Origin of the sequence: Sphingomonas sp. SORGH_AS_0870, from assembly GCF_031453175.1 — a bacterium.
Taxonomy (GTDB): Bacteria; Pseudomonadota; Alphaproteobacteria; order Sphingomonadales; family Sphingomonadaceae; genus Sphingomonas.
Genome location: NZ_JAVIYW010000002.1, coordinates 2,275,653 through 2,333,323 on the forward strand (window position 1 = coordinate 2,275,653; position 57,671 = coordinate 2,333,323).

The following is a 57,671-nucleotide window of genomic DNA, read 5'->3' on the forward strand; positions in this document are numbered from 1 at the left end:
CGCTCCGCATCGTCCGGCGCCAGCAGGCGTCCCATGTCGGGCCGTCGCAAATAGGTCGCCCGGTCCGGGGCCATGCTGGCAACGGCGATGGTGGCCAGTGGCGCCAGGTCCCGCTCCAGCGCGGTGACATCGAGCATGGCATGGACCGCGTCGCGCGCCATGGCATGGGCCGCCTGGAACCGGAGGACCTCGTCCATCGGAATGGCGTTGCCCGAGCGGCCCAGGCCGATACGGGCCTTGGTCACCCGGCGAAGGATCGTCCATGGATCGCGTGGTGTGGCGTCATCGGTCAGGGGCCGGTCGCGATCGTCGCTCATGCCCGCGCTGCCCTCATATCCGCTCCCATATCCGCCCCCATATCCGCCAACGCCCGCAGCCGGGACTGGTCCGGGCCGATGGCGCGGATCGTGCCGTCGGGGGCGAGCATGTCCATGCGGTCGAGCCACGCCTCGAACTCCGGCGCGGCGCGAACGCCCAGGACGGAGCGGAGGTACAGCATGTCGTGATAGGCCAGGCTCTGATAGTTGAGCATGATGTCGTCGGCGCCGGGCACCATGATCAGGAAGGTGCAGCCCGCATGGGTCAGCACCGTCATCAGGACGTCCATATCGTCCTGATCCGCCTCGGCATGGTTGGTGTAGCAGACGTCGCACCCCATCGGCAGGCCGAGCAGCTTTCCGCAGAAATGATCCTCCAGCCCGGCCCGGATGATCTGCTTGCCGTCGTAAAGATATTCGGGGCCGATGAAGCCGACGACGGTGTTGACCAGCAACGGATCGAACGCGCGGGCGACCGCATAGGCGCGTGTCTCCATCGTCTGCTGGTCGACGCCGTGATGCGCGTCGGCCGACAGCGCCGCGCCCTGTCCCGTCTCGAAATACATCGCATTGTCGCCGACCGTCCCGCGACGCAGCGACCGTGCGGCGTCGTGCGCCTCGCGCAGGATGGCCAGGTCGATGCCGAAACCGCGATTGGCCGCCTCGCTGCCTGCCACGGATTGAAAGACAAGATCGACCGGGGCACCCCGCGCCATGATGTCGATCGTGTTGGTGACATGGGTCAGCACGCAGGTCTGCGTCGGGATGTCGTAGCGCAGGCGCAGATCGTCCAGCATCTTCATCAGGTCGATCGCGTTGGGCACGTTGTCGGTCGCCGGGTTGATGCCGATCGTCGCGTCGCCGACCCCGAACAACAGCCCGTCGAACACGCTCGCGGCGATGCCATGGCGATCGTCCGTCGGATGATTGGGCTGCAGCCGCGTCGACAATCGCCCCGGCAGGCCGATCGTCGAGCGAAAGGCGGTGACGACGCGGACCTTGCGCGCCACCGCGATCAGATCCTGGTTGCGCATCAGCTTGGATACGGCGGCGACCATTTCCGGGGTCAGGCCGCCCGCGACCGCCGCCAGCATGGCCGTGTCCGCCTGTTCGGACAGCAGCCAGTCCCGAAAGCCCCCGACGGTCAGATGCGCGAGCGGCGCGAAGGCGGAGGGATCGTGCCCGTCGATGATGAGGCGGGTGACCTCGTCCTCTTCATAGGGGACCAGCGCTTCGTGCAGAAACCGGTCGAGCGGGAGATCGGCCAGGACGAACCGGGCCGCCATGCGCTGCGCCGCGCTTTCGGCGGCGATACCGGCCAGTTCGTCGCCGGAGCGCAGCGGCGATGCGCAGACCAGGACGTGTTTGAGATCGCGAAAGACGAAGTGCTGGCCGCCGACATTCGAGGAATACGCCAATCCGACCTCCTGACCGCCGTGCCGGATGCCACGCCGGAACGATGCGAGCTCTGTCAAATCCGCCCCTGGTGCCGCCGGCGAGGTCGCGTCCCCGCTCTACACCCCCGCGCTTTCCGGATCATGCAACGTGATTCGGATCAAGTCCATCGGGTCCATGCCCGCTATGTGCGATCGCGCCACCCGTCGGCCTCGACGGCGCAAATGGGCCCGGAAGGTCAGGGTAGGACATTCTCCAGCGAATGCAGGAGCTGTCTGGCAACGAACGGCTTGGCGCAGTTGACGACGTCGGGATAGCGGCTCTTCACGACGTCGTCCTCGTACCCGCTGGCGAATATGAACGGGATGTGCCGCGCGGTCAGGGCGTCGGCCACGGGGAACGCGAATTGCCCGCCCAGATTGACGTCCAGGATCACGGCGTCGATCCGGTCTTCCTGTTCGATGCGCGACAGGGCGGAGGGGACCGAGGCTTCGGGGCCTATGACGATGGCGCCGGCCTCTTCCAGTTCCAGCTGGAGATCCTGGGCCAGCATATATTCGTCCTCAACGATCAGGATTCGGCGATTGGTGAGAGGCATCATGCGACTCCAATGGGCTCCGGTTGGATACCGGCAGAGCAATGGAGCAGTGAATTCCATCTGCTGCCATAACGTAGGTCGTCTCCGCTTGTAATTGATAAGGAAGCGCTTTTTCGATCAGGGTGCGGCCCTGGCCGGTGCCGCCCGGCGCCTGGCCATCGGGGGGCATGGTCACGCCGCTTTCCCGCCAGTCGACATGCAGCCACGGTTCCCCGTTCGCGCCATCCTCGACCCGCCAGCGAACGGCAAGACGCGCGCCCGGCTGGCTGAGCGCGCCATATTTGACCGCGTTCGTCGTCAGCTCGTGCAGCGCCATCGCGAAGGTCTGCACCGTGCCGGACCGCAGGGGGACGTCATGCGGGCCGTCCAGCGTGACGCGCGGACGGGCGGCATCGAGCGCGCCGGTCGCATCCAGCTCCGCCTGGATGAGGTCGCCGAAGGTCACCCGTTCGTCGTCGCGCAATTGCGACAACAGACGTTGGGCCCTGGCCAGTGCCTCGATCCTGTCGCGGAATCTAGCGCGGAAGTCCTTCAGGTCGACGCTAGACCGGATGGTCGCATCGGCCATCGAGCGCACCATGCCCATCAGGTTGAAGGTGCGATGCTGCAATTCCTTGACCAGGATCTGCTGGCGCTCCTCCCATTCGCGGCGATCGGTGGTCTCCACCATCGCACCCACCATGCGGACCGGGCGACCGGCGGGATCATAATAGAATTTGCCCCGACCGGACAGCCAATGGACCGAGTGGTCCGGATGGACGACCCGAAACTCATGGGCGAATTCCTCCTGCCGTTCCATGGCCTGGTGAAGCGCCGCCTCGGTCCGCGCGCGATCCTCGGGATGGATGCGGGACGTCCAGGCTTCATAGCTGGGCGTCACCTCTCCGACATCATAGCCTTCCATGCGGAAATGCTCGTCGGACCAGTGGACCTCTCCGGTGATGACGTTCCAGTCCCATAACCCGAGCTGTCCGACTTCGACCGCGCTGCGAAGCCGCTCCTCGCTTTCGCGCAGGGCCGTCTCGGCGCGCTTGCGCTGGGTCACGTCCTGGCCGACCTTGACGAAGCCGCGTGCCGTGCCGCCCTCGTCGAGAAGCGCCCACACAGCCCCCTCGATGAAGATCCGTCGTTCGTCCTTGCGCAGGTGCCAGCGGATGTTGGCGGCATAGCCGTCGCGACGCGCGGTTTCGATCTCCCGCTTGTCCTCTCCCGCCGCCCGATCCTCGGGGGTGAAGGCGATGCTGCCGAGCTGCCCCACCGCCTCGTCGGCGGTCCAGCCGAAGACGGCCTCGGCACCCGGAAACCAGTTGTCGATGCGATCCTCGGCATCGGTCGTGAAGATGGCATAGTCCTGGACGGTTTCGACGATGCGGCGGAAGCGTTCTTCGCTGGCATGGAGGCGATCCACCTTGCGGAGCCGGTCGATCACCGGGCCCAGGATGGTCGCATAGGTCCGCAGGAACTGGATTTCGTCGTCGCCGAATGTGCGCGGGCCGGTCGCATCGACCTGAAGGACGCCATAGGGCCGTCTGCCCGGTACCAATATCGGTACGTTGACCAGCGCGACGACTCCAGCCTCTTTCATGAATGTGGGGATGATGAACCTGTCTTCCTTGGTTATGTCCTGGGAAACCACGGGTTCGCCGGCATTGATGGAATAGGTTTCGGACGACGCCTCCGTCATCGATAGGTGGACATGTCCGACGACATCCTTCGCCCACCCGACACCGGCGCGGACGAAGAGTTGCTGTCGTTCCTCCTGAATTTCGAGGACCTTGGCGCGGTCCGTACCCAGTGCCTTCGCCACCAGGCGGCAGGCCTCGGTCAGGACCGCATCGAGATCCTCCGAGCGGATGGCGAAATCGCCGAAATCGGCAAGCACCTGTTGCCGCTTCATCATCTCTCTGATCTTCGGCATGAAAATCTCCGGCGATGGGGTGATGATCGGGGGATTGGGAAATACCGGAGGAGGGATGCCGTTCGCTCAGACTTGAGCGGCGTCGCCAAAAGCTCCCATAGCGGCGGCGTGTCGCGCGTTCGTGCCCGGCGTGTCGGCGGTTTCGGGGGGCTCCGATGCCGGGGATCGGATGGGATCGTGCAGGCCGCCCTGGCCGTCGATCAGCAGGTCCAGCGCGATATTCATTCGCGCAAGGTCTACGATCGAGGCTCTCCCTTCCCAGGGGATGAGCAAGGCGCTGGCGGGGAACGACTGTGGGATGTCGTCTTCTGCGGCTCGTAAGGCTTCCTTCGGGGCGTGACCGTCAGGCGCGGGAACGAGGTGGAGGCTCGCTATCCCTCTGCTCTCACAGGCCCGCGCCAGTCCGATCGCATCGGCTATAGTCGTGGCGTCGGCATGCACCAGACCCCATGGCCGGATATGGTCCAGCATCGCGGCGATGTCTCCTTCATGCGCTTCGCATTTGGCCAATCGATGGGCGATGCCGCGCTTCTCGCACATCCGCGACCAGCCCTGCGCCAGCGCCTCGTCGCTGCTCCAGATCAGCAGAACCGGATCAGCGTGTGCTGCGTGCGAGGGCGGCGTCCTGATGGGATGGGGGATCGGCGGATAGACGAGCCGATCCTGACGCCGCCACCACCCCGGCGCGCGGGCGACCGGATGGCGTTCGGCGGCGGCTGGCAGTCCTTTCCACAAGGAAGCCAGGGCGGTCGGGCGCGGCGTGCCGCCCGTTATGTCGAATATACCCGCTTCATAGGCGCCGGGCGCGGTCAGCAGGCGATCCCAGTCCTGCGAGCCCAGAAGCGACCACGCCGTGACGGCCCGGACATCGACGCCTTCCCGCCGGAGTAGGGCGCAGCCGTCCCACGCCTCGGCCGCCCATCGCAACTGCTCCTCGCGCGTGCAGCCATTATGCACCTCCGTCACCGCCAGGGGGACGCCGTAACGGTCCCAGGCTTCGCGAAGGGCCCCGGCCAGTCCGGGGGGCGGGGGATCGAGGACGCGTATGGCCTCGACATCGGCATAGGCGCGGCGGGCATTGCCGCCATGGCTGCGCGGCGGATAGCGTTGCAACCGGTGGTCGAGAAACCGGTCGCTGGTCAGATAATGGTTCACCCCGACGATGTCGGGCGGGCAGGGGGCGTCGGCGATGCGCCGTAACCGGTCGCCGAACCCGAAGCCGTTGATCCTTTCCCATAAAGGGTGATGCGGGGTGACATGCCCGAACAGCAGGTCCCATCCGGCCCAGCGGCGCAGATTGTCGAACGCCGCCTGTTCGCGCAGGACCAGCGTGGCATAGGTGCGGCCGAGATCGTCGGTCTGGATCAACCGTGCCGCCGGGTTCACCCGGCGAATGGCCCGCATCGCGGCCCGCGTGCCATCGATCTGGTTGAGCAGCGCCAGCCAAAATGCCCCTTCGTCGCGCGCATGGGGATACCAATGGCCGTACAGGGCGGAGAAACGCGCCGTGGTCAGCGGTTCGTTGACCGGGGTCCAGTCCTCGATCCAGGGATAGCGTTCCGCCACCTGCCGCGCATAGTCACCGAGGCCGGTGGCGAACCCGTCGTCGAGCAAATGGGTATGGGGCGGGCCGCTGCCATGATGGACCAGCCCGGCTATGGGCCGGATGCCCAGCGAACGCAGCCGCGCCAGCCGCTCGTCGGTCCACGCCCAGTCGGGCGTCCGGCCGTCCGCCATCACGCGTTCCCACAAGACGGGGTAGCGGATCGCCGACAGGCCCAGACCGGCAAACAGGTCGAGGTCGGTGATCCGGTCGTGATGCCCGCTCAGGCGGATTTGATCGCGATAGCCCGTGGCGGTGCGATTGACGGTGCATTCCACGCCACCCCAAAGTTCCAGGCCATCCATCGCTGTCTCCCCTGGGCCCAACGGACCGGCGTTGCGGGCGTTCCGGGAAACTGACTGATTTGCATTTATATACAGTAAGTTAGGCGGAACGCGGCGGAGCGGCGGGATGTTTCTGTTTTGTAACAGAGACCTAGAAGGAGCTTCCGTGACCGCCCAGCTGTCGAGCGCCGCCCATGGCTCCAATAGCCTTTACCACCGCCGTCCGCGATCGACGCTGATCTGCTTTAGCCATCTTCGCTGGGCCTTCGTCTTCCAACGGCCGCAGCATCTGATGACGCGCTTCGCCGCGACGCAGGATGTGTTGTTCTGGGAGGAACCTGAATATCGGCCCGGCCCATCCGAACTGCATCGCCGGACATGCCCGGAAAGCGGCGTGGTGGTGCTGACCCCGCAGCTCGACGAGGCCTTGCGAGGCCGGGAGGACGAGGCGCTGGCGGCCTTGCTCGACACCGAGCTGGAAGGTGTGACCGGCCCGGTTATCCGCTGGTATTACACGCCGATGATGCTGCCCTTTTCGGATCATGTCCCGGCGGCGTGCATCGTCTATGACTGCATGGACGAACTCTCGGCCTTCAAGGGCGCGCCGCCACAGTTGCTCGAGCGGGAGCAGCGGCTGATCGAGCGGGCCGATCTGGTCTTTACCGGCGGGACCAGCCTGTACGAGGCGAAGCGCAGCCGCCATTCCAATGTCCACGCCTTTCCCTCCAGCATCGACGCGGCGCATTTCGGGCGCGCGCGGTCGGGGGGCGGGGAACCGGCGGATCAGGCATCGCTGCCGCGTCCACGGCTCGGCTTTGCGGGGGTCGTCGACGAGCGGATGGACCTCGCCCTGCTCGCCGCCCTGGCGGATGCCCATCCCGAATGGTCGCTGGTGGTCATCGGCCCCGTCGTGAAGATCGACGAAGCCGACCTGCCGCGTCGCGCCAATATCCATTATCTGGGCGGACGACCCTATAGCGCGCTGCCGGATCATATGGCGGGGTGGGACGTCGCCCTGATGCCCTTCGCGATCAACGAGGCGACGCGGTTCATCAGCCCGACCAAGACGCCGGAATATCTGGCGGCGGGGTGCCCGGTCGTCTCGACGCCGATCACCGATGTCGTGCGCCATTATGGCGCCCTGGCGGGCGTGACCATCGCCGACACGCCCGCCGCCTTCGTCGCCGCCTGCGAAGCGGCGATGACTTTGCGGGCCGAAGGCGACAGCTGGCGCGACGAGGCGGACAGGCAGCTCTCACGCGGTTCGTGGAGCAGCACGGCACTGGAGATGACCGCGCTGATCGAGGCGGAGATGGCGGGGCGCAACCGGCATGAGCCGATCGTCTCCCCCGTCACCTGGCCGCCGCAGCACGATCGCTATGACGTGATGGTCGTCGGCGCGGGGTTCGCCGGGGCGGTGATGGCGGAGCGGCTGGCGGCCGATGGGGGCAAGCGCGTGCTGGTGGTCGACCGGCGGTCGCATATCGCGGGCAATGCCTATGACCATCACGATGCGGCGGGCATCCTGGTCCATCGCTATGGCCCGCATATCTTCCACACCAATTCGGGCGAGATATTCGACTATCTGTCGCGCTTCACCGATTGGCGGCCCTATGAACATCGCGTGCTGGCCGATGTCGGTGGCAAGCTGGTGCCGATGCCGATCAACCGCACGACGCTCAACGCGCTCTACGGGCTGGACCTGTCGAGCGATGCGGAGGTCGAGGCGTTCCTGGCGTCCCGCGCCGAGCCGGTCGATCCGATCCGCACATCCGCCGATGTCGTCGTGTCGAAGGTCGGCCGCGAGCTCTACGAGACCTTCTTCCGGGGCTATACCCGCAAGCAATGGGGCATGGACCCGTCCGAACTCGACAAGTCGGTCACCGCGCGGGTGCCGACGCGGACCTGCACCGACGACCGCTATTTCGGGGATCGCCATCAGGCGATGCCGGCGCAAGGCTTTACCCGAATGTTCGAGGCGATGCTCGACCATCCCAATATCGACCTGCTGCTGGGGGTCGACTATGCCGATGTCCGCGACGCCTATCCGCATGACCATCTGGTCTTCACCGGGCCGATCGACGAGTATTTCGGCTATCGTTACGGTCGGCTGCCCTATCGCTCGCTTCGCTTCGAGCATCGGACGCTGAACGAGGAACGGCATCAACCCGTCGCCGTTGTCAACTATCCCGATGAGGCCGTCCCCTATACGCGCATCACCGAATACAAGCATCTGACCGGGCAGGTCGCGCCGCAGACCAGCCTGACCTATGAATATCCCAGCGCGACGGGCGATCCCTATTACCCGATCCCCCGCGACGAGAACCAGGCGCTCTACAGACGCTATGAAGCACTGGCCCTGGCCGAGCCGCATGTCAGTTTCGTCGGGCGGCTGGCGACCTATCGCTATTACAATATGGACCAGGTCGTCGGACAGGCGCTGGCGACCTATCGGCGGCTGAAGCCGATGCTGGACGAGGCCGCGATGCCGAGTGTCGCCGCACTGGCGGGGGGACGCAGCGCGGCATGAACCACCGGCGAACGGACGAAGCCGTCAGGCCGGTCGTCCTGCTGGCGGCCGATAGGAACTTCGTCACCGATTACGTGGCGAGCGTCCTCAGGGAGCGTGGCATTTCGATGATCGGCCCGTTGGTGGACCCATCGCAGGCCGTGCAGGTCCTGGCGACGCAGCCCGTGCGTGCCGCCATCCTGTTCGAGACCGCAGCCTCGCAGGATCGGGCCCGACTGATCGCGATGCTGAACCACCGGGCGCTGCCCTATCTGACGGTGATGGGGCCTCGCAACGTCGAAGGGCAAGAGGATGGCGCCGTGCTGTTTTCCCCCTTCGCCGCCTATCAGGTGGCCGACTGGGTCGCGGAGCAGACGTGATCGGCCGAATGTCCGGGGCCGGGCCGATCGATGCGGGACCTATTGCACGAGTTTGACAGACGATGAAGCGTAAAGCCGCCATTGCGAATGCCATTATCGAAAGCGCGATGGACTATGCGATCATATCGCTTGATTCCGAAGGCGTCATCACGAGCTGGAACGACGGGGCCGAACATGTGCTCGGGTGGTCCGCGGGAGAAGCGCTGGGCCAGCCGGGCGAGATCATCTTCACGGCGGAGGATCGTGCGGCCGACGTGCCGCGCCGGGAGATGCAGCTGGCCGACCAAGCGGGACGCGCCGCCGACGAACGCTGGCACGTAAGGCGCGATGGCAGCCAGTTCTTCGCGCTGGGCGAGCTGATGCCGCTCCGGCTGGAAGAAGGCGGCTATGTCAAGATCCTGCGCGACCGCACCGATCAGCGTCGCGCGGTCCAGGACCTGGAGGACAGTCGCAAGGCGACCAGCGGTGCCCATGCGATGCTGGCCGAACTGACCGAGTCCCTCGAGGACCCGTTTTACGCGGTCGATGCGGAAGGGCGCTTCACCTATATAAACCGCAAGGCGGGCGAACTCTGGGGGCGGGCGCCCGGCGACCTGATCGGCAAGATCTGTTGGGACGAGTTTCCCCAGGCGGTCGGCAGCGAACCCTATCATGCCCATCAACGTGCAATGGTCGAGCGTACTGCCATCCGCCTCGAAGCCAAGTCGCCGATCCTGGGCAAATGGATCGACATCGACATCCATCCGATCACGACCGGCGGACTGGCCGTCTATTTCAAGGACGCCAGCCAGCGCAAGGCGGCGGAGATCGCGTTGCGGGCGCGGAACGACACGCTGTCCGAGGAGATTGCCGAACGCACCCGCGAACGCGACCGGATATGGCAGTTGTCGGGCGACCTGATGGACGTGTGCAGCGCCGATGGTCGCCTCCACACCGTCAATGCCGCCTGGACGGCGATGCTGGGCTGGACCGAGGAGGAACTGCTTGGCGGCAATTTCTTCGACCTGATCCATCCGGAGGATCGCGAGGCGACGGCCGCCGAGTTTGCGCGTCTCGCCAAGGGGGAGGAAGCGGCGCATTTCGAGAACCGGTTTCGCGGACGCGATGGCCGCTATCGCGTCATCTCCTGGACCACCGCGCCCGAGGCGGAGCTGTTCTACTCGATCGGCCGCGACATGACCGATCATCGCCGCGTCGAGGAGCAATTGCGCCAGAGCCAGAAGATGGAAGCCGTCGGGCAGCTTACCGGCGGGCTGGCGCATGACTTCAACAATCTGCTGACCGGCATCACGGGCAGCCTGGAGATGATGGCGATCCGTATCGCGCAGGGGCGGATGGGCGATGTCGAGAAATATAATGCCGCGGCGCACGGCGCGGCCAAACGCGCCGCCGCCCTGACCCACCGCCTGCTCGCCTTCTCCCGCCGCCAGACGCTGGACCCCAGGCTGATCGACCCCAATCGATTGATCGAGGACATGCTCGAGCTGATCGTGCGTTCGGCGGGGCCCGATATCGATACCCGCTATGTGGCGCAGGCGGATCTCTGGGCCACTTTGGTGGACCCCAATCAGCTGGAAAACGCGCTGCTCAATCTCTGTATCAACGCCAGGGATGCGATGCCCGATGGTGGAAGGCTGACCATCGAAACGTCCAACCGCTCGCTCGACGATCGCACCGCGCGGTTCCACGAGATGGAGCCGGGGCGCTACGTGGCGGTCTGCGTGTCCGATACGGGGACCGGGATGACCGCCGATGTCGTCGCCAAGGCGTTCGACCCGTTCTTCACCACCAAGCCGATCGGCGTCGGCACCGGCCTTGGCCTGTCGATGATCTATGGTTTCGCCCGCCAGTCGGGCGGCAGCGTGCGTATCCATTCCCAGCCCGGCGAAGGGACGACCGTCTGCGTCTATCTGCCCGCGCATATCGGCCGCGCCGAGGTGGACGACGATGACGCCGATCTGGCCGATGCCCCCCGCGCCATATCGGGCGAGACCGTGCTGGTCGTCGACGACGAACCATCGGTGCGCATGCTGGTCACCGACGTGCTGGAGGAACTGGGCTATACCGCGATCGAGGCGGCGGACGGCGCCGCCGGGCTGAAGGTCCTGCAATCCGATGCGCGGATCGACCTTCTGGTTTCGGATGTCGGTCTGCCGGGGGGCATGAACGGTCGGCAGATGGCCGATGCCGCCCGTGTGACCCGGCCCGATCTGAAGGTCCTGTTCATCACCGGCTTCGCCCAGAATGCGGCGGTGGGCAACGGGCAGCTTGAACCGGGCATGCATGTCATGACCAAGCCCTTTGCCATGGAAGCCATGGCTACGCGGATCAAGGCACTGATCGAAGGGGGTTAGGGCGCCTGCTTCGCCCGGCGCAGCGCATCCATCAGGATGCGGCTGTAGATGCGGTGGGTCGCGGTTTCCCGGTGGACACCGGCGCTGGACGGCGCGATGCCCAGCGATGCGGCGGGGGTGAAGGTCAGCTCGCCGAAATAGATGCCGTCGCGGCCGTCATACAGGTCGACGCGTACAAAGGCGAACGGAGCCGACAGCGCTCGGGCAGCGGCGATCATCCGTTCCAGTCGGTCCTTCGCCGCCCTGGCGAAGCCGTCCGGCGCGCTCAGGCCGTCGCCTTCATCCATCGGGTCGAAGTGCGGCACACGGAACAGGCGACTCCAGGGCTGTCCGAAGCGGCCATGGTCGATCTGGCACAATAGCGGCTCGCCATGGATGCAGTGGAATTTGTAATCGTCGGGCGGCCCGGCCACGTGCGTCGGGATCATTGTCTCGACGATGATCTTTCGTGGCAGGCGCCAATATTGCATCTCCCGCAGGATCGACGCGTAATCCATCGAGGCCAGATCATACAGGTCGCGCAGCGCCGCAGGATCCGCGAGATCCCGCAAAAAGGTGACGCCGCCGCTGGCATGGGTCGGCTTGGCCAGGGCATCGGTCCCGATAAAGGGGCGGAGCCGGTCGAAGAGGTCTTCTGGCGAGGCCAGCGTCTCGACCCGGATGACGGCCAGCGTCTCGGGGATATGAAGATCGGGGCAACGTCGCTGTGCCTCGACCTTGGCGGTTTGCTTGTCGACAAAGGCCCGCTCCTGTGCGGACCAGTGCGGATCGATCATCCGGTCATAGATGACGTCGTTGATCCGCGCGTCGGGATGGTGGGGCGGAAGCGGCGGGCGACCGAATTTTCGCTCGAATGGCACGGAGGCCAGCCGATGGTTGGCGGCCCGCGTCATGAGGCCATGCCCATCGTCGCCCGCGTCTCCGTTCGGCTTGTCGCTCATGGATGACGGTGAAATGGCCGCGCGAGGTCAGTCATGGTCGGCGGTCGCGCGCTCGACGCACAATCCGATCGCCGCGATGCGGTCGACCTCGGCATAGGGCGCGTTGTCCAGTTCGTCGCCAAAGATGTCGGGATCGAGCACGTGGTAATCCTGACGATAATCGGTCGCGGGAATTGCGTGCTGTATCGCGTCCCGAACCACGTCACGGCCACCCACGATCGACACGCCCGTATGCATCAGGAAGCGGCCGCCCGGCACCAGCTTGCGGATCGCCATCAGTGTCCAGTCGACCGACAGCCTGCCGCCATAAAGATCGCCGCCGTCGCGATAGGCGCGGCGGACGGGATCGATCATGAACGGCGGATGGGTGACGATCAGGTCGAACGGGCCGTCGACCTCTTCGGGTGTCTGCGCCACCACGCCATGGTTAGCGATCCCCGCGAAGGTCGCATTGATCGACGCGAGTTGCAGGGCTTTGGGATTCAGGTCGGCCAGCGTCAGCTCCGCCTTGCCGTGAAGCGATGCGGCGACGATGCCACCGACCCCGGCCCCGGCGCCATAATCGAGGATACGGGCCTCGGTCGGCAACCCGACAAGATGGCGCGAGATATAGTCCGCGAAGCGGTAGCTGTCGGGGCCCAGGAATACGGCATCGCGTGCCGTGGTCGGATAGCGCGAATGAAGGAACAGCTGCCCCAGCACGTTCGAGACGCGGATGGCGGCGGTCACCAGTCCGTTAGGACGCTCCCCCAGCAACCCTTGCGCGGCAAGGATCGCGAGGAGAGCAGGGGGCAGGGCGTCGCGGCGGCAAGGCAGGGACCATCCCAGCAGGTCGGCGACGGTCGAACCGACCTGCCGATCGGGTCGCGCCATCACCCGCGCCTGCGACGCCGGGGTGGGCGCGATGAAGTCGTAATCCATCGAACGCAGCATGCCGAGCAGGTCGAGCATCACGCTACGCGAAACGCCGGACACGGCATCGGGGCGATCCGCGTTGAAAGAAGTCTCGTCGGGCTCTGTTACGTTCATATGATCACCATAAAGCATGATGCTGGCCGCCAATCCCGGCGCTGGCCCTGTAGGGATATGATCCGCGTCAGGCCGTCTTCTGGATCAGCGGTTCGATCCGCAGATTGACGATGTCGCAATTGGCCGAACGGCTGAGGACGAACAGGATCGCGTCGGCAACATCCTCGGCAGGCAGCATGCGTCCGTCCGCGACGGCGGCCTGTTTTTCCTCCTCGCTGCATTCCTGCATCTCGGTGTCGACCGATCCGGGCTGGATCACGCTGACCCGGATACGCTTGTCCGCCACCTCCTTGCGCAGCGTCTCCGCAAAGGCCTGGATGCCCGCCTTAGTCGCGGCATAGACGCTTTCGCCCGCGGCCTTGATCTCGGTACTGATTGATCCGACGAACAGCAGATGGCCGCCACCCTGGTCCTGCATCCGCATGATGGCCGCGCGGGCGCAGGCGAGATAGCCGGTCAGATTGGCATCGATGACATAACGCCAATCGTCGTCGGCCATCTCGTGGATCGGCTGCGCGCCCAGCGCGGCGCAGGCGACCAGCATGTCGATACCGCCCAGCCGGTCGTCGACGGCGGCGAAGACCCGCTCGATACCTTCTTGCGTCGCGGCGTCCTCGGCTATCCCGGTGACATCGCCATCGATCCCGGCCAGCGCCGCGTCGAGCGCGTCCTGATGCCGCCCGAAGGTCAGGACGCGCGCACCCTCGGCCGCCAAAGCCTTCAGCGCGGCCAGGCCGATGCCGGTGGTGCCGCCGGTCAGCAGGATGCGGCGGCCGGACAACATGGTGGGGTTCTTGGTCATTGGCTATTCCCAGGTCAGGATCAGGCGCCCATGGGCGGGCACGCGGTAATCGATGCGATCGGCGTCGACGGCATCGGGCGCGATGGCCTCGCCGCTTGCGGTGGTGACGCGGCTGTCGGTCAGCGTGCGCCGCTTCAGCCGGACGAGGCGCAGCCAGGCGGTGCGCGTCTCGCCCCCGTCGAGCAGGATCGACAGCGCATGGTCCCCGACCCGCTCGACCGCGCGGAGCAGCATGTCGCAATAGAGGCGGAACGGTGCGCCCTCGACGGTGTGGAAGGCGCTGGAGGCGAATATGAACGCCGCCCCCGCGCCGTACACTTCCTGTCCCACCTGCCCCGCGGGCTGGCCGTCGGGATACAGGTCCTCCAGCGGGAAGGAGAGCCCATGGTCGATATGGCCGTTGGGCTCGCGCTGCTCCTCGGAGATCGCCTCGGGCGGCAGCGCGTCGGGATAGTAATACCAGGCGCGCGACAGGGCATAGCGGCAATATTCGCCGATCAGCATCCGCGCCTCCGGGTCGAGGTCGGGGCCGCCATCGTCCAGATAGCGCTCGAACGCGACATAGCTGTCGAAACATTCGTACATCGCCATGTACGGCGCATCCTGAAGACAGGTGACCGCCAGGAACGTCTCGTAATGGGCGGCATGCCCGATCTGGCTGTCCCAGATCACCGCATTGTGCAGGAAGCTGGCCAGATAGACATAGCTTTGTTCGCGATAGACGTCGCGATTGGTAATCCGCCACAGCCGCATGCAGGCGGCGGCACCCCAGGCGGTCAGATTCGCCTGATAGTTGATGGCGAAGCCCAGACCGATGGCGGCGTTGATCGCCGCGCGCGCCTCGTCCAGATAGGTCTTGTCATCGGTCAGCTCGAACGCCTGGAGCATGACCCAGGCATAGATGCCGCCGACATCGGTCTGCCCGCGCCCGTCGACCGGCGCCTCCTTGGTGATGACCGAGAAGTCGGTAACGTCATATTCGATCGGCCAGCGATAGTCGAAATGCCGCGCGACGCGCACGCCATAGCCGATCGCCTTCAGGAACAGCGCCCGCGCCTCGTCATCGCCGTCGAGCGCCAGCGTGCCGAGGTTCAGCAGCGGGTGATAGAGATACCAGCTGTCGACCGCATCGGCATTCTTGTCCTTGCCGACATTGGGCAGATAGCGGCGAAACGTGCCGAGTTCCTCGTCGAAGAAGCGCGGCAGCCCCGCCTTGAACGTCGCCTCCAGCGGATGCGGCTCGCCGCGCCATTTGCCCCAACGGTGGAGTGCGGCGATCACCGACATCTGCACCATGATGTCGGGATATTCCGCCCCCGTATAGGGATGGACATAGCGATGGCCGTAATGGCGGATCGTGGCGTCTGGCGCTTCGTCCAGATCGCGCGCGGCACGCTCGGCGCGGTCGATCCAGTCGCGATAGGCGACCGGCGGCGGGTCGAGCAGATCATAGGCGCTGCCCAGCATCTGCACGAACTGGCGCGCGGATTCGCGTTCGTGCGGCGGGGCATGGTGGCGAAAGACCAGGATCGTGTCAGACAGCGTCACGCTCTCCTCCGCCGGAAGCGCGACCTCGGCGGGGTCGGCTTCGGCATCGGGGACGGGCAGCGCATAGCCCAGTTCGGGCCAGCTGCCTCCCACCGCCTCGCGCGGGACGGTTCCGGTGGCGCGGAAATAGGCGTTCGAGGCGGTGAGATTCTGGATGTAGAGTATGTTGCCAAAGGCTGGCGTATCGATGCGGAAATAGAGGAGGCCGGTGTTCAGCCCGCGCTGCGACGCCTCGACCACCCCTTGCGCGCGCAAGGGATCGTCGCCCGCGCCAAAGGGATAAAGGTCGCGCGGGGCGGGGGGCATGACCATCGGCCGGGCGGGCGTGAAGCGCGTCGCGATGCGCAGCCGCTCCAAGGCCAGCCGATCGGTAAGGCAGGATATGATATGTTCGCCCATCGCGCTGGTCACGCGAAGCCGGGCGACCTCCCCCTCTTCCGGCGGCAGGACCGCGCAGTCGAAGCCGGTGGACAGAAAGGCGGCCCGCACCGCCAGCCCGCCGCTACTGCCCCTGCGCCGCACGATCGCGAAGACCGATGCGTCGGTTCGGTGCAGCCCGAACGTCAGGTCGCCGATCGTGAAATCGGCCAGCGGGGCGGGTTCGTCGCGCAGCAGTTCGCGTAGGTCCAGCAGATGGGGGCTGATGGCGGGCGGCGCTTCGGCCGTCGCGGTTCGGGGCATGACATAACTCCGAAAGTGTGACGGATGTGCTCCCCAACCCAATGGAAATACGCCGAGTTCCTGGAAAATGCTGTTCCGCTAAACTGCGTCAGTGCATTCGTGCCGCCCGCGCCGCCCGCGCGCGTTTCAGGCGGATGCGCGTGCGTGCATCGCGCAGCAGCGTACCGGGCAGATCGGTCGCGGCACGCAGGCCCGCGACCGAGGAGATATTGCGGATGCTGCGCCGCGTCTCGTTCAGCACCTGCCCAACCATCGCCCGCCGCTCGATCTCGCCCGTCTCGCGCACCAGCGACAGCCGGTGGATCGCATAGATCCCGATCAGCCCGGCCAGCAGGAAATAAAAGTCCCAGGCGGTCAGCGTGATCGGCAGGATGAAGATGCCGTTCGGGCTGCGCCACCGCGCGAGCAACTCGAACTGGCGCGCGGCGAAGAATTGCGCGAGCAACCCGCCCAGGATCGGGGCGATCCCGGCGGCGATGGCGGTCGTCATCGCATTGGCCGCGACATAGGCGGTGGCGGACCCCTTGGGCGACAGCTTCAGCGCGATATTGGTGCTGGCCAGCGTCACCCCGGCGATGGTCGCGCCCATGACGAGGTGAAGCCCGATCAGCCACCATTTCACCGCACCCCGGTCGCCCAGTTGCGAGGCGCCGATCATCGCCACGATCGCCAGGATATAGGCGGGGGCACAGACCGCCAGGACCGACTTGTTGGCGAACCGGTCGCTGAGCCGCCCCCAGAGCCGGAGCGCGAGGATATTGGCAAGCTGGCTGGCGACGCTGAGAAGGAGCACGAAGCTAACGGCGAAATGCAGCTGGCGGACGATGAAGACGGTGAAGAAGGGCGTCGCGAGATTGATCGCGAACTGCCAGCTGGCCACGAAGACCAGCAACCGGCGGAAATTCGGGTCGCCCAGCGGCTGGGACAGCAGCGCGCGCAGCGCGATGGGGCCGGGGGCGGGCGGCATCCGCGGCTCGGGCATCATCGCGACGATCCGCGCGCTGATCAGCCCGGTGAGGCAGCCGGTTGCGAACATCGCGGCGAACACCATGTCCCGCGCGAACGATCCGGCCTGCGTCCAGTCCAGCGCCAGCGCGGCCGCCAGGCCCAGGATCAGGCTGATCGCGGTCAGCCAGACCGTCCGCCGTGCAAAGACGTCGCCCAGCCGGTCGTCGGGCGCGAGATCGCGCATCCAGGCATTCCACGCGCACCCCCCGACCGCGCCCAGCCCGCACAACAGCATCTGCGCCGCCAGGAAGATCAGCAACGCGGCCGTCCCGCTGAAAAAGGCGAGTGTCGCCATCACCGCCAACATGGTCCGCCCGATCAGGCTGGACAGGACCGCGATCCGCTTGCGCCGCCGCCATCGCTCGACCATTTGGATGGCGGGAAGCTGGAGCAGCTGCGCCAGGAACGGCATCGCGGCGAGGATGCCGACCATCACGTTCGACGCGCCCAGATGCAGCGCGAAGGCGGTCAGGATCACCCCGCTGGTCAGCGCGGCCGCGCCGCCGGAAAACCCCGCCTCGATGACGAGCAGCCGTAAGCCGCGCTCTCGGTCGGCATCGGTCAGTTCGGCTTGCGGGTCCAGGGTCATCGGTGGCGGGGCAACGTCCCGCCTGCGACGCGGGTTGCCGTCGGTTATCAGAAATGCTAATCTATATCATTGAGAAATCGAGATATTGGCGTTTTCCCGCGCGACCATCCGGGCGTTCGCGGGTTTGTCGACGGATGACGCTCAACATGCCGCTCGATCTGCGTATCGCCCTGGTCCTAGCCGGGGGCAATGCGCTGGGCGCCTATCAGGCGGGTGTCTATGAGGCATTGCACGATGCCGGTATCGCGCCGCACTGGATCGTTGGCACCTCGGCGGGGGCGATCAACGGCGCGATCATCGCGGGTAACGCGCCGGAGGACCGGCTGTCACGGCTGTCCGACCTGTGGCGTCCCGAAGCCACCGACCCGGTGGGCGTGCCGGCATGGGACGCGATGATCGACAGCTGGCGGCGCAGCGGCGAGGTGATCGCGACGGTGCTTGGCGGGCGGCGGGGGCTGTTCGCGCCGCTGGGCACCGCCTTGGCCGCGCGCGATACGCCCGCGCTTTATGACACGACGCCCTTGGCCTGCACGCTGGCCCGGCTGGTCGATTTCGACCGGCTGAATGACGGCGCGGTTCGCTATATGGTGCAGGCGGTGGCGCTGGATACGGGCGAGGAGGTCGTGTTCGACAGCGGGCGCGGCCGGATCGCGCCCGACCATATCCGCGCGAGCTGCGCCATGCCGCTCGCCTTTCCTCCGGTCGCGGTCGAGGGCACGCTCTACGTCGATGGCGGGCTGTCCGCCAACCTGCCGCTCGATCCCGTGCTGGCCCGGCCCGGCGACGCGCCGCTGCTGTGTATCGCGGTCGACCTCTTGCCGCTGGCCGGGCCGCGTGCGCCGAGCATCGGCGGGATGATAAGTCGAACGCAGGATCTGGCCTTCGCCACACAGTCCCGTCGGACCTTGGCGCGCTGGCGGGACCATTATGCCAGCGCCTCCGATGGACAGGAGGCGTCGGTCACGCTGGTCCAGCTCCATTATGCCGACCAGCAGGACGAGGTCGCGGGCAAGGCGCTGGACTTCTCGCCCCGCTCGGTGCGGCAGCGATGGGATGCGGGGCTGCGCGACGGCCGGGTGCTGACCGCCGCTCTGGCGGGGGGCGCTATTCGCTTGGGGGACAGGGGCCTGACATCGACCACCATCGCGGCGGGCCGGAACCCGGTCGCCGCCCATTCGGAAGACATGCCATGAAAGCCGCCCGGAAGACCGCCAATGGCCGTTTCGAGATCGCCGAGGTCGAGGAGCCACGCCTGCCCGCCGACGATTGGGTCAAGGCGCGGGTGCGGATGGCGGGCATATGCGGAACCGACCTGCGCCATTGGGAAAAGGCGGAGGAAGAGCTGCACTGCTGTATCATGGGCCATGAACTGGCGGGGGAGGTCGTCGAGATCGGTTCGGCGGTCACCCGCGTCGCAGTCGGGGACCGGGTGCTGGTCGAATCCGTGCTCGGCTGCGGCCATTGCGACTGGTGCCGGGTGCAGCAATATAATCGCTGTCCGGACCTTTATCCGACCCGCCGCGCCAGCGTTTCGCGCGCCTATGCCGAATATGTCGTCGGGCCGCAGCACAAGTTCCACCGCCTGCCCGACAGCGTGGGGTTCGACGATGCGGCGCTGCTGGATACCTATGCCGTGGCGCTGCATGCCCAGCATCTGTCGGGCCTGACCATCGGAGCGCGGGTGGCGATCATCGGGGCGGGGCCGATCGGGCTGGGCCAGTTGATGCTCGCCAAGGCCAGCGGTGCGACCGTCACGATCATCGACAGGATGCCGCACGCACTCGCGCTGGCCGCGCGGCTGGGCGCGGACCGCATTGTCCATTCGGACGACGACGACCCGCAGGCCGCAGTCGGTGCCATGACCGACGATCGCGGCGCCGACATCGTGTTCGAATGCGCAGGCGGCGAGTCCATGCCGGACACACTGCCGCTCGCCACGCGCCTGGTGCGGCGCGGCGGCAAGGTCGTCATCGTCGGCGGTTTCGACGATGGCGCCATCGCCATCCCGCTGGAGTGGCAGCGTATCCAGATGTCCGAGATCGCCCTGATCCCCAGCGCCAGCTTCGCCTTTTACGACATCCATGCCGAACAGGTCGAGGTGATCGACCTGGTGGCGCGCGGGGTGCTGAAGACGCATGAGTTGATTACCCACCGCTTCCCGCTCGACCGGATCAACGACGCTTTCGAAGCGGCGCAGGATCGCGGCCGGACCGGCGCGATCTTCGTCGGCCTGACGATCTGAAACGTCGTTCGCCAATATCGCATGCCCAGCGCGGCACGGGCGGCGCTCGTGCCCGGATTCTTTCCGTTCCGATTGCGACAACACAATCTTAAACACGTCCGGTTACCCTTCTGCAAACATCCCGACCAAGCCAGAAGGTATTGCCGCCATGATCCCCAAGCGCCTCCACGTCATCTGGGTCGGCGACGAAGCCAAGCGGCCGGACAATTGCATCGATACCTGGCGGGCGATGCATCCCGACTGGGAGTTCCGTTTGTGGGGGAATCAGGACTTTTCCGCCTGCCAATGGGCCAACCGCGCGCATATGGATGCGATGTGGTCACGCGAGCTCAACGGCGTTGCCGATATGATGCGCTGGGAAATCCTTTACCACCATGGCGGCGTCCTGGTCGATGCCGACAGCATCTGCGTCCGCCCGCTGGACGAGCATCTCCTCGACTGCGAGGCGTTCGCCTGCTGGGAGAGCGAGGTGGCGCGTCCGGGCCTGATCGCGGCGGGCTATTTCGGGTGCAAGAGCGAAAACCCGTTCGTCGGCCAGATCATCAAGGATATCGCTGCCGAGACCAGCGTCACCGACCGGATGGCGTGGCAGAGCGTCGGCCCGCAACGCGTGACCGACGCCTATCGTGCCTATGGCTATAATCGGCTGCGTATCTATCCCAGCCATTATTTCATCCCGGAGCATTTCACCGGCATCGCCTATGACGGCAGCGATCCGGTCTATGCATACCAGCTCTGGGGATCGACGCGCGGCGCCTATGACGTGATCCACCAACACGCGCTCGTCTCCGCCGCACCGGTTCCCGCCCCGCAGCCCGAGGCCCCGGTGGCGGTGCACGACCCGGATCTGGAGCAGGGTCTGTTCCACCGCGTCTGGTTCGGAGACAAGCCGATCCCGCCGCATTACGAAGCCTATTGGGCGGCATGGCAGCGGCAGTTTCCGGATGCGCGCTTCATCACCTGGACCGACGCCGATGTGGCGAAACTGACCATGTCGCGCGAGAAGATCGAGGCCGTCTCGGTCCTTCCGATGCGCGCCGACATCGCACGCTACGAAATCCTCTATCGCTTCGGCGGTATCTGCCTGGATTGCGACGTCATGCCGCATCGGCATTTCGACCCCGCCGAAATGTCGCGGACGCTGACCGTTTGCAACGAGGACGCCTCGACCGACTATTGCTCGATCGGTTTCATCGGCGCGCCGAAGGGGCACGCGATCTTCCGCGAATTGCTCGATCATATCATGAGCCATGATCTCGATGAGACACGGGTCAATATCTCGACCGGGCCCTGGCTGTTCGGCGCCTTCTTGAAGCGGCATGCCCATTGCCGGCTCGGGACCGAGGCGTTCTACCCGTATCTTTACGACCAGCCGCTGGCGTCGCTGCGCCGACGGACGCTGGAAAACACCTATGGCATTCACGTCTGGGGCGGCTCCTGGCTGCCCGAGCAGGTGCGCAAGGACAAGGCGATGGATCTCCTTCGCAAGGGCGATCTGGAAGAACCCGCTGCGATCCTAGCGGGTTACGACGATGAATGGTCACAGGATGTCAGCATCCTGATCCAGGGAATGCGGGAAATTCGCACCGGCAGCGTCGGCATGGCGGCGATTTTGCAACCCGATATGTCGATCGATGCGGACGACCGGCTCGCATTCGAATTCGGCAAGGTCGCGGCCTGGCTGTTCGACCGCGATGGCGGCCATATGGTGTGGCGGATCGGTGCGAGCGAGGGAACGTCGGTCGACCCGCTGCGGCCGGTAATGGTCAATTATGATCCGCCCGCGGTTCTGCTGGAGCCCGATGCGCACAGGTTCGCCGCCTTGGAGCGCGGCTATCGCAACAACCGCAACGCGATGTTCCTGCCCTTCGGATACGAGACGGGTGAGGGGAGGGTCTATGCGGTGGACCCGATAACGGTCGCAGCGCCGGGCTTGCCCCAGGCGGTCGGCGCTTCCCCCGTCCGCAATGGCAAGAAGGGGATCAACGGCAAGACGGGCATGATCCAAGGCTCGTCCTGTATCGAAAAGACGGCGGCGCCGGTCGACACCTATCAGGACATGCTGGCCAAGACCGGCGGACGCGCGGCGGACATCCTCGTAGTCGACGCCGGGGGCATGGACAGGGCCATCATCCTCGACATCCTCGGCCATGGAGCCTCGCCGATGGTCCTCCATTTCGAGACGCGCCGCCTCGACGCCGATGAGCAGCACGCGCTGCTGGCGGCGCTTGAGGGTGATTATGTCGTGCTTCGCTTCGGCGACGCCATGACCGCCTACCGCATCGACGTCATCAAGGATTATGCACGGGCCCTCTATATCGAGCATGGCATGCCGACGATCTACAGCGCGGGCCTGAAGATGCTCAACGGGCTGTAATCGGCGGGGCGCGGCATGGAAAAATCGTCCCGTCGCTGAGGGGCGGTGAGCCAAAGGTCGGCTGTCTGCGTATAAGCTGCCGGAGACGACGCCATCCCTCTGCCGTGCGCCCGCGTTCCATCCGGGCGACGCGGTGGGAGGGATCGGCGTCGACAAGGGTGGCACAGGCAGAAAAAGGAAACGCAGGACCCGATGATCTCGAAGGCCCGCATCGGATGGCTCCTCCATCGCATTGCTCGCAAGATCTGGTTCCGCGCCGCGCTCATCAGTGCCGCCAGCGTGGTCGTCGCCGCCTTTGCGGGGATCGTCGCCCGAACGGTCCCCTATCACTTCACCGGCGATATCGGCCAGAATGCCGTTGGTACCGTCCTGGAAATCATCGCCTCCTCGATGCTCGCCGTCACCACCTTCTCGTTGACGGCGATGGTCAGCGCCTATTCGTCCGCGACCCAGTTGGCGACGCCGCGGGCGACCCAGTTGCTGATCTCGGATCGCATGTCGCAAAATGCGCTCTCGACCTTCCTCGGGGCGTTCATCTTTGCCGTGGTCGGCATCATCGGCCTGCAAACCCGCCTCTATGGCGGGCAGGGGCGCGTGTTGCTGCTGATCGCCACGGTCCTGCTGGTCGCGCTGGTCGTCGTGACCCTGCTGCGCTGGATCGCCCATCTCGCCGCGTTCGGGCGCATGTCGGACGTGATCGACCGGGTCGAGGATGCGGCAGGGTCCGCCATGCAGGCGTTCGCGAACGACCCATATCTGGGCGGACGACCGGCCATCCCGGTTCCCGCCCATGCGCGGCCGGTGCGGGCGCAGACGATCGGTTATGTGACGCATGTCGATATCGGTCGCCTGACCGCACTGGCCGGGGAACACGACCTTGTCGTGCATGTGGAGGCGATCCCCGGTACGCTGGTGCACAAGGGGCGTCCGCTGCTCCATGTGGTCGGGGGAGCGGCGGACTGCGATGACGACCTGTCGGGCGCCTTCGTGATCGAGCGGCACCGTGATTTCGACCACGATCCCCGGCTCGGACAGATCGCCCTTGGCGAGATTGCGGGGCGGGCGCTGGCACCCGCCACCAACGATCCCGGCACCGCCGTCGAGGTGCTGAATGCGCTGTTGCGCACCCTGAGCGAGTTGCCCGCTCAGGCGCCGTCAGCGGACGCCGATCTGCCGCCCGTCCATGTTCCGCGTCCGTCCGTGGACGAGATGATCCGAGCCGGCTTCACGCCGATCGTGCGGGAGGGGGCAGGCGAGGAAGAGGTCGCCATCCGCGCCTTCAAGATCCTCCACGCGCTGGGTGAAGCCCTGCCTCATGCGGTCGCGACGACCCGCGCGCTGGCGCATGAACTGCGGCAGAATGTCGAGCGCGTGATGCTCGACCAGGCGGCCCTGGCGCGGACACTGGCGGTGTATGAAGGGCATGCGCGTTGACCGGTTCGATGGGCAGGCCTATCGCGCGGCACGCGGCGCCTTGCCGCTCACCCCTGATCGGCGCTGTTCGGCAGCGAGAGGCGCAGCATAGCCCCTGATGACCTGTTGTTCTGGATGCTGATCTCGGCCTCCATCTGCTTGGCCAGACTGCGCACCAGCTTCAGGCCGAGGCTGTCCGATCGATGGAGGTCGAAATCCGGCGGCAAGCCCGCCCCATCGTCGATCACGCGTAGCTCTATGATATCGTCCTCCAGGGTCAGGGTGACGACGAGCTGGCCAAATTCCCGGTCGGCAAAGCCATGCTCCATCGCATTGGCGATGCCTTCGGCCATGATGAGGGCCAGCGGAATGGCCGCATCGGGCGACAGGCGGATGCCGGGCACGGCCTCGATCCGGTGCAGGATGCCCGGTTTGCTGTCGGCGGCGAAAAGGTCCGTCATCAGGTCGCGGAGGAAGATGTCCAGCGGCACCTGCTCGCCGGTGGTCGAATAAAGCTGCCGCTGGATCCGTCCGATCAGCTGCAATTTGGTGGACGCGTCGGTCAGAACCATGCGCGCGATCGGGTCGACGACCTGCCGCTGCTGCAGGGACAGCATGGCGCCGACCATCTGGATGTTGTTGGACACCCGGTGCTGCAATTCGTGGAACAGCAGCTCGGTCCGTTCGGCCAGCTGCCGCTGCTCGGCCGCCAGTCGGGACGAGCGTTCATTGGCGCGCTGCATGGCATCGACCAGCCCGATATCGACCGCAACGACCCCGGCGTAAAAGCCCAGGGCCACCAGCGTACGCGATTCGAAATCGAACGTATGGACCGGCGGAATGAAGAAATACCAGGCGAGCAGGCCGCAGACGATGGCCGAAACGGTGCCCGGACCGCGCCCGAACAGGAACGCGGAAATGATGACCGCCGGAAAGAAGGTCAGATAGGGAAAGCCTGGCGGAAAGGCCGGATCGAGCGCCCAGCGCACCCACCAGGCGATGGCCGACAGCAGCAGCGCCGCCGCATAGGCCAGCGCCCTGCGCTCGCGAAGCAGCGGCAATTGCCCAAAGGCCCGGCGCCTTACCCCCATATTCCGTCCCAAGCCCTTTTATGTGGCGTCCCTCCTGCGCGATCCGGCGACGGGTTGCAACTCAGGTAAGCATCGGCCCGAACGTCGCTTTTGCCCGCCACGGGACGTGGTGCGGCATTCATCGGCGGGATTGCCGGGCTCAACACCGGGCGTGGGGGCGGCCGCCGGTCACGACCGCCCTGAGATCATCCTTGCGCCACCGGACGCTTCAGCACGCCTATGAGCAGTGCGCTCACCACCACGCCGGCCAGGATCGCCACGAGATAGGCGGCCAGATGCGTGACGGCACCAGGAATGGGCAGCACGAACACACCGCCATGCGGCACGCGCAGCTCGACACCGGCGACCATCGAGATCGCCCCTGTGACGGCCGACCCCGCCATCAGCGACGGGATCATCCGGAGCGGATCGCGCGCGGCGAAGGGGATCGCGCCCTCGCTGATGAAGGCCAGACCGAGGACGGCGGCGGCGGCTCCCGCCTCGCGCTCGTCGGCGGTGAAGCGGGTTCGGAACAGCCGCGTCGCAAGCGCGATGGCGAGCGGTGGCGTCATGCCCGCCGCCATGGTCGCCGCCATCGGCGTATAGACCTGCGACGCGACCAGCCCGACCGAGAAGGCATAGGCCGCCTTGTTGACCGGGCCGCCCATGTCGAACGCCATCATCGCGCCCAGGATCAGCCCGAGCAGGACCGCGTTGGACCCCTGCATCCCGCGCAGCCATTCGGTGAGAAAGGCCAGCGCCGCCGCGACCGGCGTGCCCACCGCATAGATCATCAGCAACCCGGTCAGCAGCGTGCCGAGCAGCGGCAGGATCAGCACAGGCTTCAGGCCCTGAAGGTTCTTGGGCAGGCGGATCGCCCGGTTCAGCGCGTCGACGCCGTAACCCGCGATGAAGCCCGCCACGATACCGCCGAGAAAACCCGCGCCCAACGTGCTGGCCAGCATCCCGCCGATCATCCCCGGCGCGATGCCGGGCCGGTCGGCGATCGAATAGGCGATATATCCGGCCAGCGCCGGGACCATCAGCGCAAAGCCCGCCTTCGCCCCGATGGTGAACAGGGCATGGGCGAGCGTGCCCGCAGCGGCATCGTCATTGGCGTGGATGCCGCCCAGCGCGAAGGCGAGGGCGATCAGCAGCCCGCCCGCCACCACGAAGGGCAGCATGAACGAGACGCCAGTCATCAGATGCTTATAGGGCCCGGCACGCTCGCTGGCGGGGGAGGCGGTGGGCGCATCGCCGCTGGCGGCCTCGCCCTGGACTCTCGCCTCGGCCAGCGCCTTCTCGATCAATGCCGCGCCGCCGGTGATGGCGGGTTTCGTGTTGCTGACCAGCACGCGCTTGCCCGCGAACCGCGCACGATCGACCTCGCGATCGGCGGCGATCAGGACCACATCGGCCTCGGCGATCTGTTCGGCGGTCAGCGGGTTGCCCGCGCCGACCGACCCTTGCGTTTCGACATGGATGTCATAGCCGAGTTGCCGCGCACCCTCCTGCAACCCCTCCGCCGCCATGAAGGTATGCGCGATGCCGGTGGGGCAGGAGGTGATGGCGACGATCTTGCGGACCCGACCGGCGACCGGGCGGTCGGGCTGCATGTCGAGCGCGGCGGCCGGATCGGCGAGCACCGCCTCCAGCGTCACCATCTGGTCGGCACGGGCGCGGGTCGCCGCATCGGCGGTGTCGGCGGCGCCGACGAACAGCAGGCGGTCGCCGCTCTCCGCCGGTCCGGGCGAGACCGGGTTGACGATACCCTGCGCGGTGCGCAGCTCGATCTCGATCGGCGAGCCGATATCGCGCGCGGCCCGGCGCAGCGCTTCGCCCGCCAGTACGCCGGTGACGCCGGACTCGCGCGCATCGACGATCGCAAAAATCCGCTTCATGCGTCCTCTCCCGTCATCGCCGGGCCGGTCTTGGCGACTTGGCGGATCATGACCTGCCCGGCCAGGGAATCGATCGTCGCCCCGCTCGGCAGGTGCGGGCCGGTGCGGCCCAGCTTGGCGACCGCGAAGGCCGTCGACAGTCTAGCGATGCGTTCGAGCGAGGCGCCCTCGGCAAGCCCGGCGGCGAGGCCCGCGACCATGGCGTCCCCGGCGCCGACGGTGCTGGCCAGTGGCCCCGCCGCCAGCTTCGCCAGGATCGCGCCTTCGTCCGACAGGAACAGCGCGCCGTCCTCTCCCATGGACACGACGACCAGCGCGACTCCGCGCTGGAGCAGCGTCTCGGCGCAGCGCACGACATCGTCCAGACCGTCGAGCGGCTCGCCTGACCAAGCGGCCAGTTCACGCCGGTTCGGCTTGACGATCGCGGGCAGGGTGGCCGCGCGAAGCGCCTGGGTCAAAGCAGGGCCGCTGGTGTCGAGAAGCACCTTAGCGCCGCGATCGCTCAGGGTTCGGATCATGTCGGCATACACGCCGGGATGGCATCCCGGCGGCAGGCTGCCGGACAGGACGATCAGCGTGTCCGGCCCCGCAAAGTCCGCCACCGCCTGCTCGACGGCGGCGACCTGCGCCTCCTCGACCGCCGCGCCGCTCATGTTGATGTCGGTGGTGTCGGCATCGTCGACGAGCTTCATGTTGACGCGGGTATCGCCGGAAACGCGCAGGAAGCGATCCTGGATCGCCTTTTGCGCGAACAGCGTCTCGAACAGCGCCGCATTGGCCTGCCCCAGCAGTCCGAACACGCTGACCGGCACGCCCCAGTCGGCAAGGCAGCTGGCGACGTTGATACCCTTTCCGCCCGCATCCTGTCGGACGGAACGGGCGCGATGGACCTCGCCGGGGATCAGCCGATCCAGCGTGATCGTCTGGTCGATCGCGGGATTGAAGGTGACGGTGGCGATACGCATCACGCGGCATTCCTTTCGAGTTGGTCGCCGGTCGGGGCGGCATCGAGCGCCCGCACATCCGCCGCGCTTTCCATCTCCAGCGCCCGCGCCGCCAGCGCCTGCAATGCCGGAAGCTCGCTGGTGCGAAGCCGGGCCTTGACCGCGGGCAGGTCGCGCGGGGTCATCGACAATTCCGTCACGCCCAGCCCGGTGAGCAGCGCCGCGCCGAACGGATCGCCCGCCAGCCCGCCGCACACCCCGACCCAGCGATCATGCCGCCGCGCGCCCGCGACGGTCATGGCGATCAGGCGCAGCACCGCCGGGTGAAGCGAGTCGGCCTCGCTGGCGAGTTCGGGGTTCTGCCGGTCGATCGCCAGCGTATATTGGGTAAGGTCGTTGGTGCCGATCGAGAAGAAATCGGCATGGGCCGCCAGCGCATCGGCCTGGACGGCGGCGGCGGGCACCTCAATCATGATGCCGATCGGCACGACCGGTGCGTCCAGCGCGACCCGCACCGCCTCGCACCGTTCGCGCAACGCCACCAGTTCGGCGGCCGAGGTGATCATCGGGAACATGATCGACAGATCGCCCGACTCCTTGGCCGCGCGGTAGAGCGCGCGCAGCTGCGGCTCCAGCAGATCGGGGCGGCGCAGCAACAGCCGCGCGCCGCGCACGCCGAGAAAGGGATTCTCCTCCTTGGGCAGATGCAAATGCGGCACCTGCTTGTCGCCGCCGATATCGAGCGTGCGGACGATCAGGGGGCGGCCGTCCAGCGCATTGATCATCGCGCGATAGACCGCGAACTGTTCGTCCTCGCTCGGGCTGTCGCCGCGCTCGAGGAACAGGAACTCGGTACGCATCAGGCCGACGCCCTCGCCACCCTGGGCCAGCGCCTCGGCCACCTGATCGGGCCGGTTCACATTGGCGGCGATCGCGACCTGATGGCCGTCGCGCGTCACCGCGGGGCGGCTGCGTTCGGCCTCCTCCGCCGCGCGCCGCGCCGCGATTTCGGCGATCCAGTCCCGCGCGGAGGCGAGATCGGCCTCCGAGGGATCGAGCCAGACGCGACCCGTATCGCCATCGACGATCGCGATCGATCCCGCCGCCTGCGACAAGAGCTCCGCGCCGCCCGCGACCACCGACGGCAGGCCGAGCGTACGGGCGAGGATGGCGCTGTGCGAGGTGGGGCCGCCCAGCGCGGTGGCGATGCCCGCGACGCGGCGGGTGTCGAGCGCGGCGGTGTCCGACGGCGCCAGATCGGCCGCGACCAGGATGCACGGCTCTTGCGGCAGGTCGTCCAGCGTGCCCAGGCCCAGGCCCGGATCGATCTGGGCCAGCACGCGCCGCCCGATATCGCGAAGATCGGCCGAGCGCGCGGCCAGCACCGGATTGCCCAGCGCGGACAGCTGGCCCGCCATCCGCTCGATCGCCTGATGCCAGGACCAGGCGACGCCATGCCCCTCGACCATCAACTGGCAGGTGAGGGTGATGAGATCGGTATCGTCGAGCAGCGTCGCCTGCGCCTTGAAGATCGCCGCATCCCCCGCGCCCAGACGCCGCGTGGTCTCTTCGATCAGCGTCGTCATCTGCGCGCGGGTGCGCACCAGCGCCTCGTCGAGCAGCGCGCCGCCGCTCGCCAGATCGACCGGCTGGTCGGGGACGTCCAGTTCGGCCGCCGCCAGGACATGGACCTTGCCGATTGCCAGACCCGGACTGGCGGCCACACCCGCGATCATTGCCGGGGTGCCGACGGGCTTCCACCCGCGCACGGGTATGGCGGCGGCGGCCTTTTCCGCCGCGCGGGCGGCATCCGCCTTTTCGCGGCCGGTCAGGCGGCCGATCGCGGCGCGGAAGCTCTCGAGAGCGCCGGCGGCGGCGGGACCGGATGCGGAGATGCTGACGGTGTCACCCGCTTTCAGCCCCAGCTGCAACAGCGCCACCAGGCTGCGCGGATCGGCGGTCTCGGCACCATGGCGGACCCGCAATGCGACCGGCAGCGCCTTGGCCGCTTCGGCCCAGGCGGCGGCGGGGCGCGCGTGCAGCCCGGCGGGATAGTCGATGGTCCAACTCACCCGCTCGTCCAGATCCTCGGCCGGAGGGCGCGCCTGGCCCTGATCGCGCGCATCGTCGCTCAGTGCGGCGGCGATCAGCGCCGGGTCGCTGGTCTTTGCCAATTGCTGCAACCGCGCCTCGTCCTGGATGAGCCGGGTCAGGCGGCGCAGGATCGCGATATGGCTGTCCGAACTGGCGGCGATGCCGATCACCAGATGCGCGATCTGGCCGGGATTCCATTCGATGCCGTCGACGAACTGGAGCACCGCGATCCCGTCGCGCCGTACCAGCACCTTGTCCTCGCCCAGGCCATGGGGAATGGCGACGCCCGCGCCCAGAAAGGTGTTCGCGACGCCTTCGCGCGCGATCATGCTTTCCTCATAGCCCGGCGCGACGCAACCGGCGGCGACCAGCAGCTGGCCCGCCTGGCGGATCGCGTCGCTCTTGTCGGTCGCCGTCACGGCGAGGCGGATCAGCTCCGGGCCGATCACGGGTGATGGGGTCTGGGTGTGCATGTCTCTGTTGGCCTCTCCGCCGCGAGTCTCAATTCTTCGCTTGCCCGACTGGAAAACGTTTTCCTGCAACTTTGTCAATGGGCCTTGCAACGAATCGCCTTACGCGACATGAAGGGTGGAAATGAGCCGTAGAGAACGGCGCGGAGAGGAGAATACGTTTTCCATGAGCGTGGGTATCAAAGACGTCGCCCGCGTCGCCAACGTGTCCGCGGCCACGGTATCGCGGGTGTTGGCGGGTCGCAACGTCGATCTGGCGATGCGCGAGCGTGTTCTCGCGGCGGTGCGCTCGACGGGCTATCGTCCCAATCTCGCGGCGCGGCGGCTGCGGTCGCGTCATACCAATACGATCGGGCTGATCGTCGCCGATATCCGCAATCCCTTCTTCACCGCCGTATCCCGCGCGATCGAGAATCTGGCCTATAGTCGCGGACAGCGGGTCATCCTGTGCAACACCGACGAGGACCCCGCGCGCGAGGCCATGTATCTGCAACTGATGCAGGAGGAGCGGGTGGCCGGGGTCATCCTGGCGCCGACCCGCGACGGGCTGGCCAACCTCACCCGGACGAAGCCCGATTATCCCATGGTGCTGATCGATCGCGCGGCGCCGGGCATCGCGCATGACTGCGTGGTCCTGGACAATGGCGCGATGTCGGAGATGCTGGTCGAGCATCTCCACGATCGGGGCTTTCGCCGGATCGCCGGCCTGTTCGGCGCGACCAGCCGTACCGGCATGGAGCGTCGCGCCGGGTTCGAGGCCGCGGCGCAGCGGCTGGGGCTGCGAGCCGAGGCGATCGCGGTGCCGCATGGCGATGGCGAGGTGGCGGAGGCCATGGCCGACCTGCTCGCGCGCGCCGACCGGCCCCAGGCGCTGGTCGCCAGCAATGGCGTGACGTTGCTGGCGGTGTTGCGCACGCTGCGCGAACACGGACTGTCGGTGCCCGACGACATCGCGCTTGTCGGGTTCGACAATGAAGGGTGGATGGACATTGTCGGCGGCGGCCTGTCGGTGATCGAGCAGCCCGTCGAGGAGATCGGCCGCACCGCGATGGCGATGCTGATCGACCGGTTCGACCATCCCGATGCCGCCACCCGGAAAGTCGTGCTGGCCGGGCGACTGATCTCGCGCGGTTCCAGCCTCTCGCCCATTCCCGCCCCGTCTCCCTCGGTGACGGCATGATCCATATCACGGGCGGGCGAACAGCGCCGCCGACATTATTCGGAGCCTGACCACGATGCAACGCATGTCGCTCACCCGGTTCCTCATCGAGCAGCAACGCGCCGACGCCGCACTGCCCGCCGAACTGCGCCTGTTGATCGAGACGGTCGCGCGCGCCTGCAAGACGATCGGCCACGCCGTGTCCAAGGGCGCGCTGGGCGAAGTGCTGGGCAGTCTCGGCGAGGAGAATGTCCAGGGCGAGGTCCAGAAGAAGCTGGACGTGATCGCCAACGAGCTGTTGCTCGACGCCAATGAATGGGGCGGGCATCTGGCGGCGATGGCGTCGGAGGAGATGGAGACGATCCATCACATCCCCAATCGCTACCCCAAGGGCGAATATCTGCTGTTGTTCGATCCCATCGACGGGTCGAGCAATGTCGATGTCGACCTGTCTGTCGGGACCATCTTCTCTGTGCTCCGCGCGCCGGAGGATTGCGCCGGGCGTACGCCGACCGAGGCCGATTTCCTCCAGCCCGGCCGCGATCAGGTGGCGGCGGGCTATGCCATCTATGGTCCGCAGACGCTGCTGGTGCTGACCATCGGCACCGGCGTCTATGAATTCACGCTCGACCGGGAGGTCGGTTCGTGGAGGCTGACCGACGGTCCGATGCGGCTGCCCGCCGGGACGTGCGAGTTCGCGATCAACCTGGCGCGGCGGCGGCAATGGTCGCCGCGCATCGCCGACTATGTCGAAGAGCGGGTTCAGGGCAGCGAAGGGCCGTTGGGCCGCGATTACAATATGCGGTGGACCGCCTCGATGGTGGCGGACATCCATCGCATCCTGAAACGGGGCGGTGTGTTCCTCTATCCGGCCGATCACCGCCATCCGGGCAAGGCACGGCTTCGGCTGTTGTATGAAGCCAATCCCATGGCGATGCTGATCGAACAGGCGGGCGGTGCGGCGATCGATGGTGCGATGCGCATCCTCGACATCCAGCCGACGGGCCTGCACCAGCGGGTCGGGGTGGTGCTGGGCGATGCTGCCGAGGTCGCAACGCTGCGCGACGTCGAAGAGAGGGACGCCGTCCTGCCGCTTGCCGCCTCGGGATAAGGGCGGGGCGGCGGAAGGCCGTTCCCAGGGGCGACAAACTGGCCTTGGCGGGAAATCGTTCTACGCGACGATATCCTGGATGCTTGGGCTGCTTAACGCGAACATTTGAGAAAACGTTTTCTATAACGTGATGGTGAGGATGCGGATGGACAAGGTCCGATTCAAGCTGGGTGTCATTGTCGGGGCGGCCATTTTGCCGGTGTCCCCGCTCTGGTCGCGCATGGTCGATCCGGCCGCCACGGTGGTCGCCGAGGATAGGTCGCCGGTCGCGTCCGATCCCACGACGCCGCAGGTCTCGCAACATGCGACCAAGGCCGTGCCGCTGGTCCTGGGCCAGCGGAGGAAGGGCGACGAGACTTGGCAGCCGCTGGCCGATGACGGCGTCACTTTGGCGCTGAACTATACGGGCGAAGCCGCCGCCAACGTCACCGGCGGGCTGGAGCGCAAGGGCGCCTATACCGGGCAAATCTATGTCGGGGCCGATTTCGACTTCGACAAGATCGCGGGCATTGGCGGCGGTGGCCTTCACCTCGCGATCACCAACCGCCATGGCCAGAGCCTGTCGCAGATCGCGATCGGCAACAATACCTCGGTGCAGGAGGTATGGGGCACGCAGAACACCCATTTGGCCATCCTGACCTGGGAACAGAGGCTGTTCGACAACCGGTTGGATATCGAGGCGGGCAAGAGCCAGGCGAACATCCATTTCCTGAACTCGCCGCTCTACTGCAACTTCCAGTCGAACTCCGCCTGCGGCAATCCCACCTTCGTCTTCAAGAACAGCAACTTCACCTATTTCCCGGCATCGAGTTGGATGGCGCGCGCCAAGCTGACGATCGCCGACAACTGGTTCGCCCATGCCGGCATCTATGAGGTCAACCCGAACCGCAAGCGGGCCGACGACAATGGCTTCAGCCTCAGCTTCAAGGGCGGCACGGGTTTCATCGTGCCCTATGAGGTCGGCTACGCCTCGGACTTCAAGACCGACCGGCTGCCGCGCCATTACATCCTGGGCGGCTGGGTCGATCGCGGCGATTATGCCGATCCTTTACTCGACGATCGGGGCGGCATCGCGATCCTGAGCGGTCGCCCGTCCGCCACGCGCAAGGGGCGCAGCGGCCTCTATGCCCGTTTCGACCAGATGCTGACCCGCCCCGACATGAATTCGCACCGGGGGCTGGCGGTGTTCGGGGTCGCGATGACCAACCTGTCGGGCCGGGTCGAGGAGCGGCATTTCCTCGAACTGGGCCTGCTCCAGACGGGGACCTTTGCCGGGCGCGATCGCGATACGATCGGCTTCGTCATCAACCAGCAGAGCTTTTCCGACCTGGCCATGGCCCGGATGCGCGCAGCGCGCCTGTCCGCCGGGGGCGATGGCGACATTCGCCGCAACCAGTATATGATGGAGCTGGCCTATGGCGCCCAGATCGGCCCCGCCGTCCGCCTGTCGCCCAACATCCAGTATATCCTGAACCCCGACCAGACCGGCGCCCCGTTCCGCAAGACCCATATCGGCAATGCGCTCGTCTTCGGGTTCAAGTTCACGGTCGATGCGCCGACCCTGATCGCGATGGCGCGGCGCGACTAGGCCGCGCCGCGCTCGCCACGGGTTTGACGGCGTTCAGGCGGACCGCTGATAGCGAAGTCGGTTCTCGAAGCCTTCATTCGCCTTGGTCATCTTGGCGATCTTGCGAAGCGTGGCGCGGACGTTCCGGTCGAACCGCCGGTCATCATAAATGCCGGTCGTCCGGTACTCTTCCTGCGCGAGCAAGCTTTTCAGGTGCAGCGCGAAGGCTGCCTGGTCCTCGGCCTTTCCGCCAGCCTGCAATGCCCGGCACACCCATTCCTCGGCCGCCGCCTTGTCATAGTCGTCCTGCGCCTCGTAGCCCCGCCGGTCCGCCGCCGCCTGGTCGAGCCTGGCGGCCTGGACCCGGTGGTCGAGCCATTGGCCGACCGCCGCGCCGTCCCATGGCCTGGATGCGACCGTCATATCCGTCTCCAATCCGTGAAGGAACGGACCCCTAGCATCGCCGCGCGCCAGGACAATGCGCGATCCGGTACGGGCCTCGGCCATATGCGGACAGGCAGCCGGACGAGGCCCGGCTTTCGGGGGTCAGGAAATCGGGACGCCGCCGGTGACGGCGACGACGTTGCCGGACATGTAACTGCCCTCGGCGGAGGCGAGCAGCACATAGGCGGGGGCCAGTTCGCCCGGCTGTCCGGCGCGCCCGATCGGCGTGTCATGGCCGAGCGTCTCCAGCTCCTGCGGCGATTTGGCGATCGGCTGGATGGGAGTCCAGATCGGGCCGGGCGCCACCGCGTTCACGCGAATGCCGTCGCCCGCCAGAAGGTTGGAAAGCCCCACCGTCAGGCTCGATATCGCGCCCTTGGTCGAGGCATAGACGATCATCGTCTTGTTGGCGATCTTGGCCTGCTCGCTGGTCGTATTGATGATCGCCGAGCCCGGCTTCATATGCGGCGCAGCCGCCTTGGCGAGACGGATCATCGCAAAGACATTTGCGGCGAAGGCGTCCTGCATCTCGTCATCGTCGATGCTGTCGAGCCCCTCGTTCATGGTCTGGGCAGCGGCATTGTTGACGAGGATGTCCAGCCCGCCCAGCTCGGCGACGGTGCGTTCCACCAGGCTGGCGCAGTGATCCCGGTCGCGTATGTCGCCGGGCAGCAACAGGCAACGCCGTCCCGCCTTCTCGACCCAGCGGCGCGTTTCCTCCGCATCGGCCTGTTCGTCGGCCAGATAGGAGATGGCGATGTCGGCCCCCTCGCGGGCATAGGCGATGGCGACGGCCCGGCCGATCCCTGAGTCCCCGCCGGTGATCAGCGCGATCCGGTCCGTGAGCAGCCCCTTGCCGACATAGCTCTCCTCGCCATGGTCGGGCTTGGTGCGCATCGCGGTGGTCAGGCCGGGGCTGGGCTGGTGCGGCTCGGCGGGAAAATGCGTCGGCTGGCTGGTGCGGGGATCGTCGGTCATGTCGGTTCCTGCTGAAAGGGATCAGCAGCAAACGGCTCACCGGGAATAACGTGCCGGAGCATCGCCATTCATGGCTTGGGTCGAGTTTTGCCAGACCGACCAACGGGATGCATAGGAAACGATATATTGTCTTATCGGCGAGGATGCGCCAGCAGGCGGCCTTCCACGCCATCGGTGATGACGGACGACAGGACCATGATCGTGAACCACTCTCGCCTTGATATACTTCATGCCCTGCGTACGGGCACCATGTTTGGCCTGGTCGCCATGACGCCGCTTCCCGCTCTGGCGGAGCAGGTCGGGTCGGACGATCTGTCCGCCAGGATCCTGCCGCCGACCATGCCGTGGAAGGGCGCGAGCGAGCGGCTGATCGTCGCGGCGGACGACCCCTGGATCACCCCGGCCGAGGCCGCCGCCTTCCGCACCACGCCGCGCTATGCCGAGGTTCGCGCATGGCTGGAACGGCTAGACGCGGCATCGCCGCTGATTTCCGTGCAGAGCTTCGGCCGCACGACCGAGGGGCGCGAGATGATCTATGTCCGCGCCAGCAAGGGCGGGCCCGGCAAGCCGGTCGTGCTGATCCAGGGCGGCATCCATTCGGGCGAGATCGACGGCAAGGATGCCGGGCTGATGCTGTTGCGAGACATCGCGTTGCGCGGCAAGGACAGCCTGCTCGACACGGTCGATCTGGTGTTCGTGCCGATCTACAATATCGACGGTCACGAACAGCGCAGCGCGTATAATTATCCGCATATTCGCGGCCCGGCCGAAAAGGGCCGCGATGCGAATGCGCGCGATATCGACCTCAACCGCGATTATGCCAAGCTCGACGCGCCGGAGTCGCGCGCGATGATCGGCCTGATCCGCGCGCTCGACCCGATCCTCTATATCGACTGCCATGTCAGCGAAGGCTTCGACATGCAGTATGACGTGACCTTCACCTATGCGGGTTGGGGCACATATGCGCGGCATCGCGCGACGGCGGGGTGGTTGGAGAACCGCTTCGGCCCGGCCGTGTCGCAGGCGCTGACGGCCGCAGGGCATGTTCCAACCATCTATCCCAGCCCCATCGACACGCGCCAGCCCGACAAGGGCATACGCTACAGCCCCGAAGGCCCACGCTATTCGACGGGCTATGGCGACTTCATCGGCATGCCGACGGTGCTGGTCGAGAACCACATGCTGAAGCCCTATCGTCGGCGGGTGCTCGGCACCTATGTGCTGATGGAGGCGGCGCTGAAGATCGCCGGGACTGACGCCGCCCGCATCGCCGCCGCGAAGGCCGAGGACCGGGGCAGCCGCCCGGCCGAACTCCTGACCCGCTGGCAGCCGGCGCCGACGCCGATCGGATGGGTGGAGGATTTCAAGGGCGTGGCATTCGACACCTATCTGTCACCCGCCTCGGGCCGCCGGGAGCAGCGCTGGCTGGGCAAGCCCATCTCCTTTCGCATGCCGATCATCGGCCAGCAGCCGGTCGAGACGGTTCGCCTGCCCAAAGCCTGGTGGGTGCCGCCCGCGCAGACCGAGGTGATCGACCGCCTTCGCCTGCACGGCATCGCGTTCGAGACGATCGCCACGCCCCGCACGCTGACGGTCGATCGGGTCCGGCTGATCGATCCGAAGGTGACGCAGCCCAAGGAGGGGCGCTATCCGATCACCGCGCGCTTCGAGCATCTACGGGCCGAACAGGTCATGCCCGCAGGCAGCGTGCGGGTGCCTGCCGACCAGCCGCTCGGCCTGCTGGCCGCCGCGCTGCTGGAGCCGGAGAGCCAGGATTCCTTCCTGGCCTGGGGCTTCTTCCCCGAGATGCTGGCACCGGCACCGGATACGGACGCCTTCGTCCTCGGCAGGCTGGGCGAACATGTCCTGGCGACCCAGCCCGAGGTGAAGACCGCGTTCGAGGCCAGGCTGCGCGACGAACCGGGCTTTGCCGCCGACCCCGATGCGCGGCTGGCCTGGCTCTATGCGCAGGCCGGGCCGGGGCATCCCCATGTGCTGCAATATCCGGTGGCGCGGGAAGTGGACTGAGGCTCAGCCTCCCGCCCGCTCGTCGAACCGTGGCGCGCGCCGGAACTCGTCCCGCCCGAACGGCCGGTCGTAGAAGACATAACCGTAATAGAAGGATCGCAGACGGACATGAAAGGCCCGGATGCGATCCTGATAGGCCAGCTGCGCGGTCAGGTCGGTCCGCGCCAGCCGGGTGAGCAGCGCCTGCACCCCGACCGAGGGCAGCACCCAGCCAAAGGCGCGGCCCGCCCTATCGCGCCGTTCCAACGCGGCGCGATAGGCCCGCACCTTGGGCGCAACGCTTTCGTCGCCATTCTGGTGGAAGGCGAGATACCATTTATAGTGGAAGTCGCTCCCCAGCGGCAGCGAGTCCGCCAATTCGGGATGCGTGGCATAGAAGCGGCGCATCGTCGCCTCGCGCGGGATGTCCCAGGCATGGTTGACGACCTCGCGTTGCGCGAGTGCGATCTCGGCACCCTGTCCGACCGGAATGGCGCGATCGATGACGACATTGCCGAGGGTCGGCACGATCAGCACCAGCACCAGCCAGGCAGCCGCCAGCGTCGCGGCATTGGCGACCGAACTCCACCGCAACCGCCCGACCAGCGCGGCCAAGCCGACCCAGAACAGCAGATAGGCGACGATCACGCCCAGGACGAGCAGGACGACACCGACCGAGACTCCCTCGACCGCCGCCGCCACCGCGAACGGTAGGCCGAGCGCGGCCCATAGCAGGATCAGGCGCAACCCGGTCCGTCGCCGCCACAGCGCTGCACCACCGCGCGGCAACGCGTCGAGCATGCGCTGCCGCCCCGCCTCCCGCTCGCCCGACGCCAGATCGTGGAACAGCGCGATCACGAACAGCGGGGCAAGGAACACCAGCACGAAGGCGAAGTCGAACCGGCCGGGCAGGGCGACCTCGGGATTGAAGGTGTCGCCGTCATAGATCTGCGCTTCCAGCCCCAGCGCGCGGACGCGCAGGATATAGGGCGCGACGTCGCGCATGCCCAGCGCCGCGAAAGCCAGCGGCGCGGGCGCGTCCCAGGTGGCGTGGAAGCTGTAATAGGCCGCGCTTCCGGCGTCCCTGGTCCGGACGACATAGTCGGCGACCGCGCCGATATCCTCGGCCTGGGCGGGCGGAATGGCGGCGATGGCGGCCCGCTGGCGAGCGACCTCGGCCATGCCCATCCCCAGCGCGGCGATGGTCAGCAGCGCGAGCAGCGCCAGCGCAAGGACGCTCAGCCGCTGGCGCAGCAACAAGCGAAGTTCGTGCCGCCACAAGGTCATCGGTGTGCTCCCAGTCGGCGGGTGGCCAGCCCCAGCAAGGCCAGGGCGGCGATCAGCCACAGGCTCAATATGGCGAGGCCGGGCAGCGCGGCCCGTGCCAGCGTCGCGTCGGTAGGGGCGACGAAATGGAAATCGGGGATCGCCCGCCAATGCGCGCCACCGATCCGCTTGCGCCGGTCGGCCCCCGGATCGGTGGCGGTATCGTCGGCATAGCTGACATCTTCCGCCTGCATCCGGTTCAGCCGCTGGACCAGCGCATAGCGATAGACCTCGGCCTGTTCGAGGAACCGGCGATGCGCGGCGAAGTCGGTGCCGGCCGCCGCCATCGACAGGCCGCGCAGCGCGATGGCGGGGCTGAACAGTCCGGCGGCGCTCACCAGTCCATTCTGCCTGGCCTGCGCGGCGAAGCTCTGCGCGGCATAGCGGTCGAACAGTTCGGAGGTCAGCCGCTCCCCCTCCAGCGCGAGCAGCCCCTTATAGTTGACCGGCAGATCCTCGACCCGCTTGACATGGTAGCGATCGAGCAGCGCCTGCTTGAACTGCGCGAAATGGGGATCGTCGGGATTGTGGCTGTCCCCCATGCGCCGCAGGTCGCGCCCGATGGCGACATCGGTCTGCAGACGGTTCTGCAAGGGCACGGTGCCGCTCGCCAGGTCGGGCACGGCGCGGGGCAGCAGCACCGTCGTCACCGCCCACAGGGCGACCAGCACCAGCAGCGCATCGCGGCTGCGGCGGACCCAGGCCGAGACGAGGAGGATCAGCACGACCCACAGGCCCAGATAGAGGAGATAACCCAGCGCGATCACCAGCATCGGCAGGCCCAGCGCGCCCGGCTGTCCGGCGATGACCAGCAGGCCGAGCATCGCCGGTGCGGCGGCCGCCAGCGCCACGCCGCCGAGCGCGAGCAGCTTGCCCGCCACCACCTGTCGCCGCGACGCCCCCTGCAACATCAGCAGGCGCAGCGTGCCGCGCTCCGTCTCGCGCGCCAGACTGCCGAACCCCAGGAAGATCAGCAGCAGCGGGGCGACGATCTGAAGCACGAAGGCCGGGGTGAACTGGCCGAAGCGGATCAGCAGCGAGCTTTGCCGGACATCGCCGAAATTCGCGGTATTCTGTCGATGTCCCTCCAGGAACATGCTGTTGCCGGTAAAGGCGTCGACACCCGGATCGAACGCCGCGAGCGGGCTGAGCGGTCGAAAGATGAAATGGCCATAATGGACCATCCGGTGCGGATGCCGGTCGGGTTGCGCGTCGAAGGCGTGTTCGGCCTCATGCTGATGCCGCTCGCGCAGTTCGGCGACGCCGCGCTGGTGCGACCAGCTGCTCGCGACCGCCACCAGGGTCAGCAGCACGATCAGCGCAAAGGCGATCAGGGCGACGCGGTTGCGCAGCATCAGCCGCAACTCGTCGCGCGCGATCAGGCGGACGATCCTCATGCGGCGATCCGTTCCCCGCTCACCTGGAAACGGGCATGGAGCGCACGCACGTCGAACCGGTCCGGCCCCTGCGCCGTCACCCGGTGGGTGACCCGACCGGCCTCCAGAAAGGCGATTTCGTCGGCGACGTCGGCGGCGCTCAACAGATCGTGCGTCACCATCAGCACGGCAGTGCCGCGTTCGCGCACGGCGGATACCAGCGCGTTGAAATCCGCCGTCGCGCGCGGATCGAGCCCGGAGGTCGGCTCGTCGAGCAGCAGGACGGGGACGGCGCGGAGCAGCGCGACGGCGATCGCCACCTTCTGCCGCATGCCCTTGGAGAAACCGCCGAGCCGCTGGTCCCAGGCACGCTCCTGCAACCCGGCGGCCCGCAGCGCCTCGACGATCGCGTCGCGGCCCTGTCGCTCGCCGCTCAGCGCCAGCAGGTAATCGGCGTTTTCGATGGCCGAGAGATGCTCGTAGAGTGCGACATTCTCGGGCAGATAGGCGATGTGGCGGCGCGCCGCATCGGGGACCGCGCCGGGATCGACGCCGCACACCGCGATCCGGCCCGATTGCGCGCGCGTAAAGCCGAGCAGGGTGGACAGGGTGGTCGACTTGCCCGCGCCATTGCCGCCCAGCAAGGCGGTGATGCTGCCCGATCCCACGGCCAGGGACAGCCCGTCGAGAACGCGATGATCGCCATAGGCGACCGACAGGTCCTCGATCAGGATCGGGGCGGATGGTGGGAGCGACATGGATACCTCGATGCTCGGATGTCCGGCACCTGTGCACCATGCGCGTGGCGGAGACAATATATCATGAAAAATCGGTCATGCAGCGCGACTTGGGCGCGCGCGCGGCCATGCCGTCGGTAACGTCGGGCAAGGAGCCGCCGGCATCCCGTGTTGCGGGGATGCCGGCGGAAGGGATCACTCGGCGGCTTCGAGCAGTCGCTCGGGCTTCAGCGCGCGGCTGGAGCCACCGTCGACCGCGACCGGCACCGATCCGGCGATCGTCGCGCGGCGCAGGTGGCGCTTCTGCCTGCCGAAATCCGCGATCGCGCGGTGCTGGGTCGCGCGATTGTCCCAGATCGCCACATCGCCCGGCTGCCAGCGCCATCGGACGGTGTTTTCCGGCTTGGTGATCTGATCCTGGAGAATCTGGAACACCCGGTTGGAATCGTCACGGCTCAACCCGACGAAGCTCTTGACGAAATTGCCCAGCAGTAGCGCCTTTTCGCCCGTCACCGGATGGACGTGCACCACCGGATGTTCGGTCTCATAGACGGTGGAGGCGAATATCTCGCGGTGGCGGCGGATCGCCTCCGACGATGCCTCGGGGCTGGCGGTGGCATAGTCATAGGCATTGGTATGGACCGCGCGCAGGTCGTGGACCAGGGCCTTGAGCGGGGCGGACAGACCTTCATAGGCGGCGACGGCATTCGCCCAGAGCGTGTCGCCGCCCGCCGGCGGGATCACCAGCGCGCGCAGGATCGACGCGGCGGGGAAGGCGGGCAGGAAGGTGATGTCGGTATGCCATTGCGACGCCGCCTCGCCCTCGCGCGAGTTGAGTTCGAGCAGGAAGCGCGACCCTTCCGCCACCGGGACGGTCGGATGCGCCAGCGGTTCGCCGAGCCGGGCGGCAAAGGCCTCGTGCGCTTCGTCGTCCAGCTGGGTCTGGCCGCGGAAGAAGATCACCTTGTGACGGCCGAGCGCCCGTTTGATCGCATCGACGGTCAGGTCGTCCAGGTCGCCCGACAGGGCGACACCCCGGATTTCCGCGCCGATCCGCCCGGCGACGGGCACGATGTCGAGTGGGCTTTGCGCGTCGGCGGCGTTATCGAACTGGTGTTGGATCACGGTCATGTCACACACTCCTTCAGGCTTCGACGGGAACGGTGGCCGCACGCGCATCGAGTGCGCGGCGGATCGCGGCGTGGCGGGTCTGGTCGAGCGGGAAGTGCCAGATCAGCGCAGCCGAGATGATGTGCGCGGCGGCGGGGCCGAGCGCGAAGACGTATTTCAGGGCCTCCAGCGCGGCGGGCGCGCTATGCCCTCCGGGCCGGAAACCCACCCAGGCGAGGAGCGGGAGCGCGAGGCCGATGCCGATCGCGGGGCCCGCCTTGGACGCCAGGCTGAAGACGGAGAAGAACAGGCCGGTGCGATTGTGCCCCGTCGCCAGTTCATGGGCATCGGCGACGTCCGCGACCATCGCACGCAGCATCAGGTTGCCCGAGGCCTGGGTCAGCCCCTGCGCCACCGCCAGCGCGACCAGCAGCCACAGCGTGTCGGGAAAGACCGCGAGCAGGCTGATATTGATCGCCGCCTGCACCAGCTCGCCCGTGATCGCCGTCTCGCGCTTGCCCAGCCGCCGCCCGATCGCCAGCCAGAGCGGCCCGGCGACGACGCCGAAGACGAATTGCAGCAGGTACAGGCCGCTCGCCCATTGCGCGAGGCCCATATAGCTGATGCAGAAGAAGGCGATCAGCCCGGCGCGGATCGACTGGCCCGCGGTCACCGCCAGGTCGGAGGCGAGCACGCGCAGGAGCAGCCTGTCGCGAAAGACGATCGTGGCCGTCCGCCAGAATCCGATGCGGTGATGCGACTGGCTCGGCAGCGCGGGCTCAGGCAGCGCGGACAGGGTCAGGAGGAGCGTGGGCAACAGCGTCGCCAGGACGAAGGCGCCGGACACATGGAGCTTCACGTTCGGCGCAGCCGCGCTTCCCCGATCGATCAGAGTCGGCAGGACCAGGATCAGCAACAGGCCGATCGACCGCAGCACTTGTTGATAGGTCATGATGCGGGTGCGCTCGTGATAGTCGCCCGACACCTCGCCTGCCCAGGCCCAGGACGGCACCTCGATCATCGTCCATCCTATGGTGTACACGAACAGCGTCGCCGCCAGATAGAGCGGCCCGGGAGCCGTCGGCGGGAAGAAGAGGGCGATGGACGCCAGCCCGAACAGGAGCCCGCCGCCCGCGATCCAGGGTTTGCGGCGACCGAAACGGGTGCGGCTGCGGTCGCTCAGGGCACCGACGATCGGATCGGTGACGACGCTCCAGAGGCGGACCAGGAACAGGATGATCCCGAGCGCTGCCAAGGGGATGCCGTAGTGGCTGGCATAGATTTGCGGGACGAAGAGGGCGATCGCCAACTCCGCACCCCAGGCGGGAACCTCCAGTGATCCGAAGGCGCTCAGCCGTGCCGCGCCGTAACGCTGACCCGGTGCGGCAAGCGGTGGCGCCGGTCGGGACGCGGGGTGATCGCGTTCGATTGCGGGCAGGGGAATGCTGGCCATCGCCGTCTCCGTCAGAAACGGACCTTGAGCGTCGCGCCATAGGTGCCCGGATCGCCCAGAATGGCGGAGACGAGCCCGTAATTGACGACGTTCAAGGTCTGGAAATAGTCTTTGTCGAACAGGTTGCGCGCCCAGACCGACAGGTCGTAGCGGCCGTCTTCGCCCAGCCGGACCCCGGCGCGCGCATTGACCAGGCCATAGCCGGGGACCAGCCCGTATCGGCTGTTGCTCGCGACCGTGTAATAGGAGGAGCGGTACGACCAGTCGCCGTGCAGATAGGCCTCCGCACCCCCGCCGATCGGGCGGGTAACGTCGCCGCCGACCGAGGTCGCCCATTTCGGCACGCCCGCCAGCCGCTGGCCGGTGAAGTCGCGCGCGGGCGAGCCGCCGGGATTGGCGGCGGTCGGGTTGAGCGCCTCCACCGGGGTCGGGCCGTTGGGATAGTCGCGATAGGTGGCGTCGGTATAGGCGATCGAGCCGGTCAGGCTCAGCCAGTCGGCCGGGCGCACCGCCAGATCGCCCTCGAACCCGCGCGAGCGGACCTTGGGGATATTAGCGATATAGTTGATATAGGTGTTGGTGCCGATCACCTGCTGGACGATCGTCGTCTGATAATCGGTGACATTGGTCTGATAGGCGGCGAGGTTCAGCGTCACGCGCCGGTCGAGAAACTGGGACTTCAGCCCGACCTCGAAATTGTCGACCGTCTCGGTCCTGACGATGGGATCGACGCCGCTGGGCAGATTGGTGAGGTTCAGCCCCGGCGACTTCGCCCCGCGCGAATAGGTGGCATAGACCAGCACGTCCTCGCCCGGCTTCCAGCCCAGCGTCGCCAGTCCCGAGACGCTGTCGTCGTCGGTGTCGACCGAGAAGGCCTGGTTCGGGACCAGCGCGTTGCGGATCGCGGCGACGCGCGCAATCTGCGCCGCGGTCAGCCCGGTGGTCGGCTGCGCGAAGAGGCGATCATTGGCATAGCTGCCCCATTTCTCCTCATGGGTGTAGCGAAGGCCGCCGGTCAGGCTCAGCGCGGGGCTGATGTGCCAGGTCGCCTGGCCGAAGACCGCGCCGCTCTTGGTATGCGGATCGGACCGGTAGGCGGACAGCAGGCCGTTGGTGGCGATGCTCGCCACCGTCTGATCGTCGGTCGGAAAGAGCGCGAGCGCGGCATCCGACCCGAATTCGGTGCGGCCATAGCCGCGCACGACCTGCTGGAAATAATAGACGCCCAGCACCCAGTCGACCGCGCGCGAACCGGTCGAGGCGAGCCGCAATTCCTGGCTGAACTGGCGCTGGAAGTTGAGGATATGCCCTTGCGTGTTGATCGACAGCGCGGTCAGGTCGCCATCGTTGCGCGGAAACCAGTTCCATTGCCGGGCCGCGGTGATCGACGTCAGCGCGGCGCCGCCCAGATCGTAATCGACCTGACCCGACACGCCCCAAGTGTCCATATTGGCCTGGAACGGCGAATTGGCATCGGTCCGCCTGGCAAAGGGATCAAGCGGCAGCGGCGTATAATTGGGAAAGCGCGCCAGCCGCTGTTCGAAACTGTTCGCGATCGCCCTGCCATTGTCATAGGTCGCGAAGGTCCGCACCGGCAGGTTGATGCAGCAGGACTGCTCCTGCTGCCCCCAGTCGCCGATGATGCGGATGGTCAGCGCCGGGGCCGGGGTCAGCAGCAACTGGCCGCGCACCGTCGCATTCTCATAATCATGGACGCGGCGGCGGGTGGTCGTGTCGTAGAGGAAACCGTCGCGCGTGGTATAGGCGGCGCTCAGGCGAAAGGCGGCCAGCCCGTCGATCAACGGGCCGGTGACCGAGCCGCGCAACTGCCGATAGTCGTAATTGCCGATATCGGCCTGGCCATCGGCATGCCATTGGAATTGCGGCAGGCGGCTGGAAATGTTGATCGCGCCGGCGGTGGTGTTCTTGCCGAACAGCGTGCCCTGCGGCCCGCGCAGCACCTCGACCCGGTCGAGATCGACGAGATCGAACTGGCTCTGCCCGACGCGGCCATAATAGACATTGTCGATATAGACGCCGACGCCATTCTCCAGACCGTCATTGGTCAGCGCCACGTTGGAGCCCAGCCCGCGTATATTGATGTTGGTATTGCGCGGGTTGAAGCTGAAGACCTGAAGCGACGGCACCAGCTGCTGCACCTGGTCGAGCCGGTAATCGCCGCGAAGGCCGAGCTGCTCGGCACCGACGACGCTGAGCGCGATCGGCACGTCCTGGGCCCGCTCCTCGCGCCGCCGGGCGGTGACGACAACGTCGCCGGACCCATCGGGCGCGGCTTCGGGCTCAGCATTCTCGGTCGGCCCGCTCGCGGGCACGGCATGGCTGGCGAGAACGACTTGCGCTCCGGCACTGGACGGCATCAAGGCCGTGGCGGCCAGCAACAGGCAGCGGCGCTTCAACACAAGCGTCATCGCCGCCGGAAATCCCCTTTTCATGGATTGGCTTTCTTATGGTTCTGGCAATGGGACCAAGGCGCGGGGCACCGGCCGCCGACGCACAGATGGCGTCGAACCCTTGCCGGTCCCGATCATGGTTCAGAGGTTAGAGGCGGGCGCGAATGGCCCGCAGCATAGGCGGATCGTGACAGCGGTTCGAGGTCATGGACGGCTCCTCACCGGACGCCACGCGGCGCCACGGGGCAAAGCCTACCAAATCGATGGGAGTTGCGAGAAAAGCATATATTGCCGGTCAGCTAGGCGAGCTATCCGGTTCCATGAGACAGATTATGACAATCGCGGTGGCCCCGGATCCTCCGTCGACCAGCGGAAACGCCGGGAAGGCTCAGCGCCGAAGCGCGAAATCGATCGGGACTTCGACGGTTACGGGATCGCCGGGAATGCCATCCTCGACGGGCGGGACGGGAGAGGCGCGGCGGGCCGTTGCGCACGCTTCCTGATCGAGAAGCGGAAAGCCGCTGCCGTGGATCAGCTCGACCGCCGTCACCTCGCCGGAACGGCGCAGGGTGATGGCGATGCGCGCCACGCCCTGCTGCCGCGCCGCCTCGGCCTGGCGGGGATAGTGTCGGTAGCGCTTGAGATGGCCGAGCAGCCTGGCGCGCCAGTCGGCGGCGGCGCTGGCCGATGACGTCGGGCTGGTGGGCGTGGCCGGGGCGGATGCCGGGGGCATGGCGGGGCCTGCGACCGGGGTCGCCATCCCCGTTGCCTGAGGCTGGAAAGCGGGGGCAGGCGGCGAGGCGGGCATGGTTTGGCTAGGAGAGATCGGGGCAGTCGGCGTCGGCACGCTTGTATCGGTCGTCGCGGGCGGTGGCGGGGACTTTGACGGCGACCGGGGCGGGGAGGGGGAGGTGCTGGGCTCCACGACCGGCACGAGCGGAATGGACTGGGCCAGGAACACCGCCGTCTGTCCGGCATCGACCGAGGGGATGGGCGGTGCGATCCACCGAATGCTGAACAGCAGCGCGCCGACCGTCATGCCGACCAAGAGCGTCGCCGTGCCGAATGCCCGCGCCTGAACGGGCTGGCGGTAGCCGCTTCGGTCTCGTCCGTCGCTAAAAGCCATGTTCCAGCCTGATGCTCGCGGCGGTGCGGCGGAAGGAATAGAGCCAGTCGACATTGCTCGTCACCCGGTTGTGCTGAAGGAGGATATTCGGGGTCAGCCCGGCGAGGCGCAGCCTCGGCAGGCGCAGCACGGCGGTCAGGTTCGTCTCGCGGTCATGACGCACCGCGCCCAGCAGATCGCTATAGCCCCGATGATCCCGCTGGCGGACGGAGCCGATCAGCGTCAGGTCCGCCCAATCCGAAAAGCCGTGCGCCACGCCCATCCGTGCACCGACATGGCGATAGGCATTGGCGCGGGCGGTGGCCTGCTTGTCGCCGCCCTCCACCCCGCCGAACAGCGTCCATCCGCCCCGAAGCGACAGCCAGAAGGTGGCATTGGCTTCGGTCAAGGCGCCATCCAGATCGTCATGGCCACCGCGGTAATCGAACTGCCGCCGTGCCAGCTCGACACGGATCGCGGTGCTGGGCGACGGGCTGACCATCGCCTCGGCGCGAAGACCCGGCGCGGCGAAGAGCAGGCGATGGCCGAACCCCGCGAGGTCGAAGGTCGGCGACAGGGTCAGGCTATATCGCGCGGTCTGATGGTCATAGCCGATCTGCGCGCTCAGCGTCGCCTGGTCATAGGCGCCATGGCCCGGCCAGACGTCGCCATAGAGAAAGGCGCGGGCGAGCAGCCCACCATGTCCGGCAAGCGGTATCCGGCGGCTGGCATTGCCCTCGACATTGACGCCGACCGAGGCGATGGCCGGTGGCAGGGTCCGGTCGATCAGGCAGCGGCCGTCCTGGCCGACCAGCAGGCAGGTCTGGCTGGCCGAGGTCTGGTTCAGGTTGCTGCTGTAACCCGGCCCCAGCGCGATCATCCCCTGCCAGCCGCGTCGGCGGTCCAGCACCGAGAGAAAGGTGTCGACCGAGCGGCGGACTCCGGCGGCCCGCTCGCCCTGATCGGCGAGATCGGCCCGGATGTCGCGGAACAGCGTGCGGGCTTCGCGGTCCTTGCGGTTCTCGAACAGGACGCGACCGAGTTCGAGCCGACCGGGCAGGAAGTCGGCCTGGATCGCCAGCAGCGCGCGATAGGCCCGTTCGGCCTCGCCCAGCCGTCCCTCGCTGCGTGCCAGTCCGCCCCGCGCCCAGGCGACGAGCATCGGATCGGGATTGGCGAGCGCCAGATAGGCGGGCAGGAAGCGCCGCACATCGGACCATTGCCTGCGCGCGACCGACAGGTATAGCGCGCGGCCCAGATCGTCGGGATTGTTGGCGACGCTGTAGGTCTGACCGTCGATGGTGATGCTGGTCGGCCGATCGCTCGCGTCGATGGCCGCGCGTTCGCGGACGGTGGGGCGGCGGTCGATGCCGGGATCGAGGCGAAGGCGATCGTCTTCGCTGCGCGCGGTCTGGGCATGGACGGCGCCCGACGGCAGGAACGCCGACAGCGAGAGAAACCCGAGAAGGACGATATGGCGCATAAGGGCGTGGCGAAGCCGGGGTTCCCGCAAGGGAGAGACAGGAACCCCGACCCTTGCGTCAGTTCTTCGTGCCGCCGAAGGCGGTGTCATGCTGGCGCGCGCCGTCGAACTTGACGGTCCCGGCCAGTGCCGCCGCATCGGCGCCGAAGAAGCGACCGCTCACCGCGCCGCCCGACGCAACCGTTGTGCCCGACTGGGTCGCCACGCCCCCGTTGCCCGAGAAGCTGGCCCCGATGATCCGCGCCGTGCCGATATCGACCCCCGCGCCGGTCGACGCGTTGGACAGGCTGCCACGCAGCGTACCCGACGTGCCCGAGCCGAAATTGGCGGTCAGGGTGCCGGTCAGCGCGCCCTTGTTGCCATAGTCGCTGATCCCCTTGACCGTGTAGGTTGCGGTGCCGCTGGTCGGGACGGTCGTGCCGCTGGTGTTGCCGACATAATAGACGGTGTGATCCCCCGCCGAGGCATTGCCCGTCTGCGACCATTCGCCGAACCACAGGTCCGCCGAACCGACCCGCGCGAAGCGGAAGTCGCCATAGCTGCTATGATCGGCGGTATCGCTGCTCGCCATGTTGAGATGGCGCACGCCGTTGAGATCGGGGGCCGCATAGAGGCTCAGCCCCTGGAAATCGACGCGACGTCCATTGGTCCCCGGCACGCCGATGCCCGCCCGGCCGGCGACATGCGGGCCGCCATTCACGTCGCTTTCGCTCACGGTCACCTTGCTGGTGTCGCTCGATCCCCCGGCGAACTGCGCCTGCGCCGCGCCGCTGGCCAGGACGGTGGCGAGGCCGGCGAGAAGGATGGTCTTCATCTGGATGGAGGTCATGCTATTGCTCCTGCGGTTGTGTGCGCCCGATCGCTTCGGGCGCATCGATCCGGCCCCGCTGGCCATGTCCGGCGTTCAGGAAGGACGAGGGCGGCGGGGTCGAATGGCGGGATCGTCAGAAGCGGCCCGTCAGGCTCAACCGGACGGTGCGCCCCGGTGCGGGCATCAGCGAACGGGTCAGCGGGTCGGCATAATAACGATCGTTGAGGTTGGTCCCGACCAGCTCGGCCGAGAAACGGTTGTTCAGATTGTAGCGGACATAGGCGTCGGCGGTGACGATCGCGCCCCAGCTGAACGGCACGTTGAGCGAATAGACGTCGATCTGCTGCGCGCGCGGCAGGTTCGCGATCTTTTCGAAGAAGGGATTGTTGTAGCGGCTGTAATAGGTCAGCCGCCCGCCAAGCTCGAGCCGCTTGTCGAAGAAGCGACCGCCCATCGTCCAGTTGACCGTCTGCTCGGGCGTCGCCTGGGTCAGCAGGAAACCGTCGGGAAAGCCATATTTGACGCAGTTGGGAACGCTGCCATTCTTCTTGTCGGCAAGCGCGGCGGCGCTTTCGTCGCACACCTGGTTGGTCGTCATGAAGGCCGCGCCCAGCTGCGTATAGAAGCCGCCGGAATCGATCCGCGCCTCGGCCTCGATGCCCGCGATCGTCTGTTCCTGGATGTTGCTGAACTGGAGGTTGGTGGACCGTTCGACCACATTGGAGATATGGTTGCGATAGAAGGTCAGCTTGATGTCCGCGCGCTGATCCTCGCCATTCAGATGGAACAGGCGGCGCAGGTCGCGCACCAGGCCTATCTCGTACAGCCTGGCGTGTTCGGGCTGGAGCGGTGCCAGCGGATTGAACGAGGCGGAGAAGCCCAGCGTGCTCTCGAACATGCTGGGGAAGCGCCAGGTCTCGATATAGCGGGCATAGGCGCGGGTCTGTTCGTCGGCATAGACGGTGGCCGACAGGCTGGGCGCCCAGCGGTGCGCCGAACGACGCGGCGCGGTGATCGGCACCGTGGCGACGATGGTCTGGAGACGGCACGTCCCGTCATTGCCCGCGATCTGGCCGATCGCACCGTTGAGACAGGGATTGCCGTTCCGGGAATAGCGTCCCTGGGCATCGGGGCTCCAGGTCGGCCCCTGTTCCTCGAACGCGACCTCATAGGGGTTGGCGAGATATTCGGGCAGCAGCTCGGCGATCAGCGCGTCGACCTCCTTGGGATCGACATCGGTCAATAGGCTGCGCCAGTAGCGCTTGGCGAAATCGGCGCCGGTGCCCTTGACGTTGAAGAACGACTTATAGCCGCGATAGACGGTGGAATTCAGGTTGGCATTGCCCTTCGCGATCTGGCTGCGCGCGAAATCGTCCACCGCCCAGTAACCGGCATAGCTGACGCCCGCGTTCAGCTTGAGGAAGCTGGCGGGGCGCCATTCGCCGTCCAGCCGGACCAGGAACTCCTCGCGTCGGCCCGCGCGCGGGAATTGCCGCCATCCCTGGAAGCGCGCCGGATCATAGATGTCGCGCGACGCCAGTTTCTCATGCTGCCAATTGCCGCTCAGCGTCAGGTCGAAGGTCGAGCCGAGCCGGATCGTGTTGGCCGCGTTCAGGCCATAGCGGTTGTTGATCGCATTGGCGCGAGCATTGTCGACCAGGATCGGCCGGGCGAAGGTCGCGAAATTGGGCATGCCGCCGGAATTATAGGTGTCGCTGGTCGTGTCGGTGGCCCAGAAATTGGCCTTCAGGTCGATCCAGCGGCTCTCCGGCTGCCACTTATATTCGGCGTTATAGGCGCGGGCATGCACCTTGCTGAGCGGCCATTGCGCATTGCCGGTATCGATCAGGATGCGCGACGGCATGATTTCGCCATATCGCGTCACGCTGTCGCGCAGGCTGACCAGCAGATACTGGTCGTCGGCGATGTGCCAGGTCGCCTTGAGCAGCACGGACTCCAGGTCGCTGGAGGTGTTGGGCACCTCATCGCCCGGCGCGAAGCCCAGCGCCATGCGGCGGATCCGATTGAGATTGCTGGAGGGGAGTTGCGTCTGCCGGTAATAATCCGGATCGCTGGTCCCGGAGAAATAGTTGCCCCGCTCGCGATAGGCATAGGCCCCGAACAGGTCGAGCCCCTCGATCCGCAACGCCGTCGCGACCCGCACCGCGCGGTCCCCCAGCGAGAAGAAGTGATTGTCGTCGCGGGTGCGCGGCACGATCAGCAGCGAGGGGTCGCGCAGCGCGAAGCTGGGCGAGTTTTGCGGGAAGCCGGGCACGGTGCGATAGTCGCGCCCGGTCAGCAGCGTCGGCAGGCGCGGGTCGGTCGCATTGTTGCCGCCCTCCAGCCGCACGTCGAGGCCGAAGGTCCGGCCCGGACGCAGCACGTCGTCCGCGTCCAGCGTGTTGATGACGACCGTACCGCCGGTCGAGCTTCGGATATTGCCCCGATCGGTCGGCCCGCGCAGCACCTGGAGCCCGGAGATCAGGCTGGGATCGACATAGGCCCGGTTGCTCGCGCCGTTATAGCCACGCCAGACGGTCAGCGCCTGTTCGGTCCCATCGATCACGACGGGCACGCGGCCGGGCCCCTGGATACCGCGAATGCTGGGGTCGAGCGCCCCGCTATTGCGCGCATCGCCGCTCAGGACATTGACCATGCCGCTCAGCAGGTCGGAGGTGGTGACGCCCTTATAGCGTTCGATCTCCGCCCGGTCCTTGTAGCCGCTGGAGAAATCGGCGTCGAAGACCGCGTCATGGCCGCGCTCGGCGCGCGTCGCCGCGACATTGCGGGGGGCATCGTCTCCCTCGACGCGAAGGGCGTCGGTGATCACCGGGGCCTGCGTGCCGCCTGAAGACCGCACCGGTCGGCGCCGGAGCGTCAGAACTCCGTTCGACAGCTGCCAGTCGAGTTCGGTCCCGGCGAGCAGATGGTCCAGCGCCCGGGCGCGGTCCATGCGGCCCGACGCCCCGCGTGACCGCAGCCCGGCGAGCAGGCCCGCATCGACGCTCAACTGTACCTGTGCCTGCTGGGCGAACAGGGCCAGCGCATCGGCCAGCGGCTGTGCGGGGATGGCAAGGCTGATTTCGTCCGGCCGACCCTGAGCCGCCAGCGGCGCGGCCATGACCCCCATCGTCGAGGCCGTCAGCATCAAGCCGATGCCCAGCCGCTTCCATCGAAAACCGATCCGTCCGCTCTTCACATAGTCCCCCATTGTCACACGGCGTAAATGCTAATGCGTATTGTTCGCATTCATGAGTTGGACGTTTGGGCAGCTCGGATTTTCGGACGGTTTCAAAAATTTTTTGGGGTTCGCCGTTCAGTCGGCGTGGACGATGGTGATCCACGGCGTGATCCGGGTGATGGACAGGCCGTGAGCCTGGCGCATCGCGGCGAGGGCGCGGTCGGAATGGCGCAGATCGTAAACGCCGGTCACATGGCGCGCCATGCCGGGGCCGCGGGCGATCAGCCATCCCTTATGCCATGGCCGCAGCGCCGCGATCGCCGCCGCCAGAGGGCGATCGATCATGATGAGCCTTCCCGTCGCCCAGGCAGCGACGCGGGAGGGCGGCGTCTCGCTCCGGTGCCGGGCGCCCGATGCGCAGTCGAGGTCATCGGTCTGGCCGGGCCGCAAGGGGAGGGGATCCTTCCAGCCCCGGGCACAGGATGCGCCGACGGCTCCCTCGCGAACGGCGATATGCGTCGTGCCGCCTTCCATGGCGACCTCGAACGCGGTTCCCAGATCCGTGGCGACGGCATCACCCGCGACGACCCGGAACGGATGGTCGTCATCATGGCGAACCTGAAAATAGGCGCTTCCGCGCAACAGGCGAGCATGGCGGGCGCCGTCGAACGTCATGGCGCTGCGCGGCGCCAGGGTGACGCGGCTGCCATCGGCGAGCGTCAACGTCCGGACCTCGCCGGTCCGCGTCGTCGTCGCCGCTGCCGGGATCGGCAAAAGGTCGCGGCCGATAAAAAGGGCGGTAAGGCTGGCGGCCAGCGCGAACGGGACCAGGATGGTCCGGCCTGCGCGTCGCCATCGCCGATCGGGTACGGCAGGAAGCGCCGCCACGTCGCCCGATGATGGAAGCTGTCGGATCAGGGCGCTGACATGGTCGAGCTGACTCCACGCGGCATCATGCGCCGGTGTCTGGCGCCAGAGCCGAAACCGGTCGTACAAGGCGGCATCATCCGGTCGCTCCTGCAACCGGATCATCCATTCCAGCGCCTCGCGCTGGTGACATGTCTCGCCCTCGTCCTTGCTCACAATGGCTTCAGCCTCTTCCTTCTCTCCGAGGACGAACGGGGCCACGATTTTTTCGCCGCGGCGGACTAATTCGTCGCTGGGTGCAGCGCGCGGCGACAGCGCGCCACGCCCTCTATGACCAGCGAATGGGCCGTCGTGATCGACACGCCCAGTTCGGCGGCGATCTCGCGCAAGGGTGCCCCCGACAGGCGATGCATCTCCACCGCCCGGCGCATGGGCGGGGACATCCGGCGCAGTTCGGCGGCGACGATGGCGAGTTGCTGGGCGGCGATCGCGGCCTGCTCCGCATCGGCCGCCGCAGCCGCGACCCGGTCGCTTTCGCCGTCGAGATCCGGCGGCATGATCCGTTCCTGCCGTCGCCGCTGACGATAGGCATCGATCGCCAGATTTCGGACCACGCGTCGGATATAGCCCATCGGTTCGCCGACCGGCCGCTCCGGACCTCGCTGCGCCAGTTTCAGCCATGCCTCCTGCACGACATCCTCTGCGGAATCGGGGTCGCCTGTCACACGCGAGGCCTCTGCGATCAGCCGTCGCCGCTGGTCGGCGAACAGCGTGGCCAGTGGCGGCAGGACTGTCATGGCGCGGACCAAGCCGCCAGCCCGAAGGCGGCATATGCTGCTCGAGCGACACGCACGGCAAACTGCGCCACAGACGACAGTCGCTCGATCCTTCGCATGCCCGTCGCTCCCGCCAGCCCCGGCCCGGAACCATCGGTGCCGTATCTGGCTGTGCGGGTCCGTTGCCAAATTAGCTAATGCGAGTCAATCGCATATGATGATATTGGCTGCCGGGAGCGCGCAGGCTCCTCGATATGTCGCGCTCAGGGTTGTGGCGTCGCGGGCTTCTCGGGAGCCGCCGCAGCCCGGCGGAGTTCGGCGATCTCGGCGGCGGTCTTGAAGTCCAGCATTTCGACCTGGAAGACCAGATCCGCATTGGCCGGAATAGGGCCGGAGGCCTGCGCGCCATAGCCCAGGGCCGCCGGAATGCAGAGGCGCAGGATGCCGCCCCGACCGACCATTTGCAGCCCTTGCGAGAAGCCGGGAATGACCTCGCCCACCGGCATGACCGACTGCATCGCCTGGTCGAACACCACGCCCGTTGCGGCCAGATAGCCGACATAGTTGACCAGCGCGGTCGCGTCCGCACCGGGCATCGCACCCGTGCCGGGACGCAAGACCGTATAGCCCAGCCCGGACGGCGTCCGCGAGGTGCAGGCACGCTGGGCGGGCGGCACGATGGGGTTCAGCGGAAGGGGGATGATGCCGCCATTGGCCGCCGCCGGGGGCGAAGAAGGCCGCGCCTTCACGCCCTGCGCGGTCGCGCCTGCGGAGAACGGCACCGTCAGGGCGGGGAGGGCGATCGCGATGGCGAAGCGGCGCAGCGCGCGGCGGGAAATGGTCATGGCGCATGCCCTAGTCGGGCTTTGGCCGACAGATCAAGCGGCTGGGCCACGCCGCGCCGCTACTGCATTTATCATCATTACACATGAACATTGTCACACTAATGAAAAACCTCGGTCATAGGGCGGCCTTCTTCCAAATCTCCCGTGGAGGAATATGTGATCAAGAACTGGACCGGCCTTGCTGGTATCGGTGGCGTGTGCCTGTGCGCCATGCTTCCCCAAATGGTGTTTGCCCAGACGGCGGGCACGATCGCCGCCGAAGACAAGGCGGAACAGGATGTCGTCGTGGTGGGCGAACGCGCTCGCAAGCCGGTGGTGATGGACCTGCCCAATTCGCCCAAGGCGCGCGCGATCGTCACGCAGGACTATATCGAGCATACCGTCCCCGGTCAGTCGATCTTCAATGCGATCAACCTCGTGCCCGGCGTCAACTACAATGCGGGCGATCCCTATGGCGGCAATGGCGGCGGCATCCGCATCCGCGGCTTCGATGCCAGCCGCATCGCCTTCACCTTCGATGGCCTGCCGCTGAACGACGCGGGCAATTATGCGATCTATTCCAGCCAGCAGATCGATCCGGAGCTGGTGCAATCGGTCAACGTCAATTTCGGGTCGACCGACGTCGACTCGCCGACCGCCAGCGCGGCGGGCGGTACGGTCAATTATCGCACCATCCTCCCCACCGAGACGCTGAGCGCGACGGCGGTCTATTCGCATGGCGGCGGCAACATGAACCGCGTCTTCGGGTTGCTCAACACCGGCGACCTGACCGCCAGCGGCACCCGTGCCTGGTTCTCTGCCAGCAGCCAGAGCTATGACCTCTACCGCTATTCCAAGGTCCACAAGGCCCAGTATAACGCCCGGATCTACCAGCCGCTGGGCGGCAAGGATTTCGTGTCGCTGGCAGGCTTTTTGTACCAGCATCGCAATTTCGGATATGGCACGCCGTCGCTCGCCAACCTCAACAGCGTGCTGGGCAATCCCTATGCATCGTCGTCGAACGGCCCGGTTCGCGTCGATCCGACGCGGGCGCAGTTCGATAAGCTGTTCGCCGACCAGAGCAACAGCTATCTGAACAGCACCACCTGCGCGCTGCCGTCCCAGATGCAGGCGGCGAAGGGCACGGTCCAGGACGACCGCTCGAGCTGCACCAACGCCCGTCAAACGGGTCTGAACCCCGTCGATACGGGCAACCTCCGCTTCAACAGCCTGCTCACCCTGTCCGATCGGCTGACCTTCTCGATGGATGGCGGCTATGCCTTTACCCGTGCCAATGGCGGCGGATCGACCGTGTTCGCCGAGAGCGACGCCAATGCCGGGCAGAAGGGGGCCAATGGCAACCAATATGGTCGCGTGGGCGGCGGTGTCGCCCAGGGGCGCGATCTGAATGGCGATGGCGACATGCTCGACTATGTCCGCGCCTATTATCCGTCGAACACTCAGACCCATCGCCTGATCGCCATTGCCGGGCTTCGCTACGATATCGATCCGAGCAACCTGTTGCGCGTCGCCTATACCTGGGATCGGGCGCGGACGACGCAGACGGGCGAGGCAAGCTATCTGCGGTCGGACGGCACGCCGTGGCTGCCGTTCAGCACCAGCGATGCGAGCAATCCCCATGCCATGCTGGATGCGGCGGGCCATGTGCTCAACAAGCGCAACCGCCTGACCTATTCGATACTGCATCAGCTTTCGGGCGAATATCGCGGCAAGCCGTTCGACGATTCGCTGTCCTTCACCCTCGGCCTTCGCGCGGCGCTGTTCCGGCGCAACATGAACAATGCGTGCTACACCATTCCGGGCAGCGGCAGCGAAGCCTATTGCACGTCGCAGACGCAGGCGCAGGTCCAGGCGGACAGCCGGACCAAAGGTTTCGCTCCGCCCTATACGGGCCGCATCAAGGAATATCGCGCGCTGCTGCCCAATATCGGCCTGACCTGGCAGATGACGCCGGCGGTCAGCCTGTTCACCAGCTACACCAAGGGTTTTTCGGCACCCAGCACCGATGTCTATGCCTATGACGACAAGGTCATCCGGCTGGGCGGGGACGAGGTGAAGCCCGAGCGCACCGATTCCTACGATCTGGGCCTTCGCTATACGATGGGCATCGCCCAGGCCCAGCTGGGCGGCTGGTACATCCGGTACGACAACCGCATCGTCAACGTGACCACGCCGGTCGAGGGCGGCGGCACGATCAGCGCCAGCCGCAATGTCGGCGGGGTCGACAGCAAGGGTATCGATGCCTCGCTGTCGGTCAGTCCGGCGCGCTGGCTGTCCCTCTATGGCTTTGCCTCCTACATGACCGCCAAGCTGAAGGACGATGTCATCAACGCCGCCGCGGGGCAGGTGGCGATCGCGACCAAGGGCAAGTCGCTGGTCGATACGCCGAACTGGCAATATGGCGGCCGCGCGCAGGTCAATCTGCCCTTCGGCGTGGTCGGTCTGTCGGCCAAGCAT

General features: G+C 66.8%; 42 protein-coding genes (2 of these 42 cut by a window edge). 13 read left to right on the forward strand and 29 right to left on the reverse strand.

Going from position 1 to position 57,671, the window contains the following annotated elements; translation table 11 throughout:
- The 5 genes from eutC to QE363_RS10840 all read right to left on the reverse strand — a co-directional run.
- A protein-coding gene (gene eutC, locus QE363_RS10820) for an ethanolamine ammonia-lyase subunit EutC (RefSeq protein WP_309695101.1) crosses the window boundary here: on the reverse strand, window positions 1-317 show its 5' end (the start). 487 nt of this gene lie to the left of the window's left edge; the window shows 317 of its 804 coding nt (coding positions 1-317); it begins with the start codon at window positions 315-317; its stop codon lies off the left edge, out of view.
- Entirely contained in the window at window positions 314-1,735 is a 1,422-nt protein-coding gene (locus QE363_RS10825; RefSeq protein WP_309695102.1) for an ethanolamine ammonia-lyase subunit EutB, read from the reverse strand. The genes eutC and QE363_RS10825 overlap by 4 nt, the downstream gene beginning before the upstream one ends.
- A 215-nt stretch (window positions 1,736-1,950) precedes the next feature.
- Entirely contained in the window at window positions 1,951-2,313 is a 363-nt protein-coding gene (locus QE363_RS10830) for a response regulator (RefSeq protein WP_309695103.1), read from the reverse strand.
- A complete protein-coding gene (locus QE363_RS10835) occupies window positions 2,276-4,228 on the reverse strand; it encodes a PAS domain S-box protein (protein ID WP_309695104.1) in 1,953 nt (650 codons plus the stop codon). Before QE363_RS10835 ends, QE363_RS10830 begins: the two co-directional genes overlap by 38 nt.
- 66 nt (window positions 4,229-4,294) lie before the next feature.
- Window positions 4,295-6,136 carry a family 1 glycosylhydrolase gene (locus tag QE363_RS10840; protein ID WP_309695106.1) on the reverse strand — a complete coding sequence of 614 codons (1,842 nt, stop codon included), beginning with the start codon at window positions 6,134-6,136 and terminating at the stop codon, window positions 4,295-4,297.
- A 145-nt stretch (window positions 6,137-6,281) separates the two neighbouring features.
- Here QE363_RS10840 and glf point away from each other — a divergent pair, with 145 nt between their 5' ends.
- The 3 genes from glf to QE363_RS10855 all read left to right on the forward strand — a co-directional run bounded on the left by glf (window position 6,282) and on the right by QE363_RS10855 (window position 11,358).
- Window positions 6,282-8,645, forward strand: coding sequence for a UDP-galactopyranose mutase (gene glf / locus QE363_RS10845; protein ID WP_309695107.1), 2,364 nt, complete (start codon window positions 6,282-6,284; stop codon window positions 8,643-8,645).
- On the forward strand, window positions 8,642-9,004 hold the full coding sequence (locus tag QE363_RS10850; RefSeq protein ID WP_309695108.1) for a hypothetical protein: 363 nt from the start codon (window positions 8,642-8,644) through the stop codon (window positions 9,002-9,004). Before glf ends, QE363_RS10850 begins: the two co-directional genes overlap by 4 nt.
- A 62-nt stretch (window positions 9,005-9,066) precedes the next feature.
- Window positions 9,067-11,358 carry a PAS domain S-box protein gene (locus tag QE363_RS10855; RefSeq protein WP_309695109.1) on the forward strand — a complete coding sequence of 764 codons (2,292 nt, stop codon included), beginning with the start codon at window positions 9,067-9,069 and terminating at the stop codon, window positions 11,356-11,358.
- Here the strand turns inward: QE363_RS10855 and QE363_RS10860 are convergent.
- The 5 genes from QE363_RS10860 to QE363_RS10880 all read right to left on the reverse strand — a co-directional run bounded on the left by QE363_RS10860 (window position 11,355) and on the right by QE363_RS10880 (window position 17,956).
- The gene (locus QE363_RS10860) at window positions 11,355-12,251 is read right to left on the reverse strand and encodes an ATP-grasp fold amidoligase family protein (RefSeq protein ID WP_309695111.1); all 897 of its coding nucleotides are present in this window, start codon (window positions 12,249-12,251) and stop codon (window positions 11,355-11,357) included. The genes QE363_RS10855 and QE363_RS10860 overlap by 4 nt on opposite strands.
- 75 nt (window positions 12,252-12,326) lie before the next feature.
- Window positions 12,327-13,328 carry a methyltransferase gene (locus QE363_RS10865; protein ID WP_309695113.1) on the reverse strand — a complete coding sequence of 334 codons (1,002 nt, stop codon included), beginning with the start codon at window positions 13,326-13,328 and terminating at the stop codon, window positions 12,327-12,329.
- Window positions 13,329-13,395: 67 nt separating this feature from the next.
- Window positions 13,396-14,130, reverse strand: a complete 735-nt coding sequence (locus tag QE363_RS10870; protein WP_309695115.1) for an SDR family oxidoreductase — start codon at window positions 14,128-14,130, stop codon at window positions 13,396-13,398.
- Window positions 14,131-14,133: 3 nt separating this feature from the next.
- Complete coding sequence (locus QE363_RS10875) at window positions 14,134-16,359, reverse strand: hypothetical protein (RefSeq protein ID WP_309695117.1); 2,226 nt, start codon at window positions 16,357-16,359, stop codon at window positions 14,134-14,136.
- 88 nt (window positions 16,360-16,447) lie between these two features.
- A complete protein-coding gene (locus QE363_RS10880; RefSeq protein WP_309695119.1) occupies window positions 16,448-17,956 on the reverse strand; it encodes an MFS transporter in 1,509 nt (502 codons plus the stop codon).
- Between the two features lie 146 nt (window positions 17,957-18,102).
- On the opposite strand from QE363_RS10880, the gene QE363_RS10885 reads away from it, so the two are divergent.
- From QE363_RS10885 to QE363_RS10900, 4 genes are all read left to right on the forward strand, one after another.
- Window positions 18,103-19,149, forward strand: coding sequence for a patatin-like phospholipase family protein (locus QE363_RS10885; RefSeq protein ID WP_309695120.1), 1,047 nt, complete (start codon window positions 18,103-18,105; stop codon window positions 19,147-19,149).
- Window positions 19,146-20,198 (forward strand): alcohol dehydrogenase catalytic domain-containing protein, encoded by a 1,053-nt coding sequence (locus tag QE363_RS10890; RefSeq protein WP_309695123.1) that lies wholly within the window; start codon window positions 19,146-19,148, stop codon window positions 20,196-20,198. Before QE363_RS10885 ends, QE363_RS10890 begins: the two co-directional genes overlap by 4 nt.
- Window positions 20,199-20,346: 148 nt before the next feature.
- Window positions 20,347-22,575 carry a glycosyltransferase gene (locus QE363_RS10895; protein WP_309695125.1) on the forward strand — a complete coding sequence of 743 codons (2,229 nt, stop codon included), beginning with the start codon at window positions 20,347-20,349 and terminating at the stop codon, window positions 22,573-22,575.
- 192 nt (window positions 22,576-22,767) lie between these two features.
- Window positions 22,768-24,009 (forward strand): DUF2254 domain-containing protein, encoded by a 1,242-nt coding sequence (locus QE363_RS10900; protein WP_309695127.1) that lies wholly within the window; start codon window positions 22,768-22,770, stop codon window positions 24,007-24,009.
- A gap of 47 nt (window positions 24,010-24,056) precedes the next feature.
- Here the strand turns inward: QE363_RS10900 and QE363_RS10905 are convergent, their stop codons facing one another.
- The 4 genes from QE363_RS10905 to ptsP form a co-directional block, all read right to left on the reverse strand.
- The gene (locus tag QE363_RS10905) at window positions 24,057-25,079 is read right to left on the reverse strand and encodes a DUF4118 domain-containing protein (RefSeq protein WP_309695128.1); all 1,023 of its coding nucleotides are present in this window, start codon (window positions 25,077-25,079) and stop codon (window positions 24,057-24,059) included.
- A gap of 185 nt (window positions 25,080-25,264) precedes the next feature.
- Entirely contained in the window at window positions 25,265-26,959 is a 1,695-nt protein-coding gene (locus tag QE363_RS10910; protein ID WP_309695129.1) for a fructose-specific PTS transporter subunit EIIC, read from the reverse strand.
- Window positions 26,956-27,924 (reverse strand): 1-phosphofructokinase, encoded by a 969-nt coding sequence (pfkB, locus tag QE363_RS10915; RefSeq protein WP_309698181.1) that lies wholly within the window; start codon window positions 27,922-27,924, stop codon window positions 26,956-26,958. The genes QE363_RS10910 and pfkB overlap by 4 nt, the downstream gene beginning before the upstream one ends.
- Window positions 27,924-30,470: a phosphoenolpyruvate--protein phosphotransferase gene (gene ptsP, locus QE363_RS10920; protein WP_309695131.1), complete on the reverse strand. Its 2,547-nt coding sequence runs from the start codon at window positions 30,468-30,470 to the stop codon at window positions 27,924-27,926. The genes pfkB and ptsP overlap by 1 nt, the downstream gene beginning before the upstream one ends.
- Window positions 30,471-30,633: 163 nt before the next feature.
- Between ptsP and QE363_RS10925 the strand changes: the two genes are divergently transcribed.
- The 3 genes from QE363_RS10925 (at window position 30,634) to QE363_RS10935 (ending at window position 34,325) form a co-directional block, all read left to right on the forward strand.
- A complete protein-coding gene (locus QE363_RS10925) occupies window positions 30,634-31,647 on the forward strand; it encodes a LacI family DNA-binding transcriptional regulator (protein ID WP_309695132.1) in 1,014 nt (337 codons plus the stop codon).
- A 55-nt stretch (window positions 31,648-31,702) separates the two neighbouring features.
- Complete coding sequence (locus QE363_RS10930) at window positions 31,703-32,737, forward strand: class 1 fructose-bisphosphatase (protein WP_309695133.1); 1,035 nt, start codon at window positions 31,703-31,705, stop codon at window positions 32,735-32,737.
- 145 nt (window positions 32,738-32,882) lie between these two features.
- Window positions 32,883-34,325: a carbohydrate porin gene (locus QE363_RS10935; protein ID WP_309695134.1), complete on the forward strand. Its 1,443-nt coding sequence runs from the start codon at window positions 32,883-32,885 to the stop codon at window positions 34,323-34,325.
- A gap of 33 nt (window positions 34,326-34,358) precedes the next feature.
- Here QE363_RS10935 and QE363_RS10940 read toward each other — a convergent pair whose 3' ends face one another.
- The gene (locus tag QE363_RS10940) at window positions 34,359-34,727 is read right to left on the reverse strand and encodes a hypothetical protein (protein WP_309695135.1); all 369 of its coding nucleotides are present in this window, start codon (window positions 34,725-34,727) and stop codon (window positions 34,359-34,361) included.
- Window positions 34,728-34,850: 123 nt separating this feature from the next.
- On the reverse strand, window positions 34,851-35,726 hold the full coding sequence (locus QE363_RS10945) for an SDR family oxidoreductase (RefSeq protein ID WP_309695136.1): 876 nt from the start codon (window positions 35,724-35,726) through the stop codon (window positions 34,851-34,853).
- A 267-nt stretch (window positions 35,727-35,993) separates the two neighbouring features.
- Between QE363_RS10945 and QE363_RS10950 the strand changes: the two genes are divergently transcribed.
- A complete protein-coding gene (locus tag QE363_RS10950; RefSeq protein ID WP_309695138.1) occupies window positions 35,994-37,754 on the forward strand; it encodes a M14 family metallopeptidase in 1,761 nt (586 codons plus the stop codon).
- 3 nt (window positions 37,755-37,757) lie between these two features.
- Here QE363_RS10950 and QE363_RS10955 read toward each other — a convergent pair whose 3' ends face one another.
- The 7 genes from QE363_RS10955 to QE363_RS10985 form a co-directional block, all read right to left on the reverse strand.
- Complete coding sequence (locus QE363_RS10955; RefSeq protein ID WP_309695139.1) at window positions 37,758-39,020, reverse strand: DUF3526 domain-containing protein; 1,263 nt, start codon at window positions 39,018-39,020, stop codon at window positions 37,758-37,760.
- Window positions 39,017-40,456, reverse strand: a complete 1,440-nt coding sequence (locus tag QE363_RS10960; protein ID WP_309695140.1) for a DUF3526 domain-containing protein — start codon at window positions 40,454-40,456, stop codon at window positions 39,017-39,019. Before QE363_RS10960 ends, QE363_RS10955 begins: the two co-directional genes overlap by 4 nt.
- Complete coding sequence (locus tag QE363_RS10965; protein WP_309695141.1) at window positions 40,453-41,193, reverse strand: ABC transporter ATP-binding protein; 741 nt, start codon at window positions 41,191-41,193, stop codon at window positions 40,453-40,455. Before QE363_RS10965 ends, QE363_RS10960 begins: the two co-directional genes overlap by 4 nt.
- A gap of 174 nt (window positions 41,194-41,367) precedes the next feature.
- Window positions 41,368-42,303 (reverse strand): TauD/TfdA family dioxygenase, encoded by a 936-nt coding sequence (locus tag QE363_RS10970; RefSeq protein WP_307098489.1) that lies wholly within the window; start codon window positions 42,301-42,303, stop codon window positions 41,368-41,370.
- Window positions 42,304-42,316: 13 nt separating this feature from the next.
- Window positions 42,317-43,735 (reverse strand): MFS transporter, encoded by a 1,419-nt coding sequence (locus tag QE363_RS10975; RefSeq protein ID WP_309695142.1) that lies wholly within the window; start codon window positions 43,733-43,735, stop codon window positions 42,317-42,319.
- 11 nt (window positions 43,736-43,746) lie between these two features.
- Window positions 43,747-46,164: a TonB-dependent receptor gene (locus tag QE363_RS10980; protein WP_309695144.1), complete on the reverse strand. Its 2,418-nt coding sequence runs from the start codon at window positions 46,162-46,164 to the stop codon at window positions 43,747-43,749.
- Between the two features lie 370 nt (window positions 46,165-46,534).
- Window positions 46,535-46,906: an energy transducer TonB gene (locus QE363_RS10985; protein WP_309695145.1), complete on the reverse strand. Its 372-nt coding sequence runs from the start codon at window positions 46,904-46,906 to the stop codon at window positions 46,535-46,537.
- Between the two features lie 46 nt (window positions 46,907-46,952).
- Between QE363_RS10985 and QE363_RS10990 the strand changes: the two genes are divergently transcribed.
- Window positions 46,953-47,225 carry a hypothetical protein gene (locus tag QE363_RS10990; protein ID WP_309695146.1) on the forward strand — a complete coding sequence of 91 codons (273 nt, stop codon included), beginning with the start codon at window positions 46,953-46,955 and terminating at the stop codon, window positions 47,223-47,225.
- Window positions 47,226-47,261: 36 nt separating this feature from the next.
- Here QE363_RS10990 and QE363_RS10995 read toward each other — a convergent pair whose 3' ends face one another.
- The 6 genes from QE363_RS10995 to QE363_RS11020 all read right to left on the reverse strand — a co-directional run bounded on the left by QE363_RS10995 (window position 47,262) and on the right by QE363_RS11020 (window position 55,214).
- Entirely contained in the window at window positions 47,262-48,734 is a 1,473-nt protein-coding gene (locus tag QE363_RS10995) for a surface lipoprotein assembly modifier (protein ID WP_309695148.1), read from the reverse strand.
- Between the two features lie 58 nt (window positions 48,735-48,792).
- On the reverse strand, window positions 48,793-49,563 hold the full coding sequence (locus tag QE363_RS11000; RefSeq protein ID WP_309695150.1) for a Slam-dependent surface lipoprotein: 771 nt from the start codon (window positions 49,561-49,563) through the stop codon (window positions 48,793-48,795).
- Window positions 49,564-49,678: 115 nt separating this feature from the next.
- Complete coding sequence (locus QE363_RS11005) at window positions 49,679-52,744, reverse strand: TonB-dependent receptor domain-containing protein (protein ID WP_309695151.1); 3,066 nt, start codon at window positions 52,742-52,744, stop codon at window positions 49,679-49,681.
- Window positions 52,745-52,861: 117 nt separating this feature from the next.
- Complete coding sequence (locus QE363_RS11010) at window positions 52,862-53,809, reverse strand: FecR domain-containing protein (RefSeq protein ID WP_309695152.1); 948 nt, start codon at window positions 53,807-53,809, stop codon at window positions 52,862-52,864.
- A 65-nt stretch (window positions 53,810-53,874) separates the two neighbouring features.
- On the reverse strand, window positions 53,875-54,390 hold the full coding sequence (locus QE363_RS11015; protein ID WP_309695154.1) for a sigma-70 family RNA polymerase sigma factor: 516 nt from the start codon (window positions 54,388-54,390) through the stop codon (window positions 53,875-53,877).
- 242 nt (window positions 54,391-54,632) lie between these two features.
- Window positions 54,633-55,214 carry an FKBP-type peptidyl-prolyl cis-trans isomerase gene (locus QE363_RS11020; RefSeq protein WP_309695156.1) on the reverse strand — a complete coding sequence of 194 codons (582 nt, stop codon included), beginning with the start codon at window positions 55,212-55,214 and terminating at the stop codon, window positions 54,633-54,635.
- Between the two features lie 156 nt (window positions 55,215-55,370).
- Here QE363_RS11020 and QE363_RS11025 point away from each other — a divergent pair, with 156 nt between their 5' ends.
- A protein-coding gene (locus QE363_RS11025; protein ID WP_309695158.1) for a TonB-dependent receptor crosses the window boundary here: on the forward strand, window positions 55,371-57,671 show its 5' portion. The gene runs 243 nt beyond the window's last position; 2,301 of the gene's 2,544 nt are visible here — the first part of the coding sequence; its start codon is at window positions 55,371-55,373; its stop codon lies beyond the right edge, outside the window.

Bases quoted from the DNA above. Each gene is read 5' to 3' on its own strand.
- QE363_RS10980 (WP_309695144.1), bottom strand. From the start codon at position 46,164: ATGACGCTTGTGTTGAAGCGCCGCTGCCTGTTGCTGGCCGCCACGGCC.
- QE363_RS10990 (WP_309695146.1), top strand. From the start codon at position 46,953: ATGGTTTGGCTAGGAGAGATCGGGGCAGTCGGCGTCGGCACGCTTGTA.
- QE363_RS10960 (WP_309695140.1), bottom strand. From the start codon at position 40,456: ATGAGGATCGTCCGCCTGATCGCGCGCGACGAGTTGCGGCTGATGCTG.
- QE363_RS10970 (WP_307098489.1), bottom strand. From the start codon at position 42,303: ATGACCGTGATCCAACACCAGTTCGATAACGCCGCCGACGCGCAAAGC.
- pfkB (WP_309698181.1), bottom strand. From the start codon at position 27,924: ATGCGTATCGCCACCGTCACCTTCAATCCCGCGATCGACCAGACGATC.
- QE363_RS10855 (WP_309695109.1), top strand. From the start codon at position 9,067: ATGAAGCGTAAAGCCGCCATTGCGAATGCCATTATCGAAAGCGCGATG.
- QE363_RS10875 (WP_309695117.1), bottom strand. From the start codon at position 16,359: ATGCCCCGAACCGCGACGGCCGAAGCGCCGCCCGCCATCAGCCCCCAT.
- QE363_RS10835 (WP_309695104.1), bottom strand. From the start codon at position 4,228: ATGCCGAAGATCAGAGAGATGATGAAGCGGCAACAGGTGCTTGCCGAT.
- QE363_RS10885 (WP_309695120.1), top strand. From the start codon at position 18,103: ATGCCGCTCGATCTGCGTATCGCCCTGGTCCTAGCCGGGGGCAATGCG.
- QE363_RS10850 (WP_309695108.1), top strand. From the start codon at position 8,642: ATGAACCACCGGCGAACGGACGAAGCCGTCAGGCCGGTCGTCCTGCTG.
- QE363_RS10965 (WP_309695141.1), bottom strand. From the start codon at position 41,193: ATGTCGCTCCCACCATCCGCCCCGATCCTGATCGAGGACCTGTCGGTC.
- QE363_RS10935 (WP_309695134.1), top strand. From the start codon at position 32,883: ATGGACAAGGTCCGATTCAAGCTGGGTGTCATTGTCGGGGCGGCCATT.
- QE363_RS10930 (WP_309695133.1), top strand. From the start codon at position 31,703: ATGCAACGCATGTCGCTCACCCGGTTCCTCATCGAGCAGCAACGCGCC.
- QE363_RS10995 (WP_309695148.1), bottom strand. From the start codon at position 48,734: ATGCGCCATATCGTCCTTCTCGGGTTTCTCTCGCTGTCGGCGTTCCTG.
- ptsP (WP_309695131.1), bottom strand. From the start codon at position 30,470: ATGCACACCCAGACCCCATCACCCGTGATCGGCCCGGAGCTGATCCGC.
- QE363_RS10945 (WP_309695136.1), bottom strand. From the start codon at position 35,726: ATGACCGACGATCCCCGCACCAGCCAGCCGACGCATTTTCCCGCCGAG.
- QE363_RS10955 (WP_309695139.1), bottom strand. From the start codon at position 39,020: ATGACCTTGTGGCGGCACGAACTTCGCTTGTTGCTGCGCCAGCGGCTG.
- QE363_RS10860 (WP_309695111.1), bottom strand. From the start codon at position 12,251: ATGACGCGGGCCGCCAACCATCGGCTGGCCTCCGTGCCATTCGAGCGA.
- QE363_RS10870 (WP_309695115.1), bottom strand. From the start codon at position 14,130: ATGACCAAGAACCCCACCATGTTGTCCGGCCGCCGCATCCTGCTGACC.
- QE363_RS10950 (WP_309695138.1), top strand. From the start codon at position 35,994: ATGACGCCGCTTCCCGCTCTGGCGGAGCAGGTCGGGTCGGACGATCTG.
- QE363_RS10905 (WP_309695128.1), bottom strand. From the start codon at position 25,079: ATGGGGGTAAGGCGCCGGGCCTTTGGGCAATTGCCGCTGCTTCGCGAG.
- QE363_RS10890 (WP_309695123.1), top strand. From the start codon at position 19,146: ATGAAAGCCGCCCGGAAGACCGCCAATGGCCGTTTCGAGATCGCCGAG.
- QE363_RS11020 (WP_309695156.1), bottom strand. From the start codon at position 55,214: ATGACCATTTCCCGCCGCGCGCTGCGCCGCTTCGCCATCGCGATCGCC.
- QE363_RS10910 (WP_309695129.1), bottom strand. From the start codon at position 26,959: ATGAAGCGGATTTTTGCGATCGTCGATGCGCGCGAGTCCGGCGTCACC.
- QE363_RS10840 (WP_309695106.1), bottom strand. From the start codon at position 6,136: ATGGATGGCCTGGAACTTTGGGGTGGCGTGGAATGCACCGTCAATCGC.
- QE363_RS10865 (WP_309695113.1), bottom strand. From the start codon at position 13,328: ATGAACGTAACAGAGCCCGACGAGACTTCTTTCAACGCGGATCGCCCC.
- QE363_RS10975 (WP_309695142.1), bottom strand. From the start codon at position 43,735: ATGGCCAGCATTCCCCTGCCCGCAATCGAACGCGATCACCCCGCGTCC.
- QE363_RS10940 (WP_309695135.1), bottom strand. From the start codon at position 34,727: ATGACGGTCGCATCCAGGCCATGGGACGGCGCGGCGGTCGGCCAATGG.
- QE363_RS10925 (WP_309695132.1), top strand. From the start codon at position 30,634: ATGAGCGTGGGTATCAAAGACGTCGCCCGCGTCGCCAACGTGTCCGCG.
- QE363_RS10895 (WP_309695125.1), top strand. From the start codon at position 20,347: ATGATCCCCAAGCGCCTCCACGTCATCTGGGTCGGCGACGAAGCCAAG.
- QE363_RS10985 (WP_309695145.1), bottom strand. From the start codon at position 46,906: ATGGCGACCCCGGTCGCAGGCCCCGCCATGCCCCCGGCATCCGCCCCG.
- QE363_RS10830 (WP_309695103.1), bottom strand. From the start codon at position 2,313: ATGATGCCTCTCACCAATCGCCGAATCCTGATCGTTGAGGACGAATAT.
- QE363_RS10900 (WP_309695127.1), top strand. From the start codon at position 22,768: ATGATCTCGAAGGCCCGCATCGGATGGCTCCTCCATCGCATTGCTCGC.
- QE363_RS11015 (WP_309695154.1), bottom strand. From the start codon at position 54,390: ATGACAGTCCTGCCGCCACTGGCCACGCTGTTCGCCGACCAGCGGCGA.
- QE363_RS10880 (WP_309695119.1), bottom strand. From the start codon at position 17,956: ATGACCCTGGACCCGCAAGCCGAACTGACCGATGCCGACCGAGAGCGC.
- QE363_RS11000 (WP_309695150.1), bottom strand. From the start codon at position 49,563: ATGACCTCCATCCAGATGAAGACCATCCTTCTCGCCGGCCTCGCCACC.